Raw genomic sequence first — 56166 nt, 5'->3', positions numbered from 1 at the left:
GACAGGGCCAGAGCGGTCTCGCGCAGGTCCTCCCAGTTCTCGGGGACCTCCAGGCCGTGCTCCTCGAAGACGTCGCTGCGGTAGACGACGGAGCGGATGGAGGCGTACCAGGGGACGCCGTAGACGCCCTCGCCGAGCTGGCCCATCTCCATCAGGCCGGGGATGTACTGGGAGGTGTCGACGCCGTAGCCGGACAGGTCGTGCAGGGCTCCGGCGTCGGCGAACCCGGGCGTGAAGGTGTTGCCGAGCTCGGCGACGTCGGGCATGGTGCCGCCCGCGATGGCGGTGGAGATCTTGTTCTGGGCGTCCTGCCAGGGCACGAACTCGACGTCGACCTCGATGCCGGTCTCCTCGGTGAACGCGGCGTTGGCTGCCTCGAAGAACCCCGTCTCGTCGGGGTTGGTGCCCTGCATGATCCAGACCAGGAGGCCGTCGGAGCCGGAGGCCCCGCCTCCTCCGCTCCCGCACGCCGTCGCGGCCAGGACCAGCGCCGCGACGGCGGCGGGGAGCGGAACGTACTTGTGGGTTCGTCTGCGGGCCATCGGCACGCCTCCCGTTCCTTTCGAGGGTCCCCTGAGGGTTGGTAGGAAACCTACGTAAAGAACCGCGTCGAGTGAAGTAAACCACTGCCTTTTGTGTCTGAGCTGTTAGGGGACAGGGCATGTCCGGAGTGTCGCGGCCGGTACGGCGTGTCCCACGGGCCCCTTCGGGCCCGTGTGTCCCTTGGTCACACGCCCTTACTCGGACAGTCCGGTGACCTGGCGCAGGACGGACAGGAGTTCGGCGCGCTTGTACACGGCCAGGCCGATGGCCGCGCCGAAGGCGGCGAGCATGTGCACGTAGACCATGGGGTCGCCCCGGGTGAAGTGCTCCGCGGCCTCCTCCTCGCCGACCGAGTGGGCCTCCCACGCGGTGGAGACGGCGAACTCCAGTTCGGGCGGGAGCATCTCGGCGACCATGCGGGCGACGGCCTCGCGGGAGTCGGCGGGCTTCCAGACCACGCCGGTCTGCTGCACGCGGCGGCCGAGGAAGGCGGCGATGACCTTGAGCTCGGACGTGACGGCCTCGACGTCGTCGGAGGCGCGCGGGACGACCGCGTCGAGCTCCTGTCGGTTGCGGTCCGCGTAGGCCTCGATCAGGTCGATCGCGGTCCGCTTGACGTGGTCGGGCGCGTCGGGCGCGGGCGTGGTCCCGTCGGTGCTGCCGTCGGAGGATGAGGACACGTCGTGGTCCCTTCTGGTGGGTGTGCGGCCGGGGTGTGTCCGGCTGGAGCCCGCCGGTCGCGCGGCGGGTTGTGGCGTCCGCCGGACACGCCCCGGGTCCATGATGCCGCGAAGCGGGCCCGCCGGTCCCCTGACAGGCCGAAGGTCCTCCCCCGGCGAACAGGGAGGGGAGGACCTTCGACGCGCTCGTGCGGGCGCCGCCTCGGGCGGCGGGCCGCGGCGGCGGGTGGGTCGGCCGGTCAGAACCAGGGGCGCAGCGGCACGTGGGCCTCGGTGCCGTCCAGCTTGACGCCGAGGATCTGGTGCAGCTGCACCACGTCGCGCTCGAAGCCGAGCACGCATCCGGCCATGTAGAGCTGCCAGACCCGGGCGGTGCCCCCGCCGACCTCGGCGACGGCCTCGTCCCAGTTGCGGTCCAGGTTGGCGCCCCAGTGACGCAGGGTCAGGGCGTAGTGCTCGCGCAGGTTCTCCTGGTGGCGGATCTCGAAACCGGCGTCGTTCATGGCGGTCTGGATCCGGCCGGGGCCCTCCAGCTCCCCGTCGGGGAAGACGTAGCGGTTGATGACGCCCCCGCGGTTCAGGGACGGGAGGTCGTTGCGCGGCCGGGTGATGCAGTGGTTGAGCAGCCGCCCGCCGGGCACGAGCTTGTCGTTGAGCGAGGCGAAGTAGGAGGCCAGGTTGTCCGCCCCCACGTGCTCGGTCAGTCCGATGGAGCTGATCCGGTCGTAGCTGCCGTCGGAAACGTCGCGGTAGTCCATGTGGCGGACCTCGGCCAGTTCGGACAGCCCCTCCTGGGCGATCCGCTTGGCCGCCCACTCGGCCTGCTCCTTGGACAGGGTGACGCCGAGCGCGCGGACCCCGTGCTCGCGGGCGGCGTGCATGACCATGCCGCCCCAGCCGCAGCCCACGTCGAGCAGGCGCATACCGGGTTCCAGGCCGAGCTTGCGCGAGATCAGTTCGTACTTGCGGAACTGGGCGCTCTCCAGGGCCCCGTCGGAGCGGCCGACCCGGTCCCGGGCCCCGTCCTCGTCGTCGAAGACGGCGCAGGTGTAGGTCATCGACGGGCCCAGGACCATCTCGTAGAAGGCGTTGGAGACGTCGTAGTGGTGGTGGATGACCTCGGCGTCGCGCTGCTTGGAGTGGCGCCAGCCCAGTCCGCTGAGGCGGCCCTGGCGCATCTCCTGCGGGGGCGGGGCGACCCGGTTGACGAACTTGACCCAGCCCACCGACCGCGCGATCTCGACCGCGTCGCGCACCGAGACCCTGAACCCGTCGGCGAAGACGAAGTCCGCCATGCGTCTGAGGGCGGTGTACATGTCCCCCTTCAGCTCCAGGTGGCCGGAGACGTAGGCCCGGGCCAGACCGACGGCGTTGGGGGACTGCGCCAGGTAGTTCACCGCGACCGGGGTCCGCACGTGCAGGGCCACGTCGCTGTCGGGGTCCCCCGCGCCGCTGCCGTCGTAGGCGGTGAACCGGATGGGTGCGTCGGTTCCGACGACGCGTTCGAAGATCTCAGCGAGCCGCATTGCTCTGTCCTTCCCTCTTGCCCTCTTGCCGGTTGCGTGCCCGTCCCCTCGGGCCGCGTCCCGGTGGTCTCGTGCCGTCAACGGTTGCGTACGCACTTGGCGTACAGGTCGAGCAGCCGCCCCTCGGGGTCGTAGGCCTCCTTGAGCCCGGCGTAGGCGGTGCCGTTGTACAGGCGCCAGAACTCCTCCTCGCCGTAGAAGGAGTCCGAGTACAGGGACTTGTGGCCTCCCAGGTCGGCCACCGTCTCCTCGACGAGGCGGTTGTGGTGGGCCCGGCGCTGCCCCGGCTTCATGTCGACCAGGCCCCAGAAGCCGAAGTTCACGTAGAGGCGGTCGTGGTCCAGGGGGTAGAGCGGCCACACGTGCTCGTCCTCGCCCTGACCGGGGCGCCGGGGCTCGCGGAGCCGGAGGGGGCACATCCACACGGGGGTCATGCCGATCTCGGCGTGGTAGGTGTCGAGGAACTCCGCGCCGCGTTCGACACCCACCTCGATGTCCTGAATGAGGGGTTCCTGGGGCCGTCGGCCCCGGTAGTGGTTGAGGAGGCGGGAGAAGTCGGTGCGCCGGTCCCAGGCGACCAGCCTGCGGTAGACGTCGGAGCGCTTGAGGGAGCGCGGCCACAGGGGGCGCACCAGCGGGTGCTGGGTGCCGAAGGCCCTGGAGCACCAGAACCAGTCCGTGTCCCAGCGCCACAGGTAGTCGGCGATGGTGAGGTAGTCGCCGGGGCCGCTGCCCGCGTAGCGCTGGATGGACCGGTAGTAGACCTCCCGGCCTGTGTAGTCGCTGGTCCAGGGGGCCTGGTCGGTGAAGCGGGCCAGGGTCAGGTACAGCTCGTCGGGGCCGAAGGCGACCCCGTCCACGAAGTCGACCGGCTGGCCCCCATGCTCTCGGTCGGCGCAGATCAGGGCCAGGGCGTCCATGACCTCGGCGGCCTTGTGGAAGCGCAGGTGGCGCAGGTGCACGTACGGGGAGACCGGTTCGAGTTCCACGCGCAGGCGCAGGCTGTAGCCCAGGGTCCCGTAGGAGTTGGGGAAGCCGTGGAAGAGGTCGCTGTACTCGTTGTCCCTGGTGGCGGTGACGACGTCGCCGCCTCCGGTGAGGATCTCCATCTCCTGGACGGCCTCGTGCGGCAGGCCGTTGCGAAAGGAGGAGGACTCGATGCCCATGCCGGTGACGGCGCCGCCGAGGGTGATGGTGCGCAGCTGGGGGACGACCGTCGGCATGAGGCCGTGCGGCAGGGTGGCGGCGACGAGGTCCTCGTAGGTGGTCATACCGCCGACGTCGGCGAGTCGCTCGACGGGGTCGATGGCGATGACGCCGGTGAAGGCGGACACGTCCAGGGCCGGTGCGCTGGTGGGCTCGCGGAACCGGAAGAGGTTGGAGGTGGGCTTGGCCAGGCGCACCGGCGCTCCCGGGGGCAGGACCCGGTAGTCGCGGCGCAGTCTCTGGACCGCCGCTATGTGCTCGGCGAGCCCCGTCCGCGCGGAGGTGGCGCTGCCCGTGCCCTGCTGTTGAGGAGTCATCCCAGTTCCCGTTCCGGTGTCGGTGGCACGCACTCGCGTGCCGGATCGGCCATGGCCGCCGGGCGGCTGGGACGGCCGATCCATTCAGTTCTATCTATCGGTAACGACCTTGTGCCACCCCATTTGTTCCGTGTCTTCCCCTCAGTTGCCCTGTCTGCGGTTGTGTCCGGAACACGGCGGCCGGGAGCGGATCCCGCCCCTCCGGGCGGTGTCCCGCCGGTGCGGTGCGGAGGTGGTCGTAGGATCGGGATTCGTGCGTATCGCTCTCGTTGACTCCGGTATCGGCATGCTCTCGACCGCGGCGGCCCTGCGTGTGGCACGGCCGGACGCCGACCTGTTCCTGTCGATGGACCCCGACCACATGCCCTGGGGTCCGCGTACCCCGGATGAGATCATCGCGCGGGCCCTGGCCGGAGCCCGGGCCGCCCGGGAGGCCGCCGGGGACGCGGCGCTGGACGCCGTGGTGGTGCCGTGCAACACCGCCTCGGTGCACGTGCTGGCCGAGCTGCGCGCCGAGTTCGAGCCGGGTGTCCCGGTGATCGGGACGGTGCCCGCCATCAAGCCCGCGGCGGCGGCCGGAGGGCCGATCGCGGTGTGGTCCACCGCCGCGACCACGCGCAGCGGCTACCAGCGCCAGCTCATCGAGACCTTCGCCCGCGGCGTGGAGGTGACCGCGGTGGCCTGCGCGGGGCTGGCCGAGGCGGTGGAGTCGGCCGACCCGCGGCTGATCGACGACGCGGTGGCCTACGCCGCCGATCTGACCCCCGGCGACGTGCACGGCGTGGTGCTCGGGTGCACGCACTACGACCTGGTGGGCGGGCGGATCTCCGCGGCCCTGGGCGGACGGGCGGAGTTGTTCACCGCCGCCGGAGCGGTCGCCGCGCAGGCCCTGCGCCGGATCGGCGAGACGCCCGTGGGCGCCGCGCCGGGCCGGGTACGGGTGCTGGCCAGCGGCCGACCCTCCCGGCTGCCCGCCGCCGCGCTGTCCTACCCCGCGGGGCGCTCCCTCGCGTCCGGGGTGGGTGCGGCGACCGTGTGAGGGCGCTCCCTGACGCGATCCAGCTCACTCCCCGCACCGTGCTCCTGTACCCATAGCGAGCCTGGGCCGTCGAACCTCCGCTGTAAGTACAGGATCATCGCAGGTCAGAACCCTCGCGTCACACCGGCAACGGTTCCGGCCGGTCCACGGGCGGAGTTGCCCGCGACCCGCCCGTCAGGAATGGGGCGCCAGGGCCCCCTGCCCGGCGGTCCCGACCCGCACGGGGCCGTCCAGCGCACCGGCGGCGAGGGTGCTCACGAGGGTGCGCACCCCGACGGTGTCGTTGTCGTGCAGGAGGGTCTCCAGCAGCGACAGCGCCGCGCGCTGGTCCCCCGGCTGCTCGCGCACGTGGCGCCACTGGGGCTCGGTCGCCGCGTCCGAGAGCATCAGGGTCCGGCCGACCTGGCCGAGCGCGGTCAGCAGCGGGGTGTCGTGCGGCATCCTCTCCAGGGCGGCGTTGACCTGTTCGGCCTGCTGCTCGGGGTCGACCTCCTCCACGGGCTGCGCCCGCAGGAAGTCCAGCACGTCCTCGGCCGGTGCCAGCGGCCGGACCGGGGGCATCGTCGCGATCATGGCGCGCACCTCGGCCAGGTCGCCCAGGATCTCCTCGGTGCGCCCCAGTTCCCCGATGAGCCGCTCCGCCCGCTGCGCGGAGCAGCTCGCCACCCAGCGGGCGCCGCGGACCGAGGCCAGGCGGGCGGCGGACAGGGCGAGCTCGGCGCCGCGGCGCGGCGCCCCCACCCGCTCGAAGTAGCGCGACCAGGTGGTCACCCGCACCCCCAGCCGCCAGTCGTTGCGCACCGCGCCCTGGCACACCAGGTTCTCCACCGCCTCCACCCACGCGGGCCGCAGGCTCGGGTACGCCTCGGCCTCCTCCACGGTGGGCAGCGGGACGATGGCCTCCTGGGGCGGGCAGTGGCCCAGGCGGGCCAGCCAGGACAGCAGCCGAGCGCGCTCGAAGCGGATGCGGCGGTGCAGGGCTGCCCGGCGCGGGTTGGCCTCGTCCAGGACCAGCTCCGCCTCCATCCGGTCCAGCACCTCCAGGGCCTGGGCGTGCTCGTCCTGGTGACGCAGGGCTCTGACGAGGGCGAACACCCCGTCGGCGCCGAGCATGGCCGGGCCGGTGGCGGTGTGCTCGTAGCGCCGCAGCTCGTTCTCGGCCCGGTCGGCCAGGTCCTCGTCGATGAGCAGGTTCACCCGGGCGAGGGTGAAGGCGGGCCAGGCGGGGGTGCGTTCCCAACCGGCCAGGCGCCGGGTGGAGAGCAGTTCGCGGCGCTGCTCGGCAGTGCCGCGGGCGTCGACGTTGGCGTGGCAGCGCACCAGGGTCTCCAGCAGGGACACCGGCAGCGGGCCGTGGGCCAGGGGCTCGGGTTCGTCGTCGGCCGCCGCGCTGACCTGGGCGAGCGCGCGCCCGCCCTCGGCCATGGCCCCCACGCGCACGGCCAGGGGCCAGTGCGCGAGGAAGAACAGGGTCGGCGGGCCGAAGACCCCCGGGACCGCGGCCTCGGCCGCGCCCGCCTCGGCGACCAGCCGGCGCGCGGTGCGCAGCGCCGAACGGGCCACGGCCTCCACGCGCACCGGGTCCCCGGCCTCACTGAGCACGGGCAGGCCCGCGACCGCCTCGGCCAGCTCCGCCTGTCCGGCCGTCCGGAGTCGTCGTGCGGTCTCCCCCGCCCACGTCCACATCGGCATGGTCTGCACCCCCTGTAAGCACCACGTGAGAACAGAACGTAGCAGCGCGGTGACAGGACTGTCCGGAAAACGCGCAAAGCCGCGGGAGCACGGGGATACGCGTCCTGTCGGGTCGGTACCGGCCCGCTAGACTCGGGAGTCGTGGTGCCCGGCGGGGACCGCCGCAAGGTCCCGAGCATCCAGCCGCGCCGAGCCGCACCGAGTTGCACCAAGGGGACATGAGCGCCGATGGGATGGCGAGACCGTTTCGGACTCCGCAAGGCCAACCGCAAGGGCAAGGCCCGTTTCGACCGGGCAGCCGAGGATTCGGACATCAAGGCGCTGATCGACTTCGCCAAGAGCCGGGTGGGGGTGGAGTTCTTCGTCGAGCCGGAGACCTTCGCCACGCAGACCACGGCGGTCGCGGTCGCGACGGACGGCGAGTGGATCCGTCGCCGATGCGGCTCGCCCGACGTGATCCGCAAGGTGGCCAGGAACCTGGCGACCCCGGCCTACGACGTGCAGATCGTCGGCTACCCGCAGCGGATGCGCGACTGGAGCGCACGCAACAAGCGTGGCCTGTCACTGGACGAGTGAGGGCGCGCGGGCGTACTGGGCGAGGGTAAGACTCGCCACACCGACACGCCGTTGGGGACGGTCCGAAACCCGCGACCGGGTCATTTTGGGCATTGATGACGAGTCCTTGCCGCGACTTCCTCGCCGAACGGGTTCCCTAACGGGCTTCATCCGTCGCATACTCGCCTCGGAGGGGGGACTCTGATGAAGCAGGATCTCACGGCCCTGTGCTGCGACTGCGGCACGATTCGCGAGGTGAGCGACTACCAGAGTGTGGGCGAGGCGCAGTCCGCCTACGGGCTGGCCCGCTGCGTCGTCTGGCGCAAGTGCCGCACCTGTGGCTACCGCACCTACCACGCCTACATGCGCGCCGACGAGGACCGCGACGAACTGGAGGACGCCCTGCGACTGGACGGCGCCCTGGCGGCCGAGGCCCTCGACGAGGAGGTGGAGCAGCTGCGGCTGTGCGGGGTCGAGGTCGGGCACGCCCCCGTCCCGGCCATCTGGGACGGCCAGTCCGTGGGCATGGTGACCCAGCGGCTGACCGACCGCGCCTACTCGATCGTGCTGGACCCCGAGGCGTCCGTGGTCTCCCGGCTCAAGCTCATCGACATGATGTGGAACGAACTCCTGGTGGGCGAGCACGACGACCGCTGGTTCATCCAGGAGGCGGAGGACGACGAGTCCCCCGCGTACGCGGTCCGGCTGTTCGGCTACCGCACCCGCGGCTGAGGCCGGACCGCGCTCCCGGACCGGGCTTTCGCAACGCGGGTCCCGGAACGAGGGCGCGGCCCCGGCGCTACCCGGCGGCGGGTTCGGGCTGGCCGGCGAGGCGGCGCAGCGCCGATCTGGCCACCGCCGGATCGGTGGTCCCCCAGTAGGGCGGCAGGGAGGCGCGCAGGAATCCGCCGTAGCGGGCCGTGGCCAGGCGCGGGTCCAGGACGGCGATGACCCCCCGGTCCTCGGTGGAGCGCAGCAGGCGCCCGGTGCCCTGGGCGAGCAGCAGGGCGGCGTGGGTGGCGGCCACCGACAGGAAGCCGTTGCCCCCGTGCGCGGCGACCGCGCGCTGGCGCGCGGAGGCCAGCGGGTCGTCGGGCCTGGGGAAGGGGATGCGGTCCACGATCACCAGGGACAGCGAGGGTCCGGGCACGTCCACGCCCTGCCACAGCGACAGGGTGCCGAACAGACAGGACCGCTCGTCCTCGGCGAAGCGGCGCACCAGCTGCCCGGTGGAGTCCTCCCCCTGGCACAGGATCGGCTGGTCCAGGCGCTCGCGGAGCTCCTCGGCGGCCTGCTGGGCGGCGCGCATGGAGGAGAACAGGCCCAGCGCACGGCCGTCGGCGGCCTCGATGAGCTCGCTGATCTCGTCCAGGTAGGCGGGCGCGAGACCGTCGCGGCCGGGCGACGGCAGGTGGGTGGCCACGTAGAGGATGCCCCGGCGGGCGTGCTCGAAGGGCGAGCCGACGTCCAGCGCGCGCCAGCGGGGCTCCCCGGCCGCGCGGTGCGGGCCGTCCTCGTCGTCGTCTCCGGAGCCGCCGTCAGGGCCGTCCGCGGCCCGGTCCCCGGCAGCGTTCGCCGGACCGGCCGCGTCCCGTGACCCGGCCGGCTCCGGACCGCGGCCCGCCGCGGCGCGTTCGACGGCCTCCTGGGTCACCTCCCGGCCCAGCCCCCACTGGTTGGCCAGGGAGGTGAAGGAGCCGCCCAGGGTGAGGGTGGCGGAGGTCAGGACCACGGTGCGGTCGCCGAAGAGCTTCTCGCGCAGCAGCCCGCCCACACCGAGCGGGGCGACGTGGAGCGCGGGTTGGCGGCCGGGCGCCTTGGTCAGCCAGACGACCTCGGTGCGGTCGCGCAGGGCGGGTTCGAAGGACTCCAGGACGCGCACGGCGGTGTCGTGCACCTCGCCGAGCGCGGCCAGGGCCAGGCGGCGGTCGCTGGCGCCGTCCGGGTCCAGCTCCCCGGGCGAGGGGCCGATGGCGGTGACGCAGGCCGAGGCGGCGTCGCGGGTGGCGGCGACCGCGTTGGCCAGGGCGTCGTCGATGTGGTCCAGGCGTCCGTCGGGCGACTCGGTGAACATCAGGGCGAGGCCGTCGGCGCACTCGGTCAGGCGTTCGCTGACCCCGGGTTCGATCAGGCGGGCGGCGCGCTTGGCCGCGGCGTTGACGGTGCGCTCGCCCAGGACGCCGGTGGCCACGGAGGTGGCGCGGTCGACGAGTTCGTGCGCCTCGTCGATCATGATCGTGTTGTGCTCGGGCAGGATGTGGTAGCCCTGCGACATGTCGATGGAGAGCATGGCGTGGTTGGTGACCACCACGTCCACGCCCTGGGTGGCCTCGCGGGCGAACTCGGCGAAGCACTCCTGGCCGAAGGGGCAGATGCGGGCGCCCATGCACTCGTTGGCGGCCACCGACACCTGGCGCCAGGCCAGGTCGCTGACGCCGGGGGCGAGTTCGTCGCGGTCGCCGGTGACGGTGTCCTCGGCCCACTCGTGCAGGCGGGCCACCTGACGGCCCAGCGAGGAGAGCTGGCGCGGGTCGAACAGCTCGGTGTCCTCGGCCTCCTCGCCCGCGGTCTGGAGCCGGTTGCGGCACAGGTAGTTGCGGCGGCCCTTGAGCACGGCGAACGTGGGCTCGCGGGGCAGCATCGGCGTGAGGGCCTTGGCCAGGCGCGGCAGGTCGCGCTCGATGAGCTGGTTCTGCAGGGCGATGGTGGCGGTGGAGACCACCACGGTGCTCTCCCTGGCCATCGCATGTCTGATCGCGGGCACCAGGTAGGCCAGGGACTTTCCGGTGCCGGTACCGGCCTGGACCACCAGGTGTTCGCGCTTGTCGACCGCCTCGGCCACGGCACCGGCCATGGTCGCCTGGCCCTCGCGGCGGCTGCCGCCCAGGGCGGCCACGGCCGCGTCGAGCAGGGTGGGAACGTCGGGGAGATCTGCCACGGATCGACAGTACCGGCCGTGAGGGACAGGGCGGGCGTTGTCCACAGGCCGGACCGGCCGCGGGTCCCGGCCGGTCCTCCTCCGGAAAGCTCTCAGGCCATCGTGGCCAGGAGCTCGTCCAGAACGCCCATGGACTGCTTCAGGCCGTACTCCATGCCGGACTCGACCATGCCGTCGCGGTCCTCGACGCTCTGGAACACCGTGGTCGACGTGTAGAGGGTGCGGCCGTCCCGCTCCTCCAGGGTGGTGGTCTCCAGGCACACGTGCCCGGGCATGCCCTCGAACTCGAAGGTCTGCACGAAGCGCTCGGGCGCGACGACGTCGTGGACCACGCCGTGGAAGCCGTACTCCTGGCCGTCGGGGGCGTGCTCGACGTACCTCCAGGAACCGCCCGGGCGCAGGTCCGCACGGTCGATGACGGTCTCGTTCTCCTTGAGCCCCCACCACCGGGCGAGGTACTCGGGATCGGTCATGGCCTTGAACACCACGTCGCGGGGCGCGTCGAAGCTGCGCGTGATGACGACGTCGTGCTGTCCGGGCTCGGCGATCACCGTGAGGTCGCTCATGACTGCTCTCCTGTGTTCTGTGTCTGCTGGATTCGGCGGATCTCCGCGTCGAGCCGGTCGAAGCGGTCCTCCCACTGGCGGTGGTAGCGCTCGATCCACCCCGTCGCCTCCTCCAGGGGAGCGGTCTCCAGTCGGCAGGGGCGCCACTGCGCGTCGCGGCCCCGGCTGACCAGTCCCGCCCGCTCCAGCACCTTCAGGTGCCGGGAGACCGCCTGGAGGCTGATGGGAAACGGCTCCGCCAGCTCGTTGACGGTGGCCTCGCCCTCGGCGAGCCTCGCCAGCAGCGCCCGACGGGTCGGGTCGGCCAGTGCCGCGAAGGTGAGACTCAACGGGTCGGTCGCCATCTGCGTATTCAACTTTCCTGTTAATCAACCGATGTGTTGATTATGGCTCGCGACACACCCCGAGTCAAGAGCGGGACAGGAAGAATCGCTTCGAGCATCGAAGTGATAGCCTTCAGGAGATACTTCGACCCTCGAAGCGAAAGGAGGCGGACCATGTCTCCGTGGGATCCCCGCCGACCGCCCAGGCAGCCGGGCAGGACGATGGCCGTGACCGGAGCGACCTCCGGGATCGGCTACTTCGTCGCCGAACAGCTCGCCGCCACCGGAGCGCACGTGGTGCTCCTGGGACGCCGGGCCGATCGTCTGGAGACGGCGATGCGGTCGATCGGCGCGCTGGTCCCCGAGGCGGACCTGTCGGCCGTCACGCTCGACCTGGCGGACCTGGACTCGGTCTCCCGGGCGGCGCAGGCCCTCGGCGACCGAGGGGGGATCGACGTACTGGTGGCGAACGCGGGCGTCATCTCCGCCGGCCCCCTGCGCCGGACCACCGCCCAGGGCCTGGAACTGACCGTGGGGACCAACCACCTGGGGCACTTCGCGTTCATCGCGCGGACCCTGCCCTCGCTCCTGTCGACGCCGGGCAGCCGCGTGGTGTCCCTCGGCAGCTACGTCACCCACAGGGGCACGTTCGACCTCGACCAACTCATGAGCGAGGACGGCTACAGCGGGCGCGGAGCCTACATCCGCTCCAAGCACGCGACCGAGGTCTTCGGCTTCGAACTGGACCGCCGTCTGCGCGCGGCCGGGGCTGACACCGCTTCGCTCGTCGCACACCCGGGGGCCGCCCTCGACCAGCTGTCACCTCGCCGCGAGGGGGTCAACGAGCCCTCCGGGGCGACTCGCGCGCTGTACTCGCTGGCCTCCGCGCTCGTCCAGGGCAAGCACCGGGGCGCCTGGCCGGTCGTCCGCGCGGCGCTCGATCCCCAGGGCGTCGGCGGCGGATACTACGGACCCTCACGCCTGGTGGTCGGCAGGCCGGAACCCGTACGACCCCCCGCCGCGAGCACGGCCCCCGGGACCGGCGCCCGCCTGTGGGCCCTCTCCGAGGAGCTCACCGGCACGCCGTTCACCATCCCCGCGAGGTGAGGCCCCGCAATCCCGAGGCGAAGCCTCACGCCACAGGGGACCGCTCCACCCACCCCACCGATGACCGCGACCCCAACCACAGGGGGGTGCCTCGGGGGGTTCGGGGGGTCTCCCCCCGGAAAGCAGAGCGGGCTGCGGCGAGCCGGTCGAAGACCGGCGAGCAGCAGCCCGCGTCACGTGGAGCTATGGGGATTCGAACCCCAGACCTCCTCCATGCCATGGAGGCGCGCTACCAACTGCGCCATAGCCCCGTGTGCCTTGCAGCAACGGTTCGAGTCTATCGGACGTGCGGGGGTGGGATGACCAGCCGCGGTGTCGGCCACCCCACACGTCCCCGCGCCTCCGGCGCCCCGCAGTCGTTCCGGAACAGCCGGGACGCAGCCCGACCGCACGAACCGAAATCCTCTTCGACGGCTCCCGAACGGGCACAGGAGAGGACATGAGCGACAGACCACGACAGAACCCGGTCGACACCCTGGTCCGCTGGGAGGACCACGGCGCCGTGTGGCGGGTGGTGGGGCGGACGGCCTCCGAGGTGACGGTGGCCCTGTGCCGGTGCGACGGGGGCGAGGAAGTGGAGCGCCTGGTCTCCGGCGACCCGGACCTCCTCGCCTTCGTGGACGAACGGGTCAGCCCCCCTCCGGCTCCCTGACCGACGAACGGGCCGTGGACGGGGACCTCGCGTCGCGCGTCGGCGTGGTGGGTTCACCATGCGCGACGGTCACGGTCCCGAACGGGCCGAAACCCCAGCCCAGGGTGGTGGCCTCCACCCTCGACGCCCCGGCGGCGCGCAGGAGGTCGCCGATCCGTCCCCGCCTCCGCAGCACCGAGCCCGTGACCGCCAGGCTCGTCCGGTACCGCACCGGGCAACCGCACTACTCGATCCTCAACCGCGGTGCCGAACGCGAGGTCTTCCCGGTCTGCCAGCGTTACGGTCGGGGCACCCTGGTGTGGAGCCCGCTGTCGATGGGACTGCTCACCGGCCGCTTCCACAGACACGGCGGAGAAACGGCCTCAGTCTCCCGCCTGCGCTGGGCCCCTCAGCACATGACCGACGACGCAAGCTCGACGCCGTCGAAGCGCTCGTGCCGATCGCCGAACAGGCCGGGCTGCCGCTGGCCCACCTCGCCCCCGCGTTCGTCGCCGCCCACCCGGCGGTCACCTCGGCGACCATCGGACCGCGCACCATGGAACAGCTGGACGACCTGGTCGCGGGAGCCGGCACCTTCCTTGATGACGACCTTCTCGACCGCATCGACGAGATCGTGCCGCCCGGAACCGACCTGGGTCCGATCGACGTCGAGTACGTGCCGCCGCGCCGCCGACGACCGCACCACCGCATGACGAACCACAGCGGACCGGGGCCAGCATCACAACCCCCGAGGCGAAGCCTCACGTCACAAGAGAGCGCTCCACCCACCCCACCGATAACCACGGCCCCGACCACAGGGGGTACCTCGGGGGTTCGGGGGTCTCCCCCCGGAGGACACAACGAAGGCGACCCGGCGAGCGCGTTCACGCGCGAGCAGGGTCGCCCTGAGTCGAGTGGAGCTATGGGGATTCGAACCCCAGACCTCCTCCATGCCATGGAGGCGCGCTACCAACTGCGCCATAGCCCCTTGTATGCCGGGCGGTTCCCCCGCTCGGCGATGGAATTACTGTACCGGAGGTTGGAAGTGGGTTGCGACCTCAGGGCCTGCGGATGGACGTGCGGTGGCCGGTTTCCGCGCCGAATACCCTGGAGTGGTGCCCGAATCAAAGCTTGAGATCCAGATGCTCCACGACCGCCTGCTGGTGAAGACGGTCCCGGACAGGACCGAGCGGCGCAGCAGCGCCGGACTGGTCATCCCGGACACGGTCAAGCTGGCGACCAGGCTCGCGTGGGGAGAGGTCGTCGGCGCCGGAACCAGCGCCCGCCACGTGAAGACCGGGGACCGGGTGCTCTTCGACCCCGAGGAGCAGGGCGAGGTCGAACTGAACGGCGAGCGCTACGTGATCCTGCGCGAGCGCGACGTGCACGCCGTCGCCAACGAGGCCCCCGAGCGCGGCACCGGCCTGTACCTGTAGTCGCCCGCGCCCGCCCGGCGGGGCCTCCCCGCGCCGCCCCGCGTCAGACATCCGCACCGTTCGCGCCGGGGTTCGCGATGGCCTTGACCAGCGAGTGCACGCACAGGTTGAGGGCCTCGTAGGCGGGCGTGCGGCTGACGCCCACGTAGGTCCAGGCCGCGTAGAGCCCCGACCACAGGAGCTGCTGCGCCCACATCGGCGTGATCCTGGGGTCGATGCTGCCGTCGGCGTGGCCGCGCTCGACCAGGGCGAACACGGCCCGGTCCGCCTCCCCGCACTCCTCCTCCAGCAGTTCGTCCCAGGAGTCGTCGGCCCCGACCGTCAGCATGATCACCTTCTGGAGCCCGAAGTACTCGGGCACGAGCCGCCGGAAGGCCTCCAGCCCGGTGCCCTCGGTGGTGCGCGCCCGCTCGGTGGCCTCGTTGATGAGCTCGTCGGCGTACTCGCCGAGGGCGCACACCAGGTCGGCGCGTTCGGCGAAGTAGCGCTGGAGCGTACTGCGCGCCACACCCGCGGTTCTGGCCACCTGGGACAGGGGTGCCGAGGAGTTCTCCCCGAGCACCTTCACCGCCGCTTCGAGGATCGCGCGCCGGGTCCGGGCGCGGGTCCTCGTCTCTTCGTCTGAGGGAGCGCTCTTCACCATGCCCTCATCCTAGGCTCGTCGGTAATTGGTTGACAATAATCGGTCGCATATGACCTACTTTAAAACATGACTGATCCATCGAAGGTAGATACCGACTCGAACCCGGGCGCGCCCGAACCCCGGTTCGCCCAGCTCCGGGTGCTGTGGTCGTTCGTGCGCCCGCACCGGAACAAGCTGGTGCTGGGCCTGGTCCTGGCCCTGTTCGGCTCGGCGCTCGAACTCGCCAACCCGATGGTGATCAAGCTCGTCCTGGACACCGTCTCCGGCGGGGGCGGCCTGCTCGTGCCGATCGCCCTGCTGCTGGGCCTGTTCGTGCTGGGCACGGTGTCCGGCCTGTGGCACTGGATCCTCCTGGGCACCGTCGCCGAGAAGGTGGTGCTGGACGCGCGCACCTCGCTCGTGCGCCGCTACTTCCGCGCCGCGCTCATCCCGCTGTCGCGCCGTTCCTCCGGTGAGCTCGTCACCCGGGCGACCTCCGACACGGTCCTCCTGCGCGAGGCCGCCTCCAGCAGCGTCATCAGCCTCATCAACGGCGGCGTGCTGCTGGTGGGAACGCTGGTCATGATGGGCGTGCTGGACCTGTTCCTGCTCGCGGTCACCTTCGTCGCGGTGCTCGTGGTCACCGTCCTGTTCCTGACGCTGATGCCCGCCCTGGCCAAGGCGCAGGAGAGGGCGCAGAACTCCCTGGGCCTGATGGGCGGCATGCTCGACGGCGCGCTGCGGGCGGTCCGCACGGTCAAGGTCAGCCGGGCCGAGGAGCGCCTGAGCGGCCAGATCCTCGAACACGCCCGGGAGTCCGCTCGGCACGGCATGCACTCGGTGCGGCGCGAGGCGGTCGCCTGGACGATCGCGTTCAGCGGGATCCAGCTCGCCATCATCGCCATCCTGGGCGTGGGCGCGCTGCGGGTGTCCTCGGGCGCGATCGACGTCTCCACCCTCATCGCCTTCCTGCTCTACGCGTTCACCCTGATGACCCCGGTCATGGAGCTGTCCCAGAGCGTCACCACCCTCCAGTCGGGCGTCGCCGCGGCCAGGCGCATCCGCGAGGTGGAGGCCATCCCGCTCGAACCCTCCTCTGAGGCGGCGGACGCGTCCGCACCGGCCGTCCCCGCGGACGGCGTCGCGAACGAGGACGCGGGCGACCTGGCGCACGGGGAGCGCGCGGGCGCGCTGCTGGAACTGCGCGGGGTCACCGCCCGGTACGCGCCCGGCGCCGAGTCCGCCCTGGACGGGGTGGACCTGGCCGTCCCCCGGCGCGGGCACACCGCGATCGTGGGGCCCTCGGGCGCGGGCAAGACCACCGTGTTCTCGCTGCTGCTGCGCTTCCTCGAACCCGAGGAGGGACAGCTGTTCCTGGACGGGACCCCCTACCGGGAGCTCACCCCGGGCCAGGTGCGCGGCCGCTTCGCCTACGTGGAGCAGGACACGCCGGTCATCCCCGGCACCATCCGGGAGAACCTGCTGTTCAGCCGCCCCGACGCCACCGAGGAGGAGGTGCGCCGGGTCCTGGGCCAGGTGCGGCTGGCCGACAAGATCGACGCCCTGGAGGAGGGGCTGGACACCCCGCTGGACGCCACGTCCTTCTCCGGGGGCCAGCGCCAGCGCATCGCCCTCGCCCGCGCCCTGCTGCGCTCACCGGACGTGCTGCTGCTGGACGAGGCCACCTCGCAGGTGGACGCGATCACCGAGGCCGCCATCACCGAGAGCGTGCGCGCCCACGCCGCCCGAGCGGCCGTGGTGACCATCGCGCACCGGCTGTCCACCGTGATCCACGCCGACACCATCGTGCTGATGGAGGACGGACGGGTGCGGGCCAGGGGCACGCACCGGGAGCTGATGGACCGGGACAAGCTGTACCGGGAGTTGATCGCGGCACTGCACATCGCCGAGTCCGGGGCTCCGGCCCCCGACGGTGACCGGGCGGAGGCGGACCGGGTGACGCCGGTCACGTGAGGGCGCGGTAGCATCCGGCCAGCACCGGACGGCGCGAACGGTTCGACGGCCACGACCGCGGGGCACCGCTCCCCGCGGTCCGGTCCGCCTTCTTCCGTCCCGTGCGGCGGGCGACGGAGACGGGGGCGGAGGCGATCGTCGTCACCGTCGACACCAAGCGGCTGCGGTGGCGGCCCCGCGACCTGGCGCTGGGCCACCTGCCGTTCCTGCGCGGCCAGGGCACGGCGAACTACTTCAGCGCCCCCGAGTTCCGGTCCCGGCTCAAGGCCGACCCGGAGCCGGGCGGAGTGGTCACCGAGGCGGTGCTCCACTTCCTGGGCGCGTTCGCCAGCAGGTCCCTGAGCAGCGATAACATCGCCCGCATCCCCTGGTGGACGGACCTGCCGGTGCTGGTCAAGGACGTCGTGCGCCGCTGACCTACGGCCGGTCCCGGAGGCGCCGTGCGCCCCCGGGACCGGTCCGCTCCCTTCCGGCCGCGCCGTCAGCCCTTGACGGCTCCGGAGGTCAGGCCCGCCACGATCCTGCGTTGCAGGACCAGGGCGAAGATGATCAGCGGGACCGACACCAGGACCGACGCGGCCATGATCTGCCCGATCGGGTTCTCGTAGCCGACCCGCTGGAAGGTCGCCACGAAGACCGGGACCGTCTGCACGTTCAGGTCGTTCGGGGCGAAGGAGAAGGCCAGCAGGAACTCGTTGGTGGCATACACGAAGGTCAGGATGGCCGCCGCGCCCACGCCCGGCGCCGCCAGCGGCGCCACCACGCGCAGGAATGCCTGGAACGGGGTGGCCCCGTCCACCTTCGCCGACTCCTCGATCTCCTTCGGGATGCCCGCGAAGAACGTGGTGAGGATGAAGACGGCCAGCGGCAGGGTCAGCGCCACGTACGGGATGATCATGCCCGCGAAGGAGTTGAGCAGGTTGATCCCGGTCCACTCGTTGAGCCGGAGGTACACCTGGTAGAGCGGGTTGACCAGCGCCACCGGCGGGAACAGGGTCGCGACCAGGGTGGCGGCCAGGATCGCGAACTTGCCCGCCAGCGGCAGCCGGGCCAGGGCGTAGCCCGCCAGCGAGGCCACCGGGATGCAGATCAGCGTGGTCACCGTCGCCACGATCAGCGAGTTGCGCAGCGCGAACTGGAAGCCCTGGTCGAAGATCTCCCGGTAGTTGCTGAGGTCGAAGGGCCCCTGGAAGATGTTCGGGTCGGTGATCGCCGCCGATCCCGTTCGCAGGCTGGTCATGCCCATCCACAGGAACGGGAACAGGCACCACAGCAGCACCACGGCCAGCCCGAGCAGCTTGAGGGTGTTGCCCACCGCCGGGTGGACGCGTCGGCGCGGCTTGTGCACCGACCCGCTCGGCCTCACCGTCTCGGCCGTCATCGCTTCTCCTTCCGCGGCGCCTCACCGATCATGTGGCGGCCCATCCGGCTGATGAAGGCCAGGCCGACGAGCATGACGATGACGAACGTGACCGTGGACAACGCGTTGGCGTAGCCCAGGTCCGGGTCCCGGACCAGGTAGCGCTGCGCGTAGACCGACAGGGTGGCCAGCGAGTTCGAGTAGCCGGTGAACACGTACGCGAAGTCGAACATGCGCAGGGCGTCCACCGTGCGGAACAGCAGGGCCACGACGATCGACGGGCGCAGCAGCGGCAGGGTGATGTTCCAGAACCGCTGGAGCGCGTTGGCCCCGTCCACCCTGGCCGCCTCGTAGTAGTCCTTCGGGATGGTCTGGAGGCCCGCCAGCAGCAGCAGGGCCACGAACGGCGCGGTCTTCCACACGTCGGCGCTGATGATGCCGACCATCGACCAGACCGGGTCGCGCAGCCAGTTGATGTCCGTGCCGAGGACGGCGTTCACGAAGCCCGGGTTGGGGTCGAACATGAACCGCCACACCTGCGCGGCCACGGCGGTCGGGATGACCCACGGGATCAGGATGACCGCGCGGGTCAGGCCCCGCCCGAAGAAGGCCTGGTGCATGATCAGTGCGAAGGCCATCCCGACGAGGAACTCCAGCGACACCGACGCGACCGTGAACACCAGGGTGTTCCAGACGGCGTTGAAGAAGCCGGAGTCGGTCAGGACCCGGACGTAGTTGTCGACGCCGGTGAACTCCTGGCGGAACCCCCGGATCTGGTAGAGGCTCATCCCGATCGCGTAGAAGACCGGGAAGAGCGCGATCACGGCCATGAAGGCGAACGACGGGGCGAGGAAGATCCGCCCCATCGCACGCTCACCCAGGCCCCTGCTCACGCGGACTGTCTGGGTCGTCGCCATGTGGCCTACTCTTGCTCGAGCGCGTCGTTGGCCGCCTGGTCCACCGCCTCCAGGGCTGCGTCGGGCTCCTCCTGCCCGCGGAAGGCCGGGTGCAGGCTGTCCTGCACGGCCAGGGACAGCGAGTTGTAGCCGGGCACCGGCGGGCGGGCCTGGGCCTGGGCGAGGATCTCGCCGAGCATCTGGAAGTCGGGGTCGTCGGTGTTCTCGTAGGCGCTCGCCATGGTCGGCGGCAGGCTGTTCTGGAGCAGGATGTCCTGCGCCTCGGGGTCGGTGGCCGCCCACAGGACGAACTCGCGGGCCAGTTCCTTGCTGTCGCTCAGTGTGCTGACCGCGTTGTTGAGTCCGCCCAGCGCGCTGGTGGTGCCCTCACCGCCGAAGGTGGGCAGCGGAGCGACCGCGAAGTCGTCCGCGACCGCGCTCTCCTCGTCGCCCTCGCCCGCCAGGAGGGGGATGGCGTAGGGCCAGTTGCGCATGTAGACGGCATCGCCCGCCTGGAACAGGGCGCGCGCGTCGTCCTCGACCATGGTGTCGAAGCCGTCGGCGTAGAACCCGCTCTCGTAGGCCTCGGTCATGAAGTCCAGGGCCGTGGTGGCGGCGTCGCCCTCCAGGAAGGTGCTCTGCTCCTGGGCGTCGTCGAACAGCTGGCCGCCCGCGGACCAGTACAGCTCCAGGTAGTTGACGACGAATCCCTCGTACTGGTCGCCCTGGCCGACGTAGGCGGAGATGCCCTCCTCCTCGGCGGCGGCCATGCCGGTGTCGTGGAGCTCCTCCCAGGTCGTGGGCGGCTCCTCGACGAGGTCGGTGCGGTAGTAGAGGAACGCGCCGTTGGAGGAGTAGGGCAGTGCGTACAGCTCCTGCTGCCACTGGGAGCTGTCGACGGCTCCCTCCAGGCTGACGCCCTCGACCTCGCCGCGCAGGTCCTCCAGGCTCTCGATGTAGCCGTACTCGGCGAACTCACCGGTCCAGATGACGTCCAGACCCAGGACGTCGAACTCCCCCGCCTGGTTCTGTAGGTCCTGGAACATGGCCTGGCGCTGCTCGTCGGCGGTGGGGGCCAGGAAGAAGATGTCGACCTGCTGGTCGGGGTTGTTCTCGTTCCACAGGCGCGCGACCTCCTCGTGGATCGCGCGGTCGGCCCCGGTGACCGCCCAGACGAACGCCGGGTCCTCGGCGAGGCCCGCGGTCTCGCCGCCCTCCCCAGCGGTCTCCTCCCCCGGGGGTTCACCGCACGCGGTGGCCAGGGTGAGGCTCAGTGCGGCGAGCCCGGCAGCGCATGCGCGCACCGTGTACCTCTTCTGGTGTGAATGCACTGGCATGGCTCTCTCCTTCCGCGCCGGGTGAGTGTCCGGGCGCGCGGCGTCGAGTGTGTGCTGGGTCATCCCCCCGTGGTCGTGCGCAAACGATGCCACCGACCGTGTGACCTAGTCAACAGAGAATGCGTCTCGATATGCGTCATGCGCGGAAAGGAACGGTGTGCCGTCCGAATCTCCTGCTGAAAACGTTGCCATAACCCGGGTCGCGCTCCTACCGTGGACGGCATGTCCAGCCAACCCGCGAGCATGCGGGACGTCGCCCGTCGAGCGGGGGTCTCCCTCTCGACGGTCTCCCGTGTGCTGCGCGGGGCCCCCGGGGTCGCCCCGGAGGTCCGCCAGCGCGTTCAGCGCGCCGCGGACGAGCTGGCCTACGTGGTCTCGCGCAACGCCTCGGGCCTGGTCACCGGTCGCACGGGGCGGGTCGCGGTGGTCGTGCCCTTCCTCCAGCCGTGGTTCTTCGGGGTGGTCCTGGCGGGGGTCAGCGACGCGCTGCGCGAGGCGGACCTGGACATGCTCGTCTACCAGGTCGGCGAGACGCGGGCCCGGCAGGGATGGACGCGGGCGCTGCCGCTGCGGCGCAACACCGACGCCGTGGTCACCGTGTCCATGGACCTGTCCGAGGAGGAGTGCCACCGGCTGGACGACGTGGGCGTGCCCGTGGTGCTGGTCGGACAGAGGGTGCCCGGTCGGGCCAGCGTGTACATCGACGACCGGGCAGGTGCCGCGGGGGCCACCCGGCACCTGCTCAACCTGGGGCACACGCGCGTGGCCTACATCGCCTCCCGGTCCGGGACCTGGTCCAGCACCAGCTCGCGGCACCGGCTGGAGGGGCACGAGGCGGCCATGGTGGAGGCGGGGCTGTCACCGCGGAGCGTGGCCAAGGCCACCGGGCACACCGGTGGTGAGCTGGCCATGGGCGAGCTGCTGTCGGACCACGACCCGCCCACGGCCGTGCTGGCGGAGTTCGACGACATCGCGCTGGGCGCGTACCGCACGCTGCGCCGCTCGGGCGTGCGCGTGCCTGACTCGATCTCCCTCATGGGCTTCGACAACCACGACGCCGCGGCGGTGATGGACCTGACCACCGTCGACCAGGCTCCCTACGACACCGGGCTGACCGCGGGTCGGCTCACCGTGGACGTCCTCGGCGGGACGGCCGGGCGCCTCCAGGTGGAGATGCCCACCCAGCTCATCCTGAGGCAGTCCACCGCCGCGCCCCGGGGCACGCGCGGCCTGTTCTCATAACCGAACACCTGGGGGAAGCAACATGCAGCAGTGGTGGCGCGACGCGGTCCTGTACCAGGTCTACCCGCGCAGCTTCGCCGACGCCGACGGGGACGGGACCGGTGACATCGCGGGGATCACCGCGCGCCTGGGCCACGTCGCCGACCTGGGCGCGGACGGGATCTGGCTGTCGCCGTTCTACACCTCCCCGTGGGCGGACGGCGGCTACGACGTGGCCGACTTCCGCGACGTGGACCCGCGCCTGGGCACCCTGGAGGACTTCGACGCGATGGTGGCGGCCGCGCACGCGCTGGGCCTGCGGGTGATGGTCGACATCGTGCCCAACCACACCTCCGAGGAGCACCCGTGGTTCCGGGAGGCGCTGGAGGCCGGTCCCGGATCGCCCGAGCGGGAGCTGTACGTGTTCCGCGACGGGCGGGGCGCGGACGGCGAGCTGCCGCCGACCAACTGGCGGTCGACGTTCGGCGGCCCGGCGTGGACCCGCGCGGCGGACGGGCAGTGGTACCTGCACATGTTCGCGCCCGAGCAGCCGGACCTGAACTGGGACGATCCGCGGGTGCGCGAGGAGTTCCGCGGCATCCTGCGGTTCTGGAGCGGGCGCGGGGTGGACGGGTTCCGGATCGACGTGGCGTACGCGCTGGTCAAGGACCTGGAAGAGCCGCTGCGCGACCTGGTGCTGGTGGAGGGCGGCCGGTTCGAGGACATCGCGGCCAACCCGGACCACCCGTTCCTGGACCGGCCCGAGGTGCACGAGGTGTACCGGGACTGGCGGCGGGTGCTGGCCGAGTTCGACCCGCCCCGGGTCACGGTGGGCGAGGTGTGGCTGCCCGGTGACCGGCGGGTGCTGTACACGCGCCCGGACGAGCTGGACCAGGCGTTCAACTTCGACTTCCTGCGGACCGCGTGGGACGCCGACGCCTACCGGAGGGTGGTCGACTCCTCGATCGCCGACGCCGCGCGGGTGGGCACGGTGCCCACGTGGGTGATCGGCAACCACGACGTGGTGCGCCCGGTGTCGGTGCTGGGGCTGCCCCCGGGCATCGACCAGGGGGCGTGGCTGCTCTCCGACGGGCGCGATCCGGAGCCGGACCTGGAGCTGGGCACGCGGCGGGCGCGGGCGCTGGCCCTGCTGGAGCTGTCGCTGCCGGGGGCGGCGTACGTGTACCAGGGCGAGGAGCTGGGGCTGCCGGAGGTGGCGGACCTGCCCGCGCAGGCGCTGGAGGACCCGCGGTGGGTGCGCAGCGGACACGCCGACAAGGGGCGGGACGGGTGCCGGGTGCCGCTGCCGTGGACGGTGGAGGGGGCGTCGTACGGGTTCGGCGGAGGGAGCGCTCCGTGGCTGCCCCAGCCCGAGGGGTGGGGCCGGTGGTCGGTGCAGGCCCAGACCGACGATCCCGGGTCCGTGCTCTCCCTGTACCGCCGGGCTCTGGCGCACCGCGGGGAGTTCTCCTCGGACGAGGTTTTGACGTGGGATGACACGCTGAACCAGGGGCCGGTGCTGGCCTACTGGCGGGGCGAGGACGTGCTGGTGCTGGTCAACACGGGTGAGGAGGCGGTGGACCTGCCGCCGGGCCGGGTGCTGGTGGCCAGCACGGAGCTGGACGGGCGGCTCCCGGGGAACGCGGCGGTGTGGCTGCGCCGCTGACCAGCACGGCCCCGGCCACAACCCCCGAGGCGAAGCCTCACGTCACAAGGGACCGTTCCACCCACCCCACCGATGACCGCGACCCCGACCACAGGCACAACCCACAAGGCGAAGCCTCACGTCACAGGGGACCGCTCCACCCACTCCACCGATGACCGCGACCCCGACCACAGGGGGGTACTTCGGGGGGTTTGGGGGTCTCCCCCCGGAAAGCAGCGCGGGCTGCGGCGAGCCGGTCGAAGACCGGCGAGCAGCAGCCCGCGTCACGTGGAGCTATGGGGATTCGAACCCCAGACCTCCTCCATGCCATGGAGGCGCGCTACCAACTGCGCCATAGCCCCTCAAGGGAGTCGATCGGCCCCGTCGGGGTCCTGTCGACTCCCTGAACCATAGCGGAATCCGGCCCGAACGTCGAAACGGTTTACGCGTCGTCGCTGAGCACGACCGGCTCGGGAAGGCTGGCCGCGTTGTGCTCCATGAGCCGCCACTGCCCCCGGCGTTCCTGGAGCACCGACCAGCAGCAGTTGCTGATCGGTCCCAGGATCTCGCGCTGCTCGTCGGGGATCCCCAGCATCCGGGCGATCCCCACTCTGAGGGCGGCGCCGTGGCTGACCACGACGAGCAGCCCCCCGGACGGGGTCTTGCCCAGCCCCCGCTCGACGGCGGCGCGCATCCGGTCACCGACCTCGGCGATGGCCTCGCCGTCGGGGATGGCCATCCGCGCGTGTTCGACCGGCCAGCGCGCGGACAGCTCCGCCCCGGTCAGCCCCTCCCAGGAACCGCCGAAGCGCTCGCGCAGCCCCTCGTCGAACTCCACGGACACCCCGGAGGTCCGGGAGAGGTATCCGGCGGTGTCGGCGGCCCTGGTCAGGTCGGAGGCGACGATGACGTCGGGGTTCATCGAGGCGAGCAGCTCCCCCGCCCGCCTGGCCTGGGCGTGGCCGACCGGATCGAGTGCGATGTCGGTCTGCCCCTGGAAACGGTTCTCGACGTTCCAGGACGTGCGTCCGTGCCGCCAGAACAGCACACGGGGGGTGTCGCTCACGTGGTGTGTCTCTCCGCTCGGAGTGTGGTCGGTGTCAGAGCTCGTCCAGCGGCGTGCGCTCGGCACCGCGCGCACCCTCGGGCAGGTCGATCTCGGGGCAGTCCTTCCACAGCCGTTCGAGGCCGTAGTAGCCGCGCTCCTCCTCGTGCTGGATGTGCACGACGATGTCGGCGTAGTCCAGCAGGACCCAGCGACCGTCACGCTCGCCCTCGCGCCGGACCGGCTTGGCCCCGGACTGGAGGCGGAGCTGGTCCTCGACCTCGTCGACGATCGCGCGGACCTGCCGGTCGTTGGGGGCCGAACACAGAACGAAGGCCTCGGTGATGACCAGCTGCTCGCTGACGTCGTAGGCGATGATCTCCTGGGCGAGCTTGTCGGAGGCGGCTTCCGCCGCGACCCTGACCAGCTCCAGTGCCCTGTCGGTGGCTGTCACGTTGTGCTTGCTGCCTTTCAGCTCTCTAGGTAGAGCCCGGTCTTGTTGATGTAGCGGACGATGCCGTCGGGGACCAGGTACCAGATGGGTTCGCCCTTGCGGACGCGTTCCCGGCACTCGGTCGAGGAGATGGCCAGCGCGGGGACCTCCACCAGGGAGACCTTGCCCTCGGGCAGTCCGGTGTCACTGAGGTGGTGACCGGGCCGGTTACAGCCTACGAAATGCGCGAGCTCGAAGAGTTCGTCGACGTTGTGCCAGCTCAGGATGGCGCCCAGCGCGTCCGCCCCGGTGATGAAGTACAGCTCCACGTCGGGACCGTACTTGGCGCGCATCTCGCGCAGCGTGTCGAGGGTGTAGGTGGGCCCCGAGCGGTCGATCTCGATGCGGTCCACCCGGAACTGGGGGTTCTCGGCGGTGGCGATGACCGTCATCAGGTAGCGGTCCTCGGAAGGCGTCACCTTGGCCAGGTCCTTCTGCCAGGGCTGGCCGGTGGGGACGAACACCACCTCGTCGAGCCCGAAGAGGTGGGCGACCTCACTGGCCGCCACGAGGTGGCCGTGGTGGATGGGGTCGAAGGTGCCGCCCATGATGCCGACCTTGGTCGGACCGGTTCCTCTTCCTCCCCGGGGCGCGGGGGAGTCCTCGTTGCGGGATGCGTCGGAAGCTGCGTGCGCCACTGTGCGCTCCGTTTCGCCGTGGACGTTGCCGTTGCCGGGATCGGCCAACCGAGATTAGCCGACGGAGAGCACCACCGCTGTCCCCTTCCTCCCTTTTTGGTCCTTGCACTGGGACAACGAACACGGTGTCGGGTTCCTTCCCCGGGCATGTCGGCGGCGCCCGGAAATCGCGTCATATCTCGAAGCCGAAAACCGTGGCCAAGTGCGAGCACGGCGCATAGCATGCCGATATGGCCAACACACCAGACCGCGTCCGCGTCCGGCTCTCCGAGATCTCGCCCCGTGCCTACGAGCACCCCGCCGACCGTGGCGCCCTGGTCGCGCTGCGCTCGCTGCGCGGGTTCGACGAGGTGTTCAAGCGCCTGTCGGGGCTGTTCAACGAGCGCGCCCTGCGACTGATGTTCCTGTCCAGTGCCGTCCGGGTCGGACCCACCCAGTTCCCTCACGTGTACGACTACGTGCGCGACGCCGCCTACGTCCTGGACATGGACGAGGTCCCCGAGCTCTACATCCAGATGAACCCGAAGCCGAACGCCATGGCGATCGGCAGCAACCGCCCGTTCATCGTGATGACCACGGGCCTGTTCGACCTGCTGGACGCCGAGGAGCAGCGCTTCGTCATCGGCCACGAGGTCGGCCACATCCTCAGCGGCCACGCCGTCTACCGCACCATGCTGCTGGCCCTGATCCGGCTGGCCACCCGCGTGGCGTGGGTGCCGCTGGGCTTCATCGGCATCCAGGCCATCGTGGCCGCGCTGGAGGAGTGGTACCGCAAGTCCGAGCTGTCCTGCGACCGCGCCGGGATCCTCGCCAGCCAGAACCCCGAGGCGGGCAAGCGCGCCCTGATGAAGCTGGCGGGCGGTTCCAAGCTCGTGGAGATGAACCCCGACGCCTTCCTGGAGCAGGCCCGCGAGTACGAGTCCGGCGGTGACGCCCGTGACAGCCTCATCAAGCTGATCAGCCTGGTCGGGCAGACGCACCCGTTCGCGGTGGTGCGCCTGGCCGAGCTGCACCGGTGGATCGAGGACGGCTCCTACCAGCGCATCATCGACGGCGACTACCCGCGCCGCTCCACCGACCGCGACGCCAGGGTGGGCGAGGAGGCGCGCAAGGCCGCCAACTCCTACAAGGAGTCCTGGAACCGCACGGGCGACCCGCTGCTGGGCACCTTGCGCGACGTCGCGGGCAGCGCGGCCAGCGCGGGCGGCAAGATCTTCGACACCGTCGCCGACCGGTGGCGCAACGGCTCCTCCCGCACCAGCCAGGGCTCGGACGCCTCCTCCTGACCGGAACCCGCCGGGGGCACGCGCCCTCGGAAGTCTGGCGCCGGCCCCCCGCGCGGGGAAGCCGGTGCTCCGCCGAGGGGCGGCCCGTGGACGCGGGCCGCCCCTCGGGTGTGTCCGGCGGGCACACGCCCTCACGCGCGGCTCAGCCGAGCACCGAGGAGCCGCCCATCGCGGCGTGTGGCCACGCCCTGGCGCGCGTCCGGCTCCGCTCCCGCTCCTTCGACCACGCGAACGGGTACCCGGGCACAACACGCCCTCGCACGCCTGCGGCTCAGAGCCGGTCGGCGAGGTAGGCGCGCACCCCCCGCCAGGCGGGGTGGGCGGGGTCGATGACCGCGAAGTGGTCGGCCCCGGCCGGCTCGTGGTGGTCCACGGTGTCCCCCGCGGCGCGCGCGGCGGCCACGTAGTCGCGGCTGTGGGCGACCGGGACGCGCTGGTCGGCGTCGCCGTGCACGACGAGCTGGGGCACCCCCAACGGCACCCGCAGCAGCGGCGAACTGGCGGCGTACACCCGCGCGGAGGGGTCGGAGCCGAGGAACGGCTCCACGGCGCCCTCGCCCAGACCCTCCCGGGCACAGCGCTCGGTGTCGGTGATGGGCGCGAGGGCGACCACGGCGCGCACGGGCGTGCGGGGATGGAGCGCGTTGAGCAGGGCCAGATGCCCGCCCGCCGAGTGGCCGACGGACACCGTGCGGGTCAGGTCGTAGCGGCCGGGCTCGCGGGCCGCGGCCTCGGCGAGCGCCCCCAGGGCGCGGTCGACGTCGTCGAGCGTCTGCGGCCAGCCGCCCCCACCACCGCCGGTGCGGCGGTACTCCACGTTCCACACCGCCCACCCGGCGGCGGCCAGGTCGCGGGCCAGCGGGTCCATGAGTCCGGCGCCGAACCCCTCGCGCCACCAGCCCCCGTGCAGCAGTGCGGCGACGGGCGCGGGTGCGTCCGCGCCGCCCCACGGTTCCCACAGGTGCGCGATCTGGCTGGGATGGTCTCCATAGGCCACGGTGGTCGGCACGCGTCGCTCCTCGTCGTCGGTCCGGCTTCCCGCGGACGGTAACAGCCCTCCCCCCACCGTGCGCCCCGCGCCGTGTGAGGCACACCCCGGCGGGGCGGGCCCCGGCACACGGCAGCGCCGACGGCGGGGCCGTCGGCGCTGTCGGGCGTCCGGGAGTGACCGGGAGCAGGTCCTAGAAGGCGGGACCGGCGGCCATGGCCTCGTCGATGGTCGTGGAGCGGGCCTCCTCGACCTCCTCGGCGAGGTCGTCCTCGTGGGCCTCGAACTCCTCGACCACGGCGGTGGAGAAGCTGCGCAGGGCGATCTCCTCGGTGAGGATGTCACCGCGGACGCGGTTGTCCTCACCGATCTGGGCGGTCGGGCTGTTGGCGGAGGTGGACAGGTCACCGCCGACGATGTTGTTGTCGATGTAGACGCCGCCGCTGACGCCGGTGACGCTCAGGTCGCCGTCGACGTAGTTGACGGAGGAGCAGAAGCCCTCCTGCTCCCCGGCGCCGACCGCGACCGGACCCGCGCCGCCGCTGTAGGTGGCCGCGCCGATCACCTCGCTGTCGCAGAGGATGCCGCCGCTGGCGGGGTTGTTGACGGTCAGGGCGCCGCGCACCACGGAGTCGTAGATGTCGGCGTACTCGACACCGTCGGCCTTGACGGCGCCGCCGATGCGCGAGCCGGAGACGTAGACGGCGCCGACCTCGGCGTTGATGCTGCGGACGGAGGAGTCCACCACGTAGGCGAAGCCGTCGGTGTTGCCGCCGTCGACCGGGACGGCGCGCAGGGCCGCGCCCGTGGAGCTGTTCTCCAGGTAGGTGCCGTAGGAACCGCGGTTGACCACGCGGTCACCGACGGAGCTCTCCTGGGAGTCGAAGTAGGCGTCCTGCTGGACGGTCACCTTCCCCTCGATCTCACCGCCGATGATGTGCAGGTTGGCACCCTGGCGGACGGTGACGTCGCCCTGGATGACCGTGCCGTCCAGGAAGCAGCTCTTGTCGGCGGGGACCGTGAGGTCCGTGGGCAGGGTGATGGCACCGCCGTGGCCCGAGCAGAGGGTGACCAGGTCAGCCTGGGCGGGAGAGGCCATCAGCGTGACACCACCGACGGCCAGGGCGGTCGTGGCGATGGCAGCGACCTTGCTCCGGAGCTTCATTCGGGGGATTCCTTTCGTTGTGACCGTGGGGGGGCGACACTCCGAGCGATGCGGAGGCGCGCCGTGAGACACCACAGTGAAATTACCGACCAGCCGTCGCTTTGGGAATACGTGCTAGACGAAGATTCGCTTCTGTCCAGGTTTCCAACGGGAAAACGCTCCAGATGCCAACGGCCCCTCGGGCCCCGTCCGTCACTCTCGGTTGCGTACCGAACACACGGATGCGACCGACGCCGCGGACGGCCCCGTGGTGTACGGCTTCTCGCTGCCAGGGGGCCGCCCGCGAGCGGACGGCCCCCGACACGTGCGGCTATCTGAGGTGGCCGTCCCCGGTGACCACGTACTTGGTGGAGGTCATCTCGGTGAGGCCCATCGGGCCTCTGGCGTGCAGCTTCTGGGTGGAGATGCCGATCTCGGCGCCGAAGCCGAACTCGCCGCCGTCGGTGAACCTCGTGGAGGCGTTGACCATGACCGCGGCGGAGTCGACCCTGGAGACGAAGTAGCGGGAGGCCTTCAGCGAGTCGGTGACGATGGCCTCGGTGTGCTGGGTGGAGTACCTGCGGATGTGGGCGAGCGCCTCGTCGATGCTGGGCACCACGCGCACGGCCAGGTCCATGGACAGGTACTCGGTCGCCCAGTCCTCCTCCGTGGCCTCGACCACCCGGGCCCCGGTCGGGCGTGCGGCGGCGGCCTCCAGCACCCGGGGGTCGCCGTGCACGGTCACACCGCTCTCGCCGAGGGCCTCCAGCACGCGCGGCAGGAACTCCTCGGCGACGGCCTCGTGCACCAGCAGGGTCTCGGCGGAGTTGCACACCGAGCAGCGCTGCGCCTTGGCGTTGGTGGCGATGGCCACGGCCTTGTCGAGGTCGGCGTCGGCGTCCACGTAGACGTGGCACAGGCCCTCGCCGGTCTCGATGACCGGCACGGTGGAGTCGCGCACCACGGCCTGGATGAGGGAGCCGCCGCCGCGCGGGATGAGCACGTCCACCAGGCCGCGCGCCCGCATGAGCGCGGTGGAGGACTCGCGGGTGCGGCCGGGCACCATCTGGACGGCGTCCACCGGGACCCCGGTGCCCTCCAGGGCGTCCCGCAGGACCCCGACGATGGCGGTGTTGGAGGAGTAGGCCGAGGAGGAGCCGCGCAGCAGGGCGGCGTTGCCGCTCTTGAGGCACAGGGCGGCGGCGTCCACGGTGACGTTGGGACGGCCCTCGTAGATGATGCCGATGACACCGAGCGGCACCCGGATCTGGCGCAGGTCCAGGCCGTTGGGCAGCACGGACCCGCGCACGGACTCGCCCACCGGGTCGGGGAGCTCGACGATCTCGCGGACGGCCTCGGCGATGGCCTCGATCCGCTGCGGGGTGAGGGTGAGCCGGTCGACCATGGCCGGGCTGGTGCCCTCCTCGCGGGCCCGCGCCACGTCCTCGGCGTTGGCCGCGGTGATCTCGTCGAACCGCTTGACCAGGGCGTCGGCGATCGCCAGCAGTGCGGCGTCCTTGACCGCCCGGCTGAGCGGGGCGAGGTCGGCCGCCGCGTCCCTGGCCCGCCCGGCTACCGCGTGGACCTCGCGCTCGATGTCACTCATGGTGTTCTCTCTTGGTTGGGAGGCCATCCCGGCGTACCCGCCCTGCGGCGTCGAAGGGTCTCAGGGGCATGCGCCGGGGTGAACACTTCCAGCGTATAGCGCCGCGCGGTCGTCGACGCGGTCGTCCACAGGCAGGATCCGGCACGCTCCGCCGGAGCGGTGCGTACCCCGCCCGCCGCCCCGGGTACGCCCGCCCTCCCCGGCGCTCAGCTCCACCCGTAGCGGGCGCGCAGGACGTCGGCGACCATCCAGAACAGCTCCTCGTCCATGACGGCCGCCTCGCGGCGGATGTCGTCCTCGTCGAACTCGAAGAGCCGGTCCGCACGCACGTAGGAGTCGCGCTGTTCGCGGTCCCAGGGACCCGAGCCGATCGGCAGCCAGTCCTGGCGCTCCCACTCGTCGGGGCGCTGGGAGGACAGCATCAGCCCGTGCAGCCGCCTGCCCCGGCGGCCGACCACCAGCAGCGGGCGGTCCTTGCCCTGCCCCGGGTCCTCCTCGTAGGGAACCCACGTCCACACGATCTCGCCCGCGTCGGCGAGGCCGTCGCGCTCGGGCGCGTAGACGAGCCTCGTGGCGCTGGCGGCGGTGGGGATCTCGCGGACCTCGCCCCGGTGGGGGTGGTCCTCGCTTCGGCGCGTCGTTCGTTCGCTCACGTCCGCATCCTAGGGCGTGTGTGGTGGACGCCGCCCGTCGCGCGGCGGAGTACGTGCGCGCCGGACACCTCCGGTCCCACGGGGCTTCGCCCTCCCGCTCCCGCGGCTCGGTCGGCCCCGCCCGGGAGGTCTCACAGGTCCTGGACCGTGCCGATGATCCGCGCCCGCGCCCGGCTGCCCTCGGGAACCGGGACCAGCGGGTAGACGTGGAAGGCCCCCTCCTCCTCGTACAGGTCCACCTCTCCCCCGGCCCGCGCGACGAGCGCGTGCAGGCGCCGGGTGTCGGGCAGGAACACGTCGCGGGTACCGATGTAGAGGTCCATGGGCGGCAGGCCGGAGAGCACGCCGTTGACGGGGCTGAGCCGGGGCAGGGACAGGTCGTCGCCGTCCGCCCACACCTTGGCGGCCTCCTTGAGGCCGACCGGGCTGAGCCAGGGGTCCCTGCCCTCCACCTCGGCGATGTCGGGGTTGGACATGGTCAGGTCCGTCCACGGGGAGACCAGGATGAGCCGCGCGGGCTGGGGCAGGCCCTCCTCCGGCAGCGTCTGCGCGAGGGCGAGCGCCAGCCCCGCCCCGGCCGAGTCCCCCGCGAACACCGTGCGCTCGGGCACGACGTGCTCCAGCAGGTCGCGGTACACGGCGTGGAGGAAGCCGAACGCCTCGCGGTAGGTGTGCTGGGGCGCCAGCCCGTAGACGGGCACCTCCACCCGACAGCCCACGTCCGCCATGCGCGAGATCAGGACCCAGTGCCACGGGGAGATCTCACTGATGTAGGAGCCCCCGTGCACGTACAGGACCGCCTTGTCGGGGTCCTCCTCCCGGTCCCGGGCGAGGACCGTATAGCTCGTGAAGCCCCCCACCTCGCGCCGGATGGTCTCGTGGCGCTTGGCGACCCAGAGCGGCGGCTCGGGGTCGTCCTTGGCCTCGTCGATGCGCTCCCGCGCACCCTCCACGGTCTCCATGGGGCGCTTGCGCGCCACCCGGAACGCCACCGCGAGCATTCTCGCCACCAGACTAGGCATGGGTGTCTTCACTCTCCTCGGGGGGTTTCCCCGACATTGCCACAGAGGTGTCGCGGCGGGACGGGACCGCGGCGATCCGGGAAACGCGGCCTAGAGCACGACGAGGTCGTCCCGGTGCACCAGCTCGCGCTCGTAGGAGGGGCCCATCTCCCGGGCCAGCCACCGGGTGGACCGACCCATCAGGTCGGGCACCTCGGCGGCGTCGTAGTTGACCAGTCCGCGCGCGACGACGGTGCCGTCCTCGCCGCACAGGTCCACCGGGTCGCCCGCGTTGAAGTCGCCCGTCACCCTCACCACACCGGCCGGGAGCAGGGACGCCTTCTCCCGCACCACCGCCGTGACCGCGCCGGGGTCCAGGACCAGGCTGCCCCGGCCCGCGGTGGCGTGCGCCAGCCAGAGCTGGCGGGCCGAGGGACGCCGTCCGCGCCCCGGGGCGAACAGGGTGCCCGCGGGCCCGCCCTCCAGGGCCGTGCGGGCGTTCGCGGCGGAGGTCAGCAGGGTGTACACGCCGGCCTCCGTGGCGATCCGCGCCGACGCCACCTTGGTGACCATCCCGCCGGTGCCCACGCCCCGCCCGCCCGCGCTGCCGATGTCGATCCCGTCGAGGTCGGCCGGGCCGCGCACGAGGCTGACCACCGACGACCCCGGGTCGGAGGGGTTGCCGTCGTACAGGGCGTCCACGTCCGAGAGCAGCACCAGCGCGTCGGCGCGCATCAGGTGCGCCACCAGGGCCGCCAGGCGGTCGTTGTCACCGAACCGCAGCTCGTGTGTGGCCACGGTGTCGTTCTCATTGACGATGGGCAGGGCACCGATGTCCAGCAGGCGGCGCAGCGTGCGCTGGGCGTTGCGGTGCTGCACCCGCCGCATCATGTCCTCGACCGTGAGCAGGACCTGAGCCGCGGTGAGGCCGTGCCCGGCCAGCTCGGCCGTGTACGCGGCCAGCAGCAGCCCCTGGCCCACGCTGGCGGCGGCCTGTTGGGAGGCCAGGTCACGGGGTCTGCGGACCATGCCGAGCGGGGTCATCCCGGCCGCGACCGCACCGGAGGAGACCAGGATGACCTCCTGGCCCGCGGCGCGGCGGTCCGCCAGCACCCGGACCAGGTCGCGGATGCGGCAGGAGTCGATCCTGCCGTCGGGCGTGGTCAGGGACGACGATCCCACCTTCACCACGACCCGGCGCGCGGCGGCCACCGCCGCGCGCCCGGAGGCCTCCAGGGAGTCGGTCTGTTCGAGTCCTGCGCTGTGCACCGTGTGGGACTTTCCATCCAGTGGCGCGGCACCGGGCGCCGCGCTCGTTCCTGTCGGCCGGGCCGCCGGTCCCCGCGCGGGTCAGCCCAGCCGGGTGTCGGACCCGCGCGGGCCGGACGGGACGACCTCGGCGTCCATGGAGGGGTCCCAGTCGAAGACCACGGAGTCCTCCTCGGTTCCGATGCGCACCTCGGCGCCCTCGGTGGCGCCCGCCTTGGCCAGCTCGGCCTCGATGCCGAGGCGGTTGAGGCGCTCGGCGAGGTAGCCCACGGCCTCGTCGTTGGCGAAGTCGGTCTGGCGCACCCAGCGGGCGGGCTTGTCCCCGCGCACCTGGAAGGCGTTGCCGCCCAGCGGCACCACCTGGAAGGGCACGTCGCCGATGGCCTGCGGACGGATCACGACCCGGGTGGGCTCGGCGAGCGGTGCGGCCTGGCGGGCCGCGGCCACCTGCTCGCCCAGGGCGAAGGACAGCTCGCGCAGCCCCTCGCGGGAGGCAGCGGAGACCTCCATGACGCGGTAGCCGCGCTCGACCAGTATCGGGGTGACCAGCTCGGCGAGCTCGCGGGCCTCGGGGACATCCACCTTGTTCAGGGCGACCAGGCGCGGCCGGTCGGACAGGTCCACTCCGGTGCTGCGGCCGTAGGCGGACAGCTCCGCCTCCAGGGCCTCCAGGTCGCTGACCGGGTCGCGGCCCTGCTCGTAGGTGGCGCAGTCCAGCACGTGCAGGAGGGTGGAGCAGCGCTCGATGTGGCGCAGGAACTCCAGGCCCAGTCCCTTGCCGTCGCTGGCGCCTGGGATGAGGCCGGGCACGTCGGCGATGACGTACTGGACGTTGCCCGCCTCCACCACGCCCAGGTTGGGCACCAGGGTGGTGAACGGGTAGTCGGCGATCTTGGGGCGGGCCGCGGACATGGCGGCGATCAGGGACGACTTGCCCGCGCTGGGGAAGCCCACCAGGCCGACGTCGGCGATGGTCTTCATCTCCAGGCGCACGTCGAAGCCCTGGCCCTCCTCGCCCTTGAGGGCGAAGCCGGGGGCCTTGCGCCGCTTGGTGGCCAGCGCGGCGTTGCCCAGGCCGCCGTGGCCGCCCTCGGCGAGCACCAGCCGGGTGCCGTGGCCGACCAGGTCGGCGATGACCTCGCCGTCCACACGGGTGACCACGGTGCCGTCGGGCACCTTGAGGACCAGGTCCTCGCCCTTGGCCCCGGCTCGGTGGCCGCCCTGGCCGGGCGTGCCGTTGCTGGCCGCGCGGTGCGGGCGGCGCTGGTAGTCCAGCAGGGTCGCGGTCTGGGTGTCGACCTCCAGGACGACGTCCCCGCCGTGTCCGCCGTTGCCGCCGTCCGGGCCGCCCAGCGGCTTGAACTTCTCCCGGTGCACGGAGGCGCAGCCATGCCCGCCGTTCCCGGCCTTGACGTGCAAGACCGCCTCGTCGACGAAGTCAGGCATAGCTCTCCCCGTTACTCTCCGGCCCCCGGGCGGGGGCCTGGACACACACGCGTCATCCAGTGACAACGCGAGAGGCGGGCCAGTGTTCCCTGGCCCGCCCTGTACAACGTCCGCGCGCGAGCCTACTCGGCGCCGGCCGGAACGATGTTGACGGCCTTGCGGCCGCGGAAGTTGCCGAACTTGACCTGACCGGCGACCAGCGCGAACAGCGTGTCGTCGCCACCGCGGCCGACGTTGGCGCCGGGGTGGAACTTGGTGCCGCGCTGACGGATCAGGATCTCGCCAGCCGAGACGCTCTGGCCGCCGAAGCGCTTGACGCCGAGGCGCTGAGCGTTCGAGTCACGACCGTTACGGCTGGACGAAGCGCCCTTCTTGTGTGCCATTTCTTCCAGGCCTCCTACTTCGCCGCGATGCCGGTGACCCGCACCTGGGTGTGCTTCTGGCGGTGACCCTGGCGCTTCTTGTAACCGGTCTTGTTCTTGTACTTCAGGATGTTGATCTTGGGGCCCTTGGTCTCACCGAGGATCTCGGCGCTGACCGTGTAGCCGCTCAGCTTGTCGCCGTCGCTGATGACGTTGTCACCGTCGACGACGAGGATGGGCTGCCATGTGATGGTGGCGCCGGTCTCGTCGGAGACCTTGTCGATGTTCAGGACGTCATCGACAGACACCTTCTCCTGTCGGCCGCCCGCTCGCACGATCGCGTACACCGGGTAACTCTCTTCCTGCTCGCTCAACGAATAATGCTCGGGACCATCCCCGAGACATGAGCCCGGGGTCCGGGTCCGGCCGCACCTGTGCCCAGATCGGCCGGGAGGCTCATCCCCGTGTGGGCGGGGAGGGGCCTCGTTCCACGATCCACTGATCGCCTGTAGCGGGGCGCGGGGATCCGAGGGAAACAAACCCTGCGTGGAGAGCACTTCGGTGTCGGGGCGCGCGATTGTGGTGGAGCGCGCCGACGCACCGTCCCTCAGATTACCATCGGCCCGCCACGGGCCTGTACACGTGCCGTGGTCCGGACCGGGCTGTCGCCGGTCCGGACCACGGCGGGGCTACCGCCCCTGACTCAGCCCGCGTCCACGGCGGTCGGCGGGGTGGCCGCCGCCCTGGTGCGCCGGGTGCGGCGACGCTTGGGCCGCTCGGCGGCCTCGTCGTCACCGGCCTCGGCGGGCGTCTCGGCGGCGGTCGCGTCCGCCTCGGCGGGGACGCTCTCACCGCCCGCTGCCTCGGCCTCACCGGTGTCGGCCGCCGTGCGGGCGGTACGACGGGTGGTGGTGCGCCGGGCGCGGGTCTTCTTGGCCGGGGCCTCCTCGGGGGCTTCCGCGGCCTCCACCGCCTCAGGAGCCTCCTCGGGGGCGGTGATCTCCTCCTGCTCCTCCGCCACGGCCTCGGCCTTGCGGGAGCGGGAGGCCCGCTTACGGGTCTTCTTGGCGGGCTCTGAGGCCGGGGCCTCGGCGGCCGGCGGGACCTCGGGGGCCTCCTCGGGCCGCGCCGCGTCGGCCTCGGCGGACTTCCCGGAGTCCTTGCCCGTCTTCTCGGCCTTCTCGGCCTTGTCAGCCTTCTCGGGCTTGTCGGAGGACGGCTTCTCTGCCTTCTCCGACTTCTCGGCGGCCTGGTCGGGCTCGCCCTTGCCCTTCTTCTTCTTGCGGCCGTTGCCGTTGCCGCCGCCCTTGCCCTCGACCGGGTCGCCGGCGACCACCAGGCCGCGGCCGTTGCAGTGCTCGCAGCTGTGCGAGAACGCCTCCAGCAGACCCTGGCCGACCCGCTTGCGGGTCATCTGGACCAGGCCCAGCGAGGTCACCTCGGCCACCTGGTGCTTGGTGCGGTCGCGGGAGAGGCACTCCAGCATGCGCCGCAGCACCAGGTCGCGGTTGGACTCCAGGACCATGTCGATGAAGTCGATGACGATGATGCCGCCGATGTCGCGCAACCGGAGCTGGCGGACGATCTCCTCGGCCGCCTCCAGGTTGTTCTTGGTGACCGTCTCCTCCAGGTTGCCGCCCTGGCCGGTGAACTTGCCGGTGTTGACGTCGACCACGGTCATGGCCTCGGTGCGGTCGATGATCAGCGAGCCGCCGCTGGGCAGCCAGACCTTGCGCTCCAGGGCCTTGTTGATCTGCTCGTCGATGCGGTAGGCGGCGAAGACGTCGCGGTCCTCGCTCCAGTGCGAGAGGCGCTCGGCGAGGTTGGGAGCCACGTAGTCCACGTACTCGTGGACGGTGGTCCAGGCCTCCTCACCGGACACGACGAGGCTGGAGAAGTCCTCGTTGAACACGTCGCGCACGACCCGCACCGTCAGGTCGGGCTCGCTGTTGAGCAGCGACGGGGCGTTGGCCGACTTGGACTTGCGCTTGATGGAGTCCCACTGCTTGGCGAGACGGTTGATGTCGCGCTCCAGCTCCTCCTCGCTGGCGCCCTCGGCGGCCGTGCGCACGATGACGCCCGCGCCGGAGGGCATGACCTTCTTGAGGATCTGCTTGAGGCGCGCGCGCTCCTTGTCGGGGAGCTTGCGGCTGATGCCGGTCATCGAACCGCCGGGCACGTACACGAGGTAGCGGCCGGGCAGACTGATCTGGCTGGTCAGGCGGGCGCCCTTGTGGCCGACGGGGTCCTTGGTGACCTGCACCAGGACCGACTGGCCGGACTTGAGCACCGACTCGATGCGCTTGGGCTGGCCGTCCAGGCCGAAGGAGTCCCAGTTGACCTCGCCCGCGTACAGGACGGCGTTGCGGCCCTTGCCGATGTCGACGAACGCGGCCTCCATCGAGGGCAGCACGTTCTGCACCCGGCCCAGGTACACGTTGCCCACGTAGGAGCGGTGCGTGGCCCGGTCGACGTAGTGCTCGACGAGGATGTCGTCCTCGAGGACGGCGATCTGGGTGCGGTCCTCGACGCGGCGCACCACAAGGTCCCGCTTGACCGACTCGCGCCGGGCCAGGAACTCCGACTCGGTGACGATGGGGGCGCGGCGGCGGCCCTGCTCGCGGCCCTCGCGGCGGCGCTGCTTCTTGGCCTCCAGCCGGGTGGAGCCGCGGACCGCCTGGACCTCGTCCTCGATCGGCTTCTCCTGGCGGGGCTCGCGCACCCGGACCACGGTGTTGGGCGGGTCGTCCGCGGTGGCCTCGGGGCCGTCTCCTCCGCCGGAGCGGCGGCGACGGCGGCGACGACGGCGGCTGCTGCGGTCATCGGACTCGGCGGCCTCGTCGGCCGCGCCGTCGTCCTCTCCCCGGTCCTTGTCTCCGCGCTGCTCAGCCCTGTCCTCCGTGAACTCCGGGGACTCGGCGGCCTCGTCCTCGTCCGCACGGGAACGGCCGCGTCCCCGGCCTCCGCGGCGGCGGCGACGGCGGCTGGGGCGGTCGTCGTCCCCGTCGCCGGTCTCCTCGGCGCCGGTGGCCTGGGCGGTCTCCTCCTCGGACTCCTCGTCCCCGTCCTCGTCGGCCTCCGCCGCGGCGGTGCTGCGGGCGGGCACGGGGGCGGCGCTGGCCACCGGGGGCTGGAAGAGCATGGAGGGAGCCTGGAAGACGTTGCCGCCGCCCGCCTCCACGGTCTCCTCGTCCTTGTCGGCGTCCTTGTCGGCGGTCTCGGAGGGCGCGGGCCCGGCGGTCTCCACGGCCGCGGCGGAGCGGGCGCGCGCACGGCCGCGGCTCCTGGTCGTGGAGGGAGCGGTGTCCTCTGTGGCGGGGACGGAGGCGCGGGTGCGGCGCGGGGCGGCGTCCTCGTCATCGGAGGCGCGGGTGCGGCGCGGCGCGGCGTCCTCGTGGGGACGGCCCGCGGCGCGCACGGTGCGCCTGCGCGAGGTGGTGGCCACCGAGGTCTTGACCGTGCCTCCCTCACCGGACCCGGCGAGGGAGGTGACGGGTGCGGAGGGGGGAGTGAAGACGTCGTCGGGTTCGGGGGGTGGTCCGGCGGCGCGGCGGACGCCCTTGGCGGGTGCGGGCGTGGTCACGCGCACCTCGCCGCCCCCCGCGGGGGGCGCCGCCGTGTTGTTGGTTGTTTCAGTTGTACCCGCGGTGCCGTCGGCACCGTTGTTGGGCTCGTTGTCGAGCATCCGGGCGGTCTCCCGTCAGAGTCCTCGGGCGCGCCGCGACCTCTCGGTCGGCGGCGCGGCTCACGAGAACTGTCGTCGCTGTGTCAGCGCCGGCGGCGCCGAGGCGCCGTCGGGGCAAAGTCCTGTGGTGTCGCCCATGTTCCCCGCTTCGGGGCCGCTCATCCGTGCGGTCCCGCCATGGGCGTTGACGGCCGTGGTGCGTTGTCGCGCCGCTCCTCCGCGTTGTCTTCCGCGGGTCCGGAGCTCGTGTGGGCTTCGGGCCGGTCCCGGGAGAGCGGGTCCGCGATCGCACCTGTCGTCTCGTCCAGTGGCCCCTGCGCCAGCCGGGTCATCATGGGTGATGACGGCGGCGCGAGGTCGGCCACGTGGCGAAGGCCGGTCAGCACGTCGTCCGGTCGAACAGCAGGTGTCGTGTGCCGTACGACCATCCGAAGTATGGCATATGTCGTGTGATGTTCCTCTGGGGCGCGCCCATGGGAGTCAGCGCACACGTCGATACGGACCACTGCCGGCCGTGTGTCGAAGCGTCGACGACCCTTCTTCGTCATCCGCTCCACCTCGACGCTGTCGGCGGCCAGATAGGCGGCCACCGCCCTGGCGGCGTCGTCGGGGTCGACGCCAGCCATCTCCACGCGCCATTCGGAGGCCTGGAGCCGCTCGGCCAGCCCGGGATGTCGGGCCTCGACGACCTCGACGACGTCGATGCCCTGGGGCATGGCCGCGTCGATGTCGGCTCGGACCCTCTCGGGCGGACGATGCTCGGCCAGAGTGAGTTCAAGGTACTCCGCCTCGCTGGCGACCCCGGTGGGGGCCGCGCCCGTGTAGGAGACCTTGGGGTGAGGTGAGAAGCCAGCGGAGAAAGCCACGGGCACGGAGGCCCTGCGCAGGGCACGCTCCAGAGCCCGGGCGATGTCGCGGTGGCTGGCGAACCTCATGCGTCCGCGCTTGGCGTAGTGGACGCGAAGCCGTTGTCCGGGTTTGGCGGTGGAGGGTGAGGTGGTGCCCTCGGATGCGGGGGGCAGCTCAACTCCTTTCCTCATGCCCCCTGGTGCGGTCGGCGGGGCGACCTGAAGGGGCTGTTCCTCGTCCTGCTCAGCGTACGGTGCGCCGTGGTGCACATGCGCCAACAGGACTACGCATACCGGTATCTCCCCCACTGACCTGCGGTCGAAAAGTCCCCGAGCGGTCGGAGCGGATACCGAAGCCGTGTTCACCACCAGAACGCGGGGTTCCCCGAAAAAAATCCGAAGAAAATCTGGATCCGATGGCAACCCCCCGCGTAACCCGCGAGTCCTATTACACGTACGGCCCGGCGCGAGCGGGGCGCCGGGCCGTACACCTTCCTCCCCCGGGCCGCTCTCCCCTTCAAGGGTCGAGAGAGCGCCCGGAGCGCGAAATCCTACTTCACCCCCTCCTGGGACACATGGGCCGACCCCTGTCTCCGGCACGGACACCAGAACCCCTGGCCCCACCGGCAACCGGTGGAACCAGGGGTTCGTCCGTGTACGGCGTCGTCCGGGGGCCTCCTGGGCTCCGCGCGGCATGTCGCCGTGGCCGGAGCCGCCCTCCGCGCGGGGTCGCGGCGCATGGCCCGCGAGGCCCCGCTCCGCGACCGTCGCCGATCCGGCTAGACCACGTTCAGCGGCAGCAGCGGGCGACCCTCCGCCGGGGCGTTGATCTGGATCTCGGTGCCCATGCTCGGGCAGACCCCACAGTCGTAGCAGGGGTTCCAGCGGCAGTCGTCCACCTCCAGCGACTCCTCGCCGTACAGCGAGTCCTGCCAGTCCTGCCACAGCCACGACCGGTCCAGGCCCGCGTCCAGGTGGTCCCAGGGCAGGACCTCGTCCTCGTCGCGCTCGCGGGTGGTGAACCAGTCCACGTCCACCGGGAAGTCGGCCAGGCCGACCTCGGCGGCCTTGGACCACCGGTCGTAGGAGAAGTGCTCGCTCCATCCGTCGAACCGGCCCCCCGAGCGCCACACCTCCTCGACCACCCGGCCGACCCTGCGGTCTCCCCGGGAGAGCAGGCCCTCGATGATGGAGGGGCGCCCCTCGTGGTAGCGCAGACCGATCGACTTGCCGTACTTGCGGTCGCCCCGCAGCCTGTCGCGCAGCTTGCGCAGCCGGGTGTCGACGGCCTCGTGCGAGGTCTGCGCCGCCCACTGGAACGGGGTCTGCGGCTTGGGCACGAACCCGCCGATGGACACCGTGCAGCGGATGTCCTTGCGCCCGGTCACCTCGCGGCCCGTCCGGATCACCTCGGTGGCCAGGTCGGCGATGGCCAGGACGTCCTCGTCCTCCTCGGTGGGCAGACCGCACATGAAGTACAGCTTCACCTGTCGCCACCCGGCCGCGTACGCGGCGGTGACGGTGCGGATGAGGTCCTCCTCGGTGACCATCTTGTTGATCACCCGGCGCATCCGCTCGCTGCCGCCCTCCGGCGCGAACGTCAGGCCGGAGCGGCGCCCGTTGCGGGTCAGCTCGTTGGCCAGGTCGATGTTGAACGCGTCCACGCGGGTGGAGGGCAGCGACAGGCCGGTGTTGGTGCCCTCGTACCGGTCGGCGAGCCCCTTGGCGATCTGCCCGATCTCGCTGTGGTCGGCGCTGGACAGCGACAGCAGCCCCACCTCCTGGAAACCGGAGGCCCTGACGCCGTCCTCGACCATCTTGGTGACGGTCTCCTTGTTGCGCTCGCGCACCGGCCGGGTGATCATCCCCGCCTGGCAGAACCGGCAGCCGCGCGTGCAGCCGCGGAAGATCTCCACGCTGTAGCGCTCGTGCACGGACTCGGCGGTCGGCACGATCGGCTTCTTGGGGTAGGGCCACTGGTCCAGGTCCATCACGGTGTGCTTCTGCACCGTGGCGGGCACCCCGGGCCGGTTGGGCGTGTAGGAGGCGATCCGCCCGTCCTCGTGGTAGTCCACGTCGAAGAAACGGGGTACGTACACGCCGCCGGTCGCGGCCAGGCGCAGCAGCAGGCCGTCGCGCCCGCCGGGCTCGCCCTCCTCCTTGAACTCGCGGATGATCTCGGTGACGGCGAGGGTGATCTCCTCGCCGTCACCCAGGACCACCGCGTCCAGGAAGTCGGCGATCGGCTCGGGGTTGAACGCCGAGTGCCCGCCCGCCAGCACGACCGGGTGGTCGTCGGTGCGGTCGGCCGCGCGCAGCGGGATGCCCGCCAGGTCCAGCGCGGTGAGCATGTTGGTGTAGCCCATCTCGCTGGCGAAGCTCAGCCCGAGCACGTCGAAGGCGACCAGCGGCCGGTGCGCGTCCACGGTGAAGTGGGGCACGCCGTGCTCGCGCATGAGCTTCTCCAGGTCCGGCCACACCGCGTAGGCGCGCTCGGCCAGCACTCCCTCGCGCTCGTTGAGGACCTCGTACAGGATCTGGACGCCCTGGTTGGGCACTCCCACCTCGTAGGCGTCCGGGTACATCAGCGCCCAGCGCACCCGGGTCTCGTCCCATTCCTTGACCACGGAGTTGAGCTCGCCACCGACGTACTGGATGGGCTTGGCCACCTGCGTCAGCAGGGGCTCCAGCCGCGGGAAGAGGCTTTCGACGGACATGGTGTGGGCCTTCGTTCGGCGGACATCGTGTCAGGTGTGCGTGGACCCCGTCGTGGCGGGAGTCGGCGCCGTGACGCGTGGAGCGCGCCCGCGCGGATGTTCCCAGGCTACCGGCGACCCGGGCTCCGGACCGCTCCGTCCACAGGCCCGGTCGGGGGGGCGGGCCCGGCTGCTCCGCCGCGCCCGCCCCCAGGCGTTCCGGTCCCTTTTCCCGGGGCGCCTGCTAGGCGAAGCCCCGGTCCCGGGAGTCGACGCCCAGCACCAGTCCCAGGGCGACCATGTTGGCCACGACCGCGGTACCGCCGTAGGACATGAACGGCAGCGGCAGGCCCGTCACCGGCACGACCCCCAGGCCCATCCCGATGTTGATGAAGGCCTGGAACCCGAACCAGGCGACCACACCCACGCACAGCAGGCGCGGGTAGGGCTGTTCGCACCCCTGGGCGATGCGCAGGATCCGCCACAGGATCAGCGCGAACAGGCCGATGACCACGACCGACCCCACGAACCCCAGTTCCTCGCCCGCCACCGTGAAGATGAAGTCGGTGTGCTGCTCGGGCACGAACTGCCCGTGCGTCTGCTCGCCCTGGAACAGCCCGGTCCCGTTGAACCCGCCCGATCCCACCGCGATCAGCGCCTGGTTGGAGTTGTACCCCGCGCCCTGGGGGTCGGCGGTCGGGTCCATCAGGGTCGCGATGCGGTCCAGCTGGTAGGGCTCCAGCATGTCGAACCACCACACGCACAGCGCGCCGACCACGCCACACGCCAGCATGCCCGCCACCCACATGATCGGAGCGCCCGACAGCGTGAGCATGCCCAGGAAGATCATGACGAGCACCAGCGTGGTGCCCAGGTCCGGCTGCGACATCACCAGGGCCAGCGGCACAGCCAGGACCACCAGGCAGAACACCACGTCCCGCGTCATCGGCCGGTCCTCGCCGTCGCGGGGCTCCCCCAGCAGCGTGGCCAGGACCAGGACCAGTCCGACCTTGGACAGTTCACTGGGCTGGAACTGGAAGCCGCCGACCACGATCCAGCCGCGCGACCCGTTGATCACCTCGCCGAGCGGGGTGAGCACCAGGACCAGCGCGATCACCGTGACCAGGTAGACGATCGGCGCGTACGCGCGGATCGTGCGGTGGTCCACCGCGGCGACCACCAGGCACAGCGCCCACGCCACCACCAGGTGGAGCAGGTGGCGGGTCAGGTGCTCGGTGGATTCGAGCGGGTCGCTGCCGTCGCCCGGGATGGTCGCCGACCACACCAGCAGCGAGCCGATGGCGCACAGGGCCGCCACCGACGCGACCAGCGTCCAGTCCAGTCGGCGGGCCAGGCCCGCCGCGCTGCGTCCGATCTCGGCGCCCCGTGATCCGGGCGCCCCCACGTAGGTGCTCATGGTTACCGATCCAGCAGGTCGATGGAGCCGTCGGGACGGACGGCGGGCAGCTGCTCGGGCGGCGCGCCGCCCGGGATCAGCGGTTCCCCTCCGCCGGACCCCTCCTCCGCGGCCTCGGCTCCCTGCGCCGGGGAGTCGAACCCGTAGATGCCGTCGTAGATGGCGCGCGCGATGGGCGCCGCGGTCATACCGCCGGTACCGCCCTGCGAGACCAGGACGACGATGGCGAACTGCGGGTCGTCGGCGGGCGCGTAGGAGGCGAACCAGGAGGAGACCTGGCGCCCCTCCACGTCGGCGCTACCGGTCTTGCCCGCGACGGACACCTCGTCCTGCGGGAACCCGGCGAAGGCGCCGCGGGCGGTCCCCTCCTTGGGGACCGCGGTGAGCGCGGTCTGGAGGTACTCCAGCGTCTCGTCGCTGACCGGAAGCTCGCCGCGCACGACCGGCTCGATCTCCCGTGCCTCCGTCCCGTCGGCGGAGACCAGCGCCCTGCCGATGCGGGGCTCGTAGAGCGTGCCGCCGTTGGCGATGGCCGCGTAGGCGCTGGCGAGCTGGAGCGGGGTGACGAGGACGTCGCCCTGGCCGATGGCGAAGTTGACGGCCTCGTTGGCCCGCCACTGGAAGCCCTCCACGCACTGCTCGTAGGCCAGCAGCTTGAGGTAGGCGGCGCGCGAAGGGTCGGTCTCGGTGACCTCGGGGTAGCCGTGCTCGCCCCGGTGGCAGTTGTTCTCGCGCGTCTCCTGCCAGAAGGTGCGCTTCCACTCGCGGTCGGGGATGCGCCCGGAGGTCTCGTAGGGCAGGTCGATCCCGGTCGGAGAGCCGAAGCCGAAGCCCTTGGCCATCTCGGCCATCGCCTCGTCGGCCTCGCCGTCGGGGTAGAGCCCGCCGTCGTCCTTCCACATCTGGTAGCCGAAGTTGTAGAAGACGGTGTTGCAGGAGACCACGATGGCCTGGTGCAGGCTGATCGGCCCCTGGCCCTGGCCCTCGTAGTTCTGGTAGTTCTGCCCCGCCAGGTTCACCGATCCCGGGCAGGCGTAGGTGCTGCGCAGCGAGTACCCGTTCTCCGCGGCCGCCGCGAGCGAGGAGACCTTGAACGTGGAGCCCGGCGGGTAGGTGCCCTGCACGGCGCGGGAGAGCAGCGGCTCGCCCGCCTCCTCGCTGAGCATCTCGTCGAAGGTCTCCTGGTCGATGCCGCCGCGCCAGATCGCGGGGTCGTAGGTGGGCAGGCTCGCCATGGCCACCACGCCGCCGGTGCGCACGTCCAGGACGATGGCGGCGCCGGAGTCGGCCTTGTAGCGGGGTCGTGCGCCCGCCATCCCCTCGGCCAGCGCCTCCTCGGCGATCTTCTGCACGCCCAGGTCGACGTGGGTGACCAGGTGCGTCCCCGGTTCGGGAGGCGTCTCGGAGATGACCTCCATGACCTCGCCGTGGTTGTTCACCCCCAGGACGCGCTTGCCCGCGGTGCCGCGCAGCTGGGCGTCGTAGACCGCCTCCACTCCGTCGCGGCCCACCATGTCGATGCCGGTGAACTGGGTGCGCAGGTCCTCGCGGGCCTCCAGCTCCTCCTGGGTCACCGGTTGCAGGTAGCCCAGCATCTGGGAGCCGTGCTCGCCCTGCGGGTACTCGCGCACGGCGTGGGCCTGGGCGCTGATCCCCGGGAAGCGGTCGGCGCTCTCCATGATCTGGAGGGCGACGGACGGCTCCACGTCGTCGGCGAGGGTGACGGGCTGGTAGGGCGAGCCGGGCCAGCACGGGCGGCTCACCTCGGGCCCGCACAGGCGCATGCGCTTCTGGAGTTCCTCCAACGGGACGTCGAGCACCTCGGACAGGTCGGTCAGGACCTTCTCACCGCTGTCCTCCATGCCCACGATCTCGTGGTAGTCGGCGGAGACCACCAGCTCGGTGCTGTTGTTGACCAGCGGTCGGCCGGTGGCGTCGAGGATCTGCCCCCGCGTGGCGGGGACGAGGAGCTGCTGGTGGTGGTTGGCCACCGCGAGCTCGCGGTAGTGGTCCCACATCGGGATCTGGAGGTACCACAGCCGCACGGCCAGGGCCGCGAAGAGCACCAGGACCAGGATCTGGGCGAGCAGCAGTCCGGCCCGGCCGAGTCTGCGCCCGGGCAGTTCGACGTCGTCGACGGGTGACATGTGCACGTTCACCACCCCCGCGGGGACACGGTGCCCCGGACGCCGGCGAACTCGCTGTCGGAGAGCGCCCCCCGCGCCCACAGCAGAGGAAGCGTGACCAGTGGCGAGACCAGGGTCGTCAGGGCGGCTCCGACGAGGGTGTTGACCGCCACTGCGGCCAGCGACACCCGCGGGTCGCCCATGAGCACGCCGACCAGCGCGTAGCCCAGGCCCACTCCCACGGCGGTGACGGCGGTGGCGGCCATCAGGGCCCACACCGAGGGCCTGCCGCCCAGCGCTCCGGCCGAGCCGGTGTTCCTGTGCAGCAGGGCCAGCAGGTAGGCGGCGACGCACAGCACCAGGGCGTAGCGGCCCAGCGCGTGCTCGGCGGGCGGCAGGATGTCCATGGCCAGCCCGGCGGCGAAACCGCAGGCCGCCGCGGCGGCTGGGCTGGTGGTCAGGGCGACCGCGACGATCGCCGCGACCACGAGGTCGGGTCCGGCCCCCCACTCGAACGGGAGCCGGTTGACGACGGTGGCCTGGGCGAGAACGGCGACGGCCACCAGGCCCAGGGTCGCTGCGTTCCTCATGAGCGTTCCCCCTTGTCGGGTCGGGGCGGGAGCACGGAGTCGCGCGGGTCCTCCTCGGGACCCCCGACCACCACGCCCACCACGTCCAGGGACGAGAAGTCCACGGCCGGTGCGATACGGGCGAGGCGGCTGAGCGCTCCGGGCGCCACCTGCACCTCCTCGACGGTGCCGATCGGCACGCCCGGCACGAAGGGCGCGCCCTCGTGCGAGCCGAGCGTGACCAGCCGGTCCCCGGCCTCGACCGGCGCCTGGAGGTCGAACAGTTCCAGGGTCAGTTCGGCGTCGGGGCCGCCGGGGACGGTGCCGCCCCGGACCACGCCGATCTTGCGCGTGGCCTCCAGGCGGGCGCCGACGGCGGAGTTGACGTCGGTGGCGAGCATGACGGTGGCGGTGCTCGGACCGGCCTCGATGACCTTGCCCACCAGACCGGAGCCGTTGACCACGGTCATGTCCGGGCGCACGCCGGAGTCGGTGCCGGCGTCGATGGTGACCGTGTCGGCGTAGCCGCGCGCGGTGACGCGGGTGACGGACTGGGCGGGGACGATCTCGTAGCCGCCCAGACCGGCCAGTCCCAGCATCGCGTCGAGCTGCTCGGCGCGCGCGCTGTCGATGCGGGCGGCCCGCAGGTCGTCCTCCAGCTCGGCGTTGGCCTGCTCCAGCTCGGCGACGCGCTCGGATTCGGGTCCCCGGACCAGCCCCTCGTAGAGGCCGGACACGGGCCCGGTCGCCCAGCTGACACCCGCGGCGGCGGGCGCGAAGACGAGTTCGCCGCCCGAACGGGCGACGGAGGTGACGGGGTTGGCGCCGGGACGGGCGTCCAGGACGAGCAGGGCCACCGCCACGGCGACGAGTACGGCGAGGAGTACGCGGGATCTGCGTGAGTCGCGGAACATGGGTCACCTCCGCCGTTCGGGGACGAGTACCTGATGGAGCCGTTCGTAGTTCTCGACGCAGGTGCCCGAGCCGACGGCGACGGAGTCCAGCGCGTTGTCGGCGACGTGGATGGGCATCCCGGTCTCGTGCAGGAGCCTCTCGTCGATCCCGCGGAGCAGCGCTCCGCCACCGGTGACGGCGATGCCGCGGTCCATGATGTCGCCCGACAGCTCCGGGGGGCACTTGTCCAGGCTGGTGCGGACCGCGTCGACGATGGCGGTGACCGGCTCCTCGATGGCCTGGCGGACGTCGCTCTCGGCCAGGACGATGGTCTTGGGCAACCCGCTGACGAGGTCGCGTCCGCGCACCTCGGCGCGGATCTCCTCGGAGCCGGTCGGGTAGGCGGAGCCGATGGCCATCTTCAGCTCCTCGGCGGTGCGCTCCCCGATCATCAGGGAGAACTCCTTCTTGACGAAGGTCGCGATGGCCTGGTCGAGTTCGTCGCCGCCCACGCGGATGGACTGGGAGGTGACGATGCCGCCCATCGAGATCACGGCGACCTCGGTGGTGCCGCCGCCGATGTCCACGACCATGTTGCCGGTGGGCTCGTGGACGGGGAGCCCGGCGCCGATGGCGGCGGCCATGGGCTCCTCGATGATGTAGACCCTGCGCGCGCCGGCCTGGTAGCCCGCTTCCTTGACGGCGCGGTGCTCGACCGAGGTGATACCGCTGGGGACCGCCACGATCAGACGCGGCTTGGCGAAGTGGCGCCGCCGGTGGATCTTCTGGATGAAGTAGCGCAGCATGCGCTCGGTGATCTCGAAGTCGGCGATGACACCGTCCTTCAGAGGACGGATGGCCGTGATGTTGGTCGGTGTGCGGCCGATCATCTGCTTGGCCTCGATGCCGACAGCGACGATCCGGCCCGTTGAGGTGTTGAGCGCGACCACCGACGGCTCGTTCAGAACGATGCCGCGTCCTCGCACGTACACGAGCGTGTTGGCGGTACCCAGGTCGACGGCCATGTCCCGGCCGAGAAAAGCAAGGTTGTTCGGCATGTAACGTCCTCAGAGGCGCCGTGTCGGACGTGGTTGCCCGGGGCGACCATACGTAGTCGTTCCGGCACGATAGGTATCCAGTCCCCCGTATCGTAACGGTCAGCACTTAGTCCGTTACGCAAACACACCGAATTGTTGCCCCGTCGGCGGACGAACCGACAGAAGTCGCCCGTGGCCGCGGGTCCCACATGCCGAAGGACCCGCGGACCGCTCCGTTTCCCCTACAGGTCGGGGAAGAACAGCTTGATCTCGCGCTCGGCGGAGTAGGTGGAGTCCGAGCCGTGCACGATGTTCTGCTGCACCTCCAGCGCGAAGTCGCCGCGGATGGTGCCGGGGGTGGCGGTCACCGGGTCGGTGGCGCCGGCCAGGGCGCGGAACGCCTCCACCGCGCGCTCGCCCTGGACCACCATGGCCACCAGGGGGCCACCGGTGATGAACTCGACGAGGGAGCCGAAGAACGGGCGCTCGGCGTGCTCCTCGTAGTGCGTCCTGGCGGTCTCGGCGTCGAGCGTGCGCAGCTCCATGGCGACCAGTTTCAGGCCCTTGCGCTCGATGCGCGAGATGACCTCGCCGACGATGTTGCGGCGGACGCCGTCCGGCTTGATGAGAACGAGAGTGCGCTCCACGTGCGTGTCAACTCCTCACTGGGGCTCCGCGTGGCGCACGTGGGCACCCGCCCACGGCAGCGGCCGCACGCGGAGGAATCGGGTGATGGGTCACAGGTGCGGGGGCCGCAGAAGGAGGGGTCTCCCCGGGCCGCCCGCCCGGACCTGCGTCACACTATCGCGTTTGGCGCGTGGGCGCGGAGGCCACGGTGTCCCCGCCCTGCCCGGCTGCCTCCGCCTCGGCGCGGGCCAGGTGGGCGGCCTTCATCTCGTCGGTGCGGCGGCCCATGATGACGCCGGTCACCCACAGCGAGACGAACACCACCGCGATCAGCATCGCCCCGGAGACGAGGAAGGAGGTGAACAGGAAGGCGGCCTGCAACGCCCAGGCCGCGTAGTGGGCCCAGCGGTGCTTCTGGAGCCCGGAGAGCACGAGGGCCGCGACGGCCATCCCTCCCCACAGGCTCCCGGCCAGGACCGGGTCCATCCCCTCCAGGGAGATGGCGACGGGGATGAAGAGGCCGATCACGATGACCTCGAACACCAGGATGACGGCGCAGACTACACGCACGGCGGGTTCCCTTCGTAGTAGACCTGGCCCGTCACTCCTGCACACCGCGCAACAGATGGACGGCGTCACCCGCGGTGACGACCGATCCGGTGACCAGTACACCGGTGCCGCCGAACTCCCCGCCTTCCTCGGCCAGGCCCACGGCCCGGTCGATGGCGTCGTCGAGTCGGGGCTCCACGTGTACGCGGTCCTCACCGAAGATGTGCTGGGCGACGTTGGACAGCCGCTCCGGGTCGAGGGAACGCGGGGAGGAGTTACGGGTGACGACGATCTCGTCGAGCAGTGGTTCGAGGGGTTCGAGAATCCCCTCGACGTCCTTGTCGGCCATGATCGCGACCACTCCGACCAGCCGGGAGAAGGTGAAGGCCTCCTCCACGGCCGCCGCGGTGGCGGCCATCCCGGCCGGGTTGTGCGCCGCGTCGGCGATGATGGTCGGGCTGGTGCGCACGACCTCCATACGGCCCGGGGAGTCCACTCCCGCGAGGGCCTCGCCGACGATGGCGGGGTCCAGGCCCCCGGCGTCGTCGCCGGAGGAGGCGAACGCCTCGACCGCGGCGACGGCCACGGCGGCGTTCCCGGCCTGGTGCGCCCCGAACAGGGGCAGGAACAGGTTCTCGTAGCTGCCGGTGAGGCCCTTGATGGCGAGCTGTTGGCCGCCGACGGCGATCTCGCGGGAGGTGACCCCGAACTCCAGGCCCTCCCTGGCCACCCGTGCCCCGACCTCCGCTGCGTTGCGCATCAGAACCTCGGCGGCGGGCAGCGGCTGCTGGGCCAGGACCGCCACGGAGTCGGGCTTGATGATGCCCGCCTTCTCCTCGGCGATGCCCTCCACCGTGTCGGGCAGGTACTCGGTGTGGTCGATCCCGATGGGGGTCACCACGGCGACGTCTCCGTCGACGACGTTGGTGGCGTCCCACCGGCCGCCCATGCCGACCTCGACGACGGCCACGTCCACGGGGGCGTCGGCGAAGACGGCGTAGGCCATCACCGTGAGGATCTCGAAGAACGACAGCGGAGCGTCGTTCATCGAGTCGGCCATCTCGACGTAGGGGCGGATGTCGTCGTAGGTCTCGACGAACCGCTCCTGGGAGACGGGCTCCCCGTCGATGACGATGCGTTCGCGCACGGTGCGCAGGTGCGGGCTGGTGTAGCGGCCCACGCGCAGACCCCGCCCGCGCATGAGCGCGTCGATCATGCGGGCGGTGGAGGTCTTGCCGTTGGTGCCGGTGACGTGGATGGCCCGGAAGTTGCGGTGCGGGTCGCCCAGGAGGTCCAGCAGGGTGCGGACCCGGTCCAGTCGAGGATCGATGTCGGACTCGGGCGCACGGGAGAGGATCTCCGCGGTCACCTCGGCGTAGCGCTGCTCGGCGCTGGCTTCGCTCACGGTGTCTCGGTGTCTCGTGTGTTCGGGGTGTACACCCGCGTCAGTCTACGCGCCCCCACCTGGGCCCGGACCCCGGGCAAAGGATCCGGTGGCCTGTGTCGCGCAGACCATACTGGGAGCATGCCAAGCCTTGACCTGTTCTTCTCCGAGTGGGCGCGGCGCCGCCCCGGACAGACCCGGAGCCTGGAGCGCGCCGCGGCGCTGATGCGCGCGCTGGACCTGGACGCCGAACGCCCGCCGGTGCTGGGGGTGGTGGGCTCCAAGGGCAAGGGGAGCACCGCGACCACGGCGGCGGCGGCGCTGTCGTCGGCCGGGCTGCGCACGGTGCTGGTCACCGGGCCGAGCTTTCGCTCCTACCGCGAGCGCGTGCGGGTGGACGGGACGTCGGTGACCGACGGAGAACTGGACGCGCTGGGCGAGCGGATCGCGGCCGCCCGCCGGGAGCTGCCGTCGGTGGAGGAGTCGGGCGGCTACCTGGCGCCGAGCGGGCTGTTCCTGGTGGCGGGCCTGCTGCGCGCCCGCGAGGTGGGCGCCGACGTGTGCGTGCTGGAGGCCGGGATGGGCGGTCACCGCGACGAACTGCGCCTGGTCGGTCCGGAGGTCGTCGCCCTGGGGAAGGTCTTCGCCGAGCACGTGGGCGTCCTCGGCGACACCGTGGCGCAGATCGCCCGGGAGAAGGCCCGGGTCGCCGGGGAGCGGACCCGCGCGCTGGTGCGTCTGCCGCAGACCGCGGAGGTGGCCGCCGAGGTCGACGCCGCCCTGGCCGAGGCCACAGGGGGCCGGGTCCGGGCCGAGGTGGTCGATCCGGAGCGGCCGGGGGTGGAGCCGCCGCCCGGGCTGCGCCCGCCGGGGCTGTCCGCGGCCTCGGGGGTGCTGGGGACGGCGGCGGCCGAGCGGATGCTGGAGCACCTGGGCCGCCCGCCCCTGGACCGGGATCGGCTGCACGCCGTGCTGGGCACCGTCCGGCTGCCGGGGAGGCTGTCCCGCCACGCCGTGCCCGGCGGGGAGGCGGGCGCCGAGGTGATCGTGGACTCGGCCATCGACCGCAACGGGGTCGCCGCCGCACTGGACCACGCCCGCCAGCTGTGGGGCGGGGTGGACCACGTGCTGCTGTGCCTGCCCGACCACAAGGACGTGTCGGGAGCGGTGGAGGTCCTCGGCGACCTGCCCGTGACCGCCGTGCGCCTGCCCGAGGCCCACCTGCGCTTCGAGCACGCCCTGCCGGAACACTGGGGCCGCACGGACGCCGCGGACCTGTCCCCCGCGGACCTGCGCGCGCTCGGCGAACGCGTGCTGGCACTGGGCACGGTCTACTTCACCGGCCGGGTCCTGGAGGCCGTGGACGCCCCCACCGACCGCCTCTTCGGCTGAGGCCGCGCGGCCTCCCGCGTCGTCCACAGGGCAGAGGTGGCCCTGGCGGTGCCGGGCTCTGGCCTGCTTTCCTGGAATCGGGGGGTCCCCGAGCCCGCCCTGCTGCGCTGTGCCCTCCCCCCGGACAGGACGGCGAAGCGGGGCCGCACCACGGCAACGGGGGCGGTGCCGCGGCACCGCCCCCGCCGGGGTCACGGGCTCGGGGAGCCCGTCAGCCCTCCACCCGCCGTCAGTGCCGTCCCGGCCGGTAGCTCTCCTGGCTCTGCGGGTTGAACTCCTCCATCCGCACCCGCTCGGCCGCGCGCACGCGCGGGTCGTCGATCCGCAGCACGTCCAGGCCGCGTTCGATGTCGGACGAGTACACGTAGCCGTTGTAGTAGTACGTCGACCAGGTGTCGTTGTCCTGCACGCCCTCCTCCACGCGGGAGTCCACGTCGAAGAAGCCGATCTCGCTCGGGGCGCTCGGGTCGTTGAAGTCGATCACCGAGACGCCGCCCTGGTACCACGACTGCACGAAGTAGTCCTGGCCGGGCACCGGGATCAGCGAGCCGTTGTGCGCCACGCACACCTGGTCGCCCTGGTGGCGGTCGATCTTGAAGTAGCTGGCGAAGTCCAGCTCCGGCGAGTCGCCGCCGCCCACCTCGTAGATCGCGTCGGCACCGCGCTGGGGGCCGACCTCCTCGGTGCAGGTCGGGGCGCCGCCTCCGCCGAGCTCGTCGGTGAACAGCACGGTCCTGGCGTCGTTGGTGAAGGTCGCCGAGTGCCAGAACGCGAAGTTCTCGTCCTGGACCACCTCGGTGACGACCGGGTTCACCGGGTCGGAGATGTCCATCAGCACGCCGTCGCCCATGCAGGCGCCCGCGGCGATGTCGCGCTCGGCGTAGACGGTGATGTCGTGGCAACCCTGGGTGGGCAGCAGCAGACCGTCCTGCTCGTGGTTGCCGCCCTCGGGGAACAGGACCGGCTCGTTGACGACCGCGGCCTCCTCGGGCGCGTCATGCGGCACCTCGATGACGGAGATCTTGTCGTGCGGCGGCTGGCAGTTCGGGAAGGCCTCGGAAGGCGAGTACGACGACACATAGACCAGGTCGCTGTCACCGGTCTTGCTCGGCACCAGGGTGTTGGTGTGCGAGCCGCAGTCGGTGCGCACCGCCGACACGTACTGCGGGTTGGCCTTGTCGGAGATGTCGAAGATCCGGATCCCCTCGAAACCGTCCGGATCGGTGGTCGGCACCGAGGGGGCGCCGCACTCGGTGCCCGCGCGGGGGTAGTCGACGGAGAAGTACAGCAGGTCGCCGCTGACCGACACGTCACCCTGGCCGCCCGGGCACAGGACCTCGGAGACGACCTGCGGCTCCTCCGGCTCGGAGATGTCGTAGATGACGAAGCCGTCGTAGTTGCCGCCGATGGCGTAGTCGCCGCTGAAGGCCAGGTCCGAGTTGACGTTGCGCACGGCCGAGGGCTTGGGCATGTGGGCGACGTGGGTGATGTTGGCGCTGTGGATGTCTTCGGCGGGCGCCTCGTCCGCCTGCGCGGCGGCCGGACCGAGGAGCCCCACGAGCAGGGACGCGGCCGCGGCGGACGCGAGGGCCGCGGTACGGCGCAGAGCCTTCCTGGCCCGTGGTGCTGCGGGAGGTGCGGGCATGGGTTCTCCTGTGTGCACTAGGGGGTGGGGGTGGACGCACTGGGGCCGCGGCGTACACGGCCGCGGCCCCGGTCCTTCGTCACCCGGTCACGTGCCGGGCGGCGTTCGGGCGGGCGCCCCGGTCCCCTCGGGATCCGGGGCGCCCGTGCGGTCAGCGGCCGTTGCCGCGTCCCGGCCGGTACTCGGGCTGGGACTGGGGGTTGAACTCGTCCATCTGCACCTGCTCGGCCACCCGGAACCGGGGGTCGTCCAGCTTCAGGACGTCGAGCCCGCGGGTGATGTCGGAGGAGTAGACGTAGCCGTTGTAGTAGTAGGCCGACCAGGATCCGCCCAGGACGAGCTCGTCCTCGCTGATCGGGTCGCGGTCGAAGTGGCCGATCTCCTGGGGGTCGCTCGGGTCGTTGAAGTCGATCACCGAGACGCCGCCCTGGTACCAGGACTGCACGAAGTAGTCGCGTCCGGGGACCGGGATCAGCGAGCCGTTGTGCGCGACGCAGTTCTCGGTGTCGGCCTGGTGGCGGGGCAGCTTGTAGTAGCCCTCGAACTCCAGCTCGGGGGTGTCCTGGCCGCCGCCGATGGCGTAGATGGCGTTGGCGCCGCGTTCGGAACCGATCTCCTCGTTGCAGGTGGCGCCGCCGCCTCCGCCGAGCTCGTCGGTGAACAGCACGGTCTGACCGTTGTTGGTGAAGGTCGCCGAGTGCCAGAACGCGAAGTTGTCGTCCTGGACCACCTCGGTGACGACCGGCGCGGCCGGGTCGGAGATGTCCATCAGGACGCCGTCGCCCATGCAGGCGCCCGCGGCGACGTCGCGCTCGGCGTAGACGGTGATGTCGTGACAGCCGGCGGTACCGGTGTTGCCGCCGTCGGGGAAGAGCACCGGGGTGTCGATGACCCTGGCCTCGGACGGTTCGTCGACGGGGATCTCAATGACGGAGATCTTGTCGTGCGGCGGCTGGCAGTTCGGGAAGCGCTCCGAGGGCGAGTACGAGGAGACGTACACGTACTCGTGCTCGCCGTCCTTGCCCGGCACCAGGGTGTTGGTGTGCGAGCCGCAGTCGGTGCGCACCGCCGACACGTACCGCGGGTTGGCCTTGTCGGAGATGTCGAAGATCCGGATCCCCTCGAAACCGTCCGGATCGGTGGTCGGCACCGAGGGGGCGCCGCACTCGGTGCCCGCGCGGGGGTAGTCCACCGAGAAGTAGAGCAGGTCGCCGCTGACCGACACGTCGCCCTGGCCGCCCGGGCACAGGACCTCGGAGACGACCTGCGGCTCCTCCGGCTCGGAGATGTCGTAGATGACGAAGCCGTTGTAGTTGCCGCCGATGGCGTAGTCGCCGCTGAAGGCGAGATCGGAGTTGAAGTCACTCATGGCCTCGGTCTTCGGGACGTTGGTCACATGGGTGATGTTGGCGCTGGTGTCGGCGTCACTGACGAACTCTTCGTCCGCCGAGGCAGAGGCCGGGCCGAGGAGTCCGACCATGAGCACCGCCGCTCCGGCGAGGGAGACTCCGGTCAGTCCGCGTCTGGCACGCCGGGAGCTGGGGGTCGGGGGGGATGACGCCATCCTGTGTACTCCTGATTCCGATTGGAGCGAAACAGGAAGAAGGTACACAGTTCAACATCTATATGTATAGGGGGAGACAAAAGAAACCTTGTTCTTAACACGGTGTCGAGCTGACCCGATTCGACTACACAACGCGCCTAACCCGGGTGCCGGGGGGGGGGGGGGGGGGGGGTCTGGGGGGGGGGAGG

Annotated in this window: 48 protein-coding genes, 3 tRNA genes and 3 pseudogenes (1 of these 54 only partly in view); 14 read left to right on the top strand and 40 right to left on the bottom strand. The window is 71.6% G+C overall.

Features of this window, described 5'->3' with window-relative positions:
- The 4 genes from ACSIH6_RS02355 to ACSIH6_RS02340 all read right to left on the bottom strand — a co-directional run.
- A protein-coding gene (locus ACSIH6_RS02355) for a sugar ABC transporter substrate-binding protein (RefSeq protein WP_435106072.1) crosses the window boundary here: on the bottom strand, positions 1-542 show its start. 742 nt of this gene lie to the left of the window's left edge; the window shows 542 of its 1284 coding nt (coding positions 1-542); it begins with the start codon at positions 540-542; the stop codon falls past the left edge of the window.
- 195 nt (positions 543-737) lie between these two features.
- Positions 738-1223, bottom strand: a complete 486-nt coding sequence (locus tag ACSIH6_RS02350) for a hypothetical protein (protein WP_435106071.1) — start codon at positions 1221-1223, stop codon at positions 738-740.
- Positions 1224-1462: 239 nt separating this feature from the next.
- Positions 1463-2749: a class I SAM-dependent methyltransferase gene (locus tag ACSIH6_RS02345; protein ID WP_435106069.1), complete on the bottom strand. Its 1287-nt coding sequence runs from the start codon at positions 2747-2749 to the stop codon at positions 1463-1465.
- A 77-nt stretch (positions 2750-2826) separates the two neighbouring features.
- Positions 2827-4272 (bottom strand): FAD-binding oxidoreductase, encoded by a 1446-nt coding sequence (locus ACSIH6_RS02340; protein WP_435106067.1) that lies wholly within the window; start codon positions 4270-4272, stop codon positions 2827-2829.
- 253 nt (positions 4273-4525) lie between these two features.
- Here ACSIH6_RS02340 and ACSIH6_RS02335 point away from each other — a divergent pair, with 253 nt between their 5' ends.
- Entirely contained in the window at positions 4526-5311 is a 786-nt protein-coding gene (locus tag ACSIH6_RS02335; protein ID WP_435106065.1) for a glutamate racemase, read from the top strand.
- 174 nt (positions 5312-5485) lie between these two features.
- On the opposite strand, the gene ACSIH6_RS02330 is transcribed toward ACSIH6_RS02335, so the two are convergent.
- Positions 5486-7003 carry a hypothetical protein gene (locus ACSIH6_RS02330; protein WP_435106062.1) on the bottom strand — a complete coding sequence of 506 codons (1518 nt, stop codon included), beginning with the start codon at positions 7001-7003 and terminating at the stop codon, positions 5486-5488.
- Between the two features lie 228 nt (positions 7004-7231).
- Between ACSIH6_RS02330 and ACSIH6_RS02325 the strand changes: the two genes are divergently transcribed.
- Positions 7232-7579 (top strand): hypothetical protein, encoded by a 348-nt coding sequence (locus ACSIH6_RS02325; protein ID WP_435106060.1) that lies wholly within the window; start codon positions 7232-7234, stop codon positions 7577-7579.
- 183 nt (positions 7580-7762) lie between these two features.
- Complete coding sequence (locus ACSIH6_RS02320) at positions 7763-8290, top strand: DUF6315 family protein (protein WP_047870739.1); 528 nt, start codon at positions 7763-7765, stop codon at positions 8288-8290.
- A 67-nt stretch (positions 8291-8357) separates the two neighbouring features.
- Here the strand turns inward: ACSIH6_RS02320 and ACSIH6_RS02315 are convergent, their stop codons facing one another.
- From ACSIH6_RS02315 to ACSIH6_RS02305, 3 genes are all read right to left on the bottom strand, one after another.
- Positions 8358-10496, bottom strand: a complete 2139-nt coding sequence (locus ACSIH6_RS02315; protein ID WP_435106058.1) for an ATP-dependent DNA helicase — start codon at positions 10494-10496, stop codon at positions 8358-8360.
- Positions 10497-10588: 92 nt separating this feature from the next.
- Positions 10589-11062 (bottom strand): SRPBCC family protein, encoded by a 474-nt coding sequence (locus tag ACSIH6_RS02310; protein WP_435106056.1) that lies wholly within the window; start codon positions 11060-11062, stop codon positions 10589-10591.
- On the bottom strand, positions 11059-11406 hold the full coding sequence (locus ACSIH6_RS02305) for an ArsR/SmtB family transcription factor (RefSeq protein ID WP_061078890.1): 348 nt from the start codon (positions 11404-11406) through the stop codon (positions 11059-11061). The genes ACSIH6_RS02310 and ACSIH6_RS02305 overlap by 4 nt, the downstream gene beginning before the upstream one ends.
- A 153-nt stretch (positions 11407-11559) precedes the next feature.
- Here ACSIH6_RS02305 and ACSIH6_RS02300 point away from each other — a divergent pair, with 153 nt between their 5' ends.
- On the top strand, positions 11560-12492 hold the full coding sequence (locus ACSIH6_RS02300; protein WP_435106054.1) for an SDR family NAD(P)-dependent oxidoreductase: 933 nt from the start codon (positions 11560-11562) through the stop codon (positions 12490-12492).
- Between the two features lie 178 nt (positions 12493-12670).
- Here ACSIH6_RS02300 and ACSIH6_RS02295 read toward each other — a convergent pair.
- Positions 12671-12743: transfer RNA gene (locus ACSIH6_RS02295), tRNA-Ala, on the bottom strand.
- Between the two features lie 188 nt (positions 12744-12931).
- On the opposite strand from ACSIH6_RS02295, the gene ACSIH6_RS02290 reads away from it, so the two are divergent.
- The 3 genes and pseudogenes from ACSIH6_RS02290 to ACSIH6_RS02280 all read left to right on the top strand — a co-directional run.
- Positions 12932-13144, top strand: a complete 213-nt coding sequence (locus ACSIH6_RS02290) for a hypothetical protein (protein ID WP_435106052.1) — start codon at positions 12932-12934, stop codon at positions 13142-13144.
- Positions 13042-13479 (top strand): annotated as a pseudogene (locus ACSIH6_RS02285) (aldo/keto reductase); the annotation flags it as partial. The gene ACSIH6_RS02290 and the pseudogene ACSIH6_RS02285, both read left to right, overlap by 103 nt.
- Positions 13443-13700, top strand: a pseudogene (locus ACSIH6_RS02280) (aldo/keto reductase); the annotation flags it as partial. The pseudogenes ACSIH6_RS02285 and ACSIH6_RS02280, both read left to right, overlap by 37 nt.
- 338 nt (positions 13701-14038) lie before the next feature.
- Here ACSIH6_RS02280 and ACSIH6_RS02275 read toward each other — a convergent pair.
- Positions 14039-14111: transfer RNA gene (locus ACSIH6_RS02275), tRNA-Ala, on the bottom strand.
- Positions 14112-14265: 154 nt separating this feature from the next.
- On the opposite strand from ACSIH6_RS02275, the gene ACSIH6_RS02270 reads away from it, so the two are divergent.
- Positions 14266-14559 carry a GroES family chaperonin gene (locus ACSIH6_RS02270; protein ID WP_019609623.1) on the top strand — a complete coding sequence of 98 codons (294 nt, stop codon included), beginning with the start codon at positions 14266-14268 and terminating at the stop codon, positions 14557-14559.
- A gap of 43 nt (positions 14560-14602) precedes the next feature.
- Here ACSIH6_RS02270 and ACSIH6_RS02265 read toward each other — a convergent pair whose 3' ends face one another.
- Positions 14603-15202 (bottom strand): TetR/AcrR family transcriptional regulator, encoded by a 600-nt coding sequence (locus ACSIH6_RS02265; protein ID WP_435106051.1) that lies wholly within the window; start codon positions 15200-15202, stop codon positions 14603-14605.
- A gap of 138 nt (positions 15203-15340) precedes the next feature.
- Here ACSIH6_RS02265 and ACSIH6_RS02260 point away from each other — a divergent pair, with 138 nt between their 5' ends.
- Together ACSIH6_RS02260 and ACSIH6_RS02255 are read left to right on the top strand one after the other, a co-directional pair.
- Positions 15341-17155: an ABC transporter ATP-binding protein gene (locus tag ACSIH6_RS02260; RefSeq protein ID WP_435106265.1), complete on the top strand. Its 1815-nt coding sequence runs from the start codon at positions 15341-15343 to the stop codon at positions 17153-17155.
- A gap of 101 nt (positions 17156-17256) precedes the next feature.
- A pseudogene (locus tag ACSIH6_RS02255) lies at positions 17257-17565 on the top strand (alpha-hydroxy-acid oxidizing protein); the annotation flags it as partial.
- 71 nt (positions 17566-17636) lie between these two features.
- Here the strand turns inward: ACSIH6_RS02255 and ACSIH6_RS02250 are convergent.
- Genes ACSIH6_RS02250 through ACSIH6_RS02240 form a run of 3 tightly spaced genes read right to left on the bottom strand, consistent with a single transcriptional unit; the run spans position 17637 to position 20748 of the window.
- Positions 17637-18536 (bottom strand): carbohydrate ABC transporter permease, encoded by a 900-nt coding sequence (locus tag ACSIH6_RS02250; protein ID WP_435106050.1) that lies wholly within the window; start codon positions 18534-18536, stop codon positions 17637-17639.
- Complete coding sequence (locus ACSIH6_RS02245) at positions 18533-19381, bottom strand: carbohydrate ABC transporter permease (RefSeq protein ID WP_017568469.1); 849 nt, start codon at positions 19379-19381, stop codon at positions 18533-18535. Before ACSIH6_RS02245 ends, ACSIH6_RS02250 begins: the two co-directional genes overlap by 4 nt.
- A gap of 56 nt (positions 19382-19437) precedes the next feature.
- Positions 19438-20748, bottom strand: a complete 1311-nt coding sequence (locus tag ACSIH6_RS02240; protein WP_435106049.1) for an ABC transporter substrate-binding protein — start codon at positions 20746-20748, stop codon at positions 19438-19440.
- Between the two features lie 222 nt (positions 20749-20970).
- Here ACSIH6_RS02240 and ACSIH6_RS02235 point away from each other — a divergent pair, with 222 nt between their 5' ends.
- Positions 20971-21990 (top strand): LacI family DNA-binding transcriptional regulator, encoded by a 1020-nt coding sequence (locus tag ACSIH6_RS02235; RefSeq protein WP_435106046.1) that lies wholly within the window; start codon positions 20971-20973, stop codon positions 21988-21990.
- A gap of 22 nt (positions 21991-22012) precedes the next feature.
- Positions 22013-23635: a glycoside hydrolase family 13 protein gene (locus tag ACSIH6_RS02230; protein ID WP_435106044.1), complete on the top strand. Its 1623-nt coding sequence runs from the start codon at positions 22013-22015 to the stop codon at positions 23633-23635.
- A gap of 268 nt (positions 23636-23903) precedes the next feature.
- Here ACSIH6_RS02230 and ACSIH6_RS02225 read toward each other — a convergent pair.
- The 4 genes from ACSIH6_RS02225 to nadD form a co-directional block, all read right to left on the bottom strand.
- Positions 23904-23976: transfer RNA gene (locus tag ACSIH6_RS02225), tRNA-Ala, on the bottom strand.
- A gap of 80 nt (positions 23977-24056) precedes the next feature.
- Positions 24057-24680: a histidine phosphatase family protein gene (locus ACSIH6_RS02220; RefSeq protein ID WP_435106042.1), complete on the bottom strand. Its 624-nt coding sequence runs from the start codon at positions 24678-24680 to the stop codon at positions 24057-24059.
- Between the two features lie 34 nt (positions 24681-24714).
- Positions 24715-25113 (bottom strand): ribosome silencing factor, encoded by a 399-nt coding sequence (gene rsfS / locus ACSIH6_RS02215; RefSeq protein WP_150253021.1) that lies wholly within the window; start codon positions 25111-25113, stop codon positions 24715-24717.
- Between the two features lie 17 nt (positions 25114-25130).
- Positions 25131-25703, bottom strand: coding sequence for a nicotinate-nucleotide adenylyltransferase (gene nadD, locus ACSIH6_RS02210; RefSeq protein WP_435106263.1), 573 nt, complete (start codon positions 25701-25703; stop codon positions 25131-25133).
- A gap of 317 nt (positions 25704-26020) precedes the next feature.
- Here nadD and ACSIH6_RS02205 point away from each other — a divergent pair, with 317 nt between their 5' ends.
- On the top strand, positions 26021-27076 hold the full coding sequence (locus ACSIH6_RS02205) for a M48 family metallopeptidase (RefSeq protein ID WP_435106040.1): 1056 nt from the start codon (positions 26021-26023) through the stop codon (positions 27074-27076).
- A gap of 271 nt (positions 27077-27347) precedes the next feature.
- On the opposite strand, the gene ACSIH6_RS02200 is transcribed toward ACSIH6_RS02205, so the two are convergent.
- From ACSIH6_RS02200 to ACSIH6_RS02105, 20 genes are all read right to left on the bottom strand, one after another.
- Entirely contained in the window at positions 27348-28085 is a 738-nt protein-coding gene (locus ACSIH6_RS02200) for an alpha/beta hydrolase family protein (RefSeq protein ID WP_435106037.1), read from the bottom strand.
- A gap of 172 nt (positions 28086-28257) precedes the next feature.
- Positions 28258-29229 (bottom strand): hypothetical protein, encoded by a 972-nt coding sequence (locus ACSIH6_RS02195; RefSeq protein WP_435106035.1) that lies wholly within the window; start codon positions 29227-29229, stop codon positions 28258-28260.
- 310 nt (positions 29230-29539) lie between these two features.
- The gene (locus ACSIH6_RS02190) at positions 29540-30814 is read right to left on the bottom strand and encodes a glutamate-5-semialdehyde dehydrogenase (RefSeq protein WP_435106033.1); all 1275 of its coding nucleotides are present in this window, start codon (positions 30812-30814) and stop codon (positions 29540-29542) included.
- Positions 30815-31020: 206 nt separating this feature from the next.
- Positions 31021-31467, bottom strand: a complete 447-nt coding sequence (locus tag ACSIH6_RS02185; protein ID WP_435106031.1) for a type II toxin-antitoxin system PemK/MazF family toxin — start codon at positions 31465-31467, stop codon at positions 31021-31023.
- 131 nt (positions 31468-31598) lie between these two features.
- Positions 31599-32489: an alpha/beta hydrolase fold domain-containing protein gene (locus ACSIH6_RS02180; RefSeq protein ID WP_435106029.1), complete on the bottom strand. Its 891-nt coding sequence runs from the start codon at positions 32487-32489 to the stop codon at positions 31599-31601.
- Between the two features lie 90 nt (positions 32490-32579).
- The gene (gene proB / locus ACSIH6_RS02175) at positions 32580-33737 is read right to left on the bottom strand and encodes a glutamate 5-kinase (RefSeq protein WP_150253015.1); all 1158 of its coding nucleotides are present in this window, start codon (positions 33735-33737) and stop codon (positions 32580-32582) included.
- Positions 33738-33818: 81 nt separating this feature from the next.
- On the bottom strand, positions 33819-35183 hold the full coding sequence (gene obgE, locus ACSIH6_RS02170; RefSeq protein WP_435106027.1) for a GTPase ObgE: 1365 nt from the start codon (positions 35181-35183) through the stop codon (positions 33819-33821).
- Between the two features lie 122 nt (positions 35184-35305).
- Positions 35306-35566 carry a 50S ribosomal protein L27 gene (gene rpmA / locus ACSIH6_RS02165; RefSeq protein WP_017568485.1) on the bottom strand — a complete coding sequence of 87 codons (261 nt, stop codon included), beginning with the start codon at positions 35564-35566 and terminating at the stop codon, positions 35306-35308.
- Between the two features lie 14 nt (positions 35567-35580).
- A complete protein-coding gene (rplU, locus tag ACSIH6_RS02160; protein ID WP_017568486.1) occupies positions 35581-35892 on the bottom strand; it encodes a 50S ribosomal protein L21 in 312 nt (103 codons plus the stop codon).
- 356 nt (positions 35893-36248) lie between these two features.
- Positions 36249-39230, bottom strand: a complete 2982-nt coding sequence (locus ACSIH6_RS02155; protein ID WP_435106025.1) for an Rne/Rng family ribonuclease — start codon at positions 39228-39230, stop codon at positions 36249-36251.
- A 158-nt stretch (positions 39231-39388) separates the two neighbouring features.
- Positions 39389-40165: a TIGR03936 family radical SAM-associated protein gene (locus tag ACSIH6_RS02150; RefSeq protein WP_435106261.1), complete on the bottom strand. Its 777-nt coding sequence runs from the start codon at positions 40163-40165 to the stop codon at positions 39389-39391.
- A gap of 692 nt (positions 40166-40857) precedes the next feature.
- Complete coding sequence (locus ACSIH6_RS02145) at positions 40858-42795, bottom strand: TIGR03960 family B12-binding radical SAM protein (RefSeq protein WP_435106023.1); 1938 nt, start codon at positions 42793-42795, stop codon at positions 40858-40860.
- A gap of 223 nt (positions 42796-43018) precedes the next feature.
- Complete coding sequence (gene rodA, locus ACSIH6_RS02140; protein WP_435106021.1) at positions 43019-44191, bottom strand: rod shape-determining protein RodA; 1173 nt, start codon at positions 44189-44191, stop codon at positions 43019-43021.
- Positions 44192-44193: 2 nt separating this feature from the next.
- Positions 44194-46338, bottom strand: a complete 2145-nt coding sequence (gene mrdA, locus ACSIH6_RS02135; RefSeq protein WP_435106019.1) for a penicillin-binding protein 2 — start codon at positions 46336-46338, stop codon at positions 44194-44196.
- Between the two features lie 8 nt (positions 46339-46346).
- Positions 46347-46907 (bottom strand): rod shape-determining protein MreD, encoded by a 561-nt coding sequence (mreD, locus tag ACSIH6_RS02130; protein WP_435106017.1) that lies wholly within the window; start codon positions 46905-46907, stop codon positions 46347-46349.
- Positions 46904-47800, bottom strand: coding sequence for a rod shape-determining protein MreC (mreC, locus tag ACSIH6_RS02125; protein ID WP_435106015.1), 897 nt, complete (start codon positions 47798-47800; stop codon positions 46904-46906). Before mreC ends, mreD begins: the two co-directional genes overlap by 4 nt.
- Positions 47801-47803: 3 nt before the next feature.
- A complete protein-coding gene (locus ACSIH6_RS02120) occupies positions 47804-48838 on the bottom strand; it encodes a rod shape-determining protein (RefSeq protein ID WP_026115390.1) in 1035 nt (344 codons plus the stop codon).
- A 221-nt stretch (positions 48839-49059) separates the two neighbouring features.
- Positions 49060-49464 (bottom strand): nucleoside-diphosphate kinase, encoded by a 405-nt coding sequence (gene ndk, locus ACSIH6_RS02115; RefSeq protein WP_435106013.1) that lies wholly within the window; start codon positions 49462-49464, stop codon positions 49060-49062.
- Positions 49465-49618: 154 nt separating this feature from the next.
- Positions 49619-50014, bottom strand: a complete 396-nt coding sequence (locus ACSIH6_RS02110; RefSeq protein ID WP_435106011.1) for a DUF4233 domain-containing protein — start codon at positions 50012-50014, stop codon at positions 49619-49621.
- Between the two features lie 31 nt (positions 50015-50045).
- Complete coding sequence (locus tag ACSIH6_RS02105) at positions 50046-51398, bottom strand: bifunctional folylpolyglutamate synthase/dihydrofolate synthase (protein WP_435106009.1); 1353 nt, start codon at positions 51396-51398, stop codon at positions 50046-50048.
- 120 nt (positions 51399-51518) lie between these two features.
- Between ACSIH6_RS02105 and ACSIH6_RS02100 the strand changes: the two genes are divergently transcribed.
- Entirely contained in the window at positions 51519-52769 is a 1251-nt protein-coding gene (locus ACSIH6_RS02100; RefSeq protein ID WP_435106007.1) for a folylpolyglutamate synthase/dihydrofolate synthase family protein, read from the top strand.
- A gap of 229 nt (positions 52770-52998) precedes the next feature.
- Here ACSIH6_RS02100 and ACSIH6_RS02095 read toward each other — a convergent pair whose 3' ends face one another.
- Entirely contained in the window at positions 52999-54414 is a 1416-nt protein-coding gene (locus ACSIH6_RS02095; RefSeq protein ID WP_435106005.1) for an LVIVD repeat-containing protein, read from the bottom strand.
- A 151-nt stretch (positions 54415-54565) separates the two neighbouring features.
- Complete coding sequence (locus ACSIH6_RS02090) at positions 54566-55978, bottom strand: hypothetical protein (RefSeq protein ID WP_435106003.1); 1413 nt, start codon at positions 55976-55978, stop codon at positions 54566-54568.
- Positions 55979-56166 lie beyond the last annotated feature (188 nt).

Source organism: Nocardiopsis synnemataformans, assembly GCF_965343085.1.
GTDB lineage: Bacteria > Actinomycetota > Actinomycetes > Streptosporangiales > Streptosporangiaceae > Nocardiopsis > Nocardiopsis alborubida.
Note: the sequence above shows the minus strand (reverse complement) of the source record. Positions and strands in the feature narration are given on the sequence as shown.

Bases quoted from the DNA above. Each gene is read 5' to 3' on its own strand.
- ACSIH6_RS02345 (WP_435106069.1), bottom strand. From the start codon at position 2,749: ATGCGGCTCGCTGAGATCTTCGAACGCGTCGTCGGAACCGACGCACCC.
- ACSIH6_RS02340 (WP_435106067.1), bottom strand. From the start codon at position 4,272: ATGACTCCTCAACAGCAGGGCACGGGCAGCGCCACCTCCGCGCGGACG.
- ACSIH6_RS02330 (WP_435106062.1), bottom strand. From the start codon at position 7,003: ATGCCGATGTGGACGTGGGCGGGGGAGACCGCACGACGACTCCGGACG.
- ACSIH6_RS02325 (WP_435106060.1), top strand. From the start codon at position 7,232: ATGGGATGGCGAGACCGTTTCGGACTCCGCAAGGCCAACCGCAAGGGC.
- ACSIH6_RS02320 (WP_047870739.1), top strand. From the start codon at position 7,763: ATGAAGCAGGATCTCACGGCCCTGTGCTGCGACTGCGGCACGATTCGC.
- ACSIH6_RS02310 (WP_435106056.1), bottom strand. From the start codon at position 11,062: ATGAGCGACCTCACGGTGATCGCCGAGCCCGGACAGCACGACGTCGTC.
- ACSIH6_RS02305 (WP_061078890.1), bottom strand. From the start codon at position 11,406: ATGGCGACCGACCCGTTGAGTCTCACCTTCGCGGCACTGGCCGACCCG.
- ACSIH6_RS02300 (WP_435106054.1), top strand. From the start codon at position 11,560: ATGTCTCCGTGGGATCCCCGCCGACCGCCCAGGCAGCCGGGCAGGACG.
- ACSIH6_RS02290 (WP_435106052.1), top strand. From the start codon at position 12,932: ATGAGCGACAGACCACGACAGAACCCGGTCGACACCCTGGTCCGCTGG.
- ACSIH6_RS02270 (WP_019609623.1), top strand. From the start codon at position 14,266: ATGCTCCACGACCGCCTGCTGGTGAAGACGGTCCCGGACAGGACCGAG.
- ACSIH6_RS02265 (WP_435106051.1), bottom strand. From the start codon at position 15,202: ATGGTGAAGAGCGCTCCCTCAGACGAAGAGACGAGGACCCGCGCCCGG.
- ACSIH6_RS02250 (WP_435106050.1), bottom strand. From the start codon at position 18,536: ATGACGGCCGAGACGGTGAGGCCGAGCGGGTCGGTGCACAAGCCGCGC.
- ACSIH6_RS02245 (WP_017568469.1), bottom strand. From the start codon at position 19,381: ATGGGGCGGATCTTCCTCGCCCCGTCGTTCGCCTTCATGGCCGTGATC.
- ACSIH6_RS02240 (WP_435106049.1), bottom strand. From the start codon at position 20,748: ATGCCAGTGCATTCACACCAGAAGAGGTACACGGTGCGCGCATGCGCT.
- ACSIH6_RS02235 (WP_435106046.1), top strand. From the start codon at position 20,971: ATGTCCAGCCAACCCGCGAGCATGCGGGACGTCGCCCGTCGAGCGGGG.
- ACSIH6_RS02230 (WP_435106044.1), top strand. From the start codon at position 22,013: ATGCAGCAGTGGTGGCGCGACGCGGTCCTGTACCAGGTCTACCCGCGC.
- ACSIH6_RS02205 (WP_435106040.1), top strand. From the start codon at position 26,021: ATGGCCAACACACCAGACCGCGTCCGCGTCCGGCTCTCCGAGATCTCG.
- ACSIH6_RS02195 (WP_435106035.1), bottom strand. From the start codon at position 29,229: ATGAAGCTCCGGAGCAAGGTCGCTGCCATCGCCACGACCGCCCTGGCC.
- ACSIH6_RS02190 (WP_435106033.1), bottom strand. From the start codon at position 30,814: ATGAGTGACATCGAGCGCGAGGTCCACGCGGTAGCCGGGCGGGCCAGG.
- ACSIH6_RS02180 (WP_435106029.1), bottom strand. From the start codon at position 32,489: ATGCCTAGTCTGGTGGCGAGAATGCTCGCGGTGGCGTTCCGGGTGGCG.
- obgE (WP_435106027.1), bottom strand. From the start codon at position 35,183: ATGCCTGACTTCGTCGACGAGGCGGTCTTGCACGTCAAGGCCGGGAAC.
- rpmA (WP_017568485.1), bottom strand. From the start codon at position 35,566: ATGGCACACAAGAAGGGCGCTTCGTCCAGCCGTAACGGTCGTGACTCG.
- ACSIH6_RS02155 (WP_435106025.1), bottom strand. From the start codon at position 39,230: ATGCTCGACAACGAGCCCAACAACGGTGCCGACGGCACCGCGGGTACA.
- ACSIH6_RS02150 (WP_435106261.1), bottom strand. From the start codon at position 40,165: ATGAGGTTCGCCAGCCACCGCGACATCGCCCGGGCTCTGGAGCGTGCC.
- ACSIH6_RS02145 (WP_435106023.1), bottom strand. From the start codon at position 42,795: ATGTCCGTCGAAAGCCTCTTCCCGCGGCTGGAGCCCCTGCTGACGCAG.
- rodA (WP_435106021.1), bottom strand. From the start codon at position 44,191: ATGAGCACCTACGTGGGGGCGCCCGGATCACGGGGCGCCGAGATCGGA.
- mrdA (WP_435106019.1), bottom strand. From the start codon at position 46,338: ATGTCACCCGTCGACGACGTCGAACTGCCCGGGCGCAGACTCGGCCGG.
- mreD (WP_435106017.1), bottom strand. From the start codon at position 46,907: ATGAGGAACGCAGCGACCCTGGGCCTGGTGGCCGTCGCCGTTCTCGCC.
- mreC (WP_435106015.1), bottom strand. From the start codon at position 47,800: ATGTTCCGCGACTCACGCAGATCCCGCGTACTCCTCGCCGTACTCGTC.
- ACSIH6_RS02120 (WP_026115390.1), bottom strand. From the start codon at position 48,838: ATGCCGAACAACCTTGCTTTTCTCGGCCGGGACATGGCCGTCGACCTG.
- ACSIH6_RS02100 (WP_435106007.1), top strand. From the start codon at position 51,519: ATGCCAAGCCTTGACCTGTTCTTCTCCGAGTGGGCGCGGCGCCGCCCC.
- ACSIH6_RS02095 (WP_435106005.1), bottom strand. From the start codon at position 54,414: ATGCCCGCACCTCCCGCAGCACCACGGGCCAGGAAGGCTCTGCGCCGT.
- ACSIH6_RS02090 (WP_435106003.1), bottom strand. From the start codon at position 55,978: ATGGCGTCATCCCCCCCGACCCCCAGCTCCCGGCGTGCCAGACGCGGA.